At 72.0% G+C, this 57,671-nt stretch carries 43 protein-coding genes, 1 tRNA gene, 1 other RNA gene and 4 pseudogenes (2 of these 49 cut by a window edge); 39 read left to right on the forward strand and 10 right to left on the reverse strand.

Going from position 1 to position 57,671, the window contains the following annotated elements; all coding sequences use genetic code 11:
- On the reverse strand, positions 1–3,398 hold the 5' portion of the coding sequence (locus ACIQHQ_RS00210) for an FtsK/SpoIIIE domain-containing protein (RefSeq protein WP_402610584.1). 625 nt of this gene lie to the left of the window's left edge; 3,398 of the gene's 4,023 nt are visible here — the first part of the coding sequence; the start codon lies at positions 3,396–3,398; its stop codon lies off the left edge, out of view.
- Positions 3,399–3,760: 362 nt separating this feature from the next.
- On the opposite strand from ACIQHQ_RS00210, the gene ACIQHQ_RS00215 reads away from it, so the two are divergent.
- The 4 genes from ACIQHQ_RS00215 (at position 3,761) to ACIQHQ_RS00230 (ending at position 8,898) form a co-directional block, all read left to right on the forward strand.
- Positions 3,761–5,455: a serine/threonine-protein kinase gene (locus ACIQHQ_RS00215; RefSeq protein WP_402608563.1), complete on the forward strand. Its 1,695-nt coding sequence runs from the start codon at positions 3,761–3,763 to the stop codon at positions 5,453–5,455.
- A gap of 122 nt (positions 5,456–5,577) precedes the next feature.
- Positions 5,578–6,825: a serine/threonine-protein kinase gene (locus tag ACIQHQ_RS00220; protein ID WP_402608564.1), complete on the forward strand. Its 1,248-nt coding sequence runs from the start codon at positions 5,578–5,580 to the stop codon at positions 6,823–6,825.
- 58 nt (positions 6,826–6,883) lie between these two features.
- A complete protein-coding gene (gene prfB / locus ACIQHQ_RS00225; protein ID WP_402608565.1) occupies positions 6,884–7,987 on the forward strand; it encodes a peptide chain release factor 2 in 1,104 nt (367 codons plus the stop codon).
- A gap of 290 nt (positions 7,988–8,277) precedes the next feature.
- Entirely contained in the window at positions 8,278–8,898 is a 621-nt protein-coding gene (locus tag ACIQHQ_RS00230; protein WP_402608566.1) for a hypothetical protein, read from the forward strand.
- A 100-nt stretch (positions 8,899–8,998) separates the two neighbouring features.
- Here ACIQHQ_RS00230 and ACIQHQ_RS00235 read toward each other — a convergent pair whose 3' ends face one another.
- Positions 8,999–9,190: a hypothetical protein gene (locus tag ACIQHQ_RS00235; protein WP_352118143.1), complete on the reverse strand. Its 192-nt coding sequence runs from the start codon at positions 9,188–9,190 to the stop codon at positions 8,999–9,001.
- Between the two features lie 287 nt (positions 9,191–9,477).
- Between ACIQHQ_RS00235 and ftsE the strand changes: the two genes are divergently transcribed.
- The 5 genes from ftsE to ssrA all read left to right on the forward strand — a co-directional run bounded on the left by ftsE (position 9,478) and on the right by ssrA (position 13,378).
- Positions 9,478–10,167, forward strand: coding sequence for a cell division ATP-binding protein FtsE (gene ftsE / locus ACIQHQ_RS00240; RefSeq protein WP_003990615.1), 690 nt, complete (start codon positions 9,478–9,480; stop codon positions 10,165–10,167).
- Positions 10,168–10,207: 40 nt separating this feature from the next.
- Complete coding sequence (gene ftsX / locus ACIQHQ_RS00245) at positions 10,208–11,125, forward strand: permease-like cell division protein FtsX (RefSeq protein WP_402608567.1); 918 nt, start codon at positions 10,208–10,210, stop codon at positions 11,123–11,125.
- A 68-nt stretch (positions 11,126–11,193) separates the two neighbouring features.
- Positions 11,194–12,363: a S41 family peptidase gene (locus tag ACIQHQ_RS00250; protein ID WP_402608568.1), complete on the forward strand. Its 1,170-nt coding sequence runs from the start codon at positions 11,194–11,196 to the stop codon at positions 12,361–12,363.
- A gap of 46 nt (positions 12,364–12,409) precedes the next feature.
- Positions 12,410–12,892, forward strand: a complete 483-nt coding sequence (smpB, locus tag ACIQHQ_RS00255) for an SsrA-binding protein SmpB (protein ID WP_402608569.1) — start codon at positions 12,410–12,412, stop codon at positions 12,890–12,892.
- 97 nt (positions 12,893–12,989) lie between these two features.
- Positions 12,990–13,378, forward strand: a transfer-messenger RNA (tmRNA) gene (gene ssrA / locus ACIQHQ_RS00260).
- A 161-nt stretch (positions 13,379–13,539) separates the two neighbouring features.
- Here ssrA and ACIQHQ_RS00265 read toward each other — a convergent pair.
- The 3 genes and pseudogenes from ACIQHQ_RS00265 to ACIQHQ_RS00275 all read right to left on the reverse strand — a co-directional run bounded on the left by ACIQHQ_RS00265 (position 13,540) and on the right by ACIQHQ_RS00275 (position 17,576).
- Positions 13,540–14,550 (reverse strand): LacI family DNA-binding transcriptional regulator, encoded by a 1,011-nt coding sequence (locus ACIQHQ_RS00265; protein WP_402608570.1) that lies wholly within the window; start codon positions 14,548–14,550, stop codon positions 13,540–13,542.
- Positions 14,550–16,799 (reverse strand): alpha-xylosidase, encoded by a 2,250-nt coding sequence (gene yicI, locus ACIQHQ_RS00270; RefSeq protein ID WP_402608571.1) that lies wholly within the window; start codon positions 16,797–16,799, stop codon positions 14,550–14,552. The genes ACIQHQ_RS00265 and yicI overlap by 1 nt, the downstream gene beginning before the upstream one ends.
- Before the next feature lie 78 nt (positions 16,800–16,877).
- Positions 16,878–17,576: pseudogene (locus ACIQHQ_RS00275) on the reverse strand (hypothetical protein).
- A 274-nt stretch (positions 17,577–17,850) separates the two neighbouring features.
- Between ACIQHQ_RS00275 and ACIQHQ_RS00280 the strand changes: the two are divergent.
- The 8 genes and pseudogenes from ACIQHQ_RS00280 to ACIQHQ_RS00315 all read left to right on the forward strand — a co-directional run bounded on the left by ACIQHQ_RS00280 (position 17,851) and on the right by ACIQHQ_RS00315 (position 24,879).
- Complete coding sequence (locus ACIQHQ_RS00280; RefSeq protein ID WP_402608572.1) at positions 17,851–18,096, forward strand: hypothetical protein; 246 nt, start codon at positions 17,851–17,853, stop codon at positions 18,094–18,096.
- 12 nt (positions 18,097–18,108) lie between these two features.
- A complete protein-coding gene (locus ACIQHQ_RS00285; RefSeq protein WP_402608573.1) occupies positions 18,109–18,948 on the forward strand; it encodes a hypothetical protein in 840 nt (279 codons plus the stop codon).
- 111 nt (positions 18,949–19,059) lie between these two features.
- Positions 19,060–19,215 (forward strand): annotated as a pseudogene (locus ACIQHQ_RS00290) (LysR family transcriptional regulator); the annotation flags it as partial.
- Between the two features lie 16 nt (positions 19,216–19,231).
- The gene (locus ACIQHQ_RS00295) at positions 19,232–19,378 is read left to right on the forward strand and encodes a hypothetical protein (RefSeq protein WP_402608574.1); all 147 of its coding nucleotides are present in this window, start codon (positions 19,232–19,234) and stop codon (positions 19,376–19,378) included.
- 159 nt (positions 19,379–19,537) lie between these two features.
- Positions 19,538–20,560, forward strand: coding sequence for a hypothetical protein (locus ACIQHQ_RS00300; RefSeq protein ID WP_402608575.1), 1,023 nt, complete (start codon positions 19,538–19,540; stop codon positions 20,558–20,560).
- 447 nt (positions 20,561–21,007) lie between these two features.
- Positions 21,008–23,206: a polysaccharide deacetylase family protein gene (locus tag ACIQHQ_RS00305; RefSeq protein WP_402608577.1), complete on the forward strand. Its 2,199-nt coding sequence runs from the start codon at positions 21,008–21,010 to the stop codon at positions 23,204–23,206.
- Positions 23,203–24,513: an acyltransferase gene (locus ACIQHQ_RS00310; RefSeq protein ID WP_402608579.1), complete on the forward strand. Its 1,311-nt coding sequence runs from the start codon at positions 23,203–23,205 to the stop codon at positions 24,511–24,513. Before ACIQHQ_RS00305 ends, ACIQHQ_RS00310 begins: the two co-directional genes overlap by 4 nt.
- A gap of 75 nt (positions 24,514–24,588) precedes the next feature.
- Positions 24,589–24,879: a hypothetical protein gene (locus tag ACIQHQ_RS00315; protein ID WP_402608581.1), complete on the forward strand. Its 291-nt coding sequence runs from the start codon at positions 24,589–24,591 to the stop codon at positions 24,877–24,879.
- Here ACIQHQ_RS00315 and ACIQHQ_RS00320 read toward each other — a convergent pair.
- Positions 24,862–25,404 carry a hypothetical protein gene (locus ACIQHQ_RS00320; RefSeq protein WP_402608583.1) on the reverse strand — a complete coding sequence of 181 codons (543 nt, stop codon included), beginning with the start codon at positions 25,402–25,404 and terminating at the stop codon, positions 24,862–24,864. The genes ACIQHQ_RS00315 and ACIQHQ_RS00320 overlap by 18 nt on opposite strands.
- A gap of 619 nt (positions 25,405–26,023) precedes the next feature.
- On the opposite strand from ACIQHQ_RS00320, the gene ACIQHQ_RS00325 reads away from it, so the two are divergent.
- The 8 genes from ACIQHQ_RS00325 (at position 26,024) to ACIQHQ_RS00360 (ending at position 36,449) form a co-directional block, all read left to right on the forward strand.
- Positions 26,024–27,409 (forward strand): nitrate/nitrite transporter, encoded by a 1,386-nt coding sequence (locus tag ACIQHQ_RS00325; protein WP_402608585.1) that lies wholly within the window; start codon positions 26,024–26,026, stop codon positions 27,407–27,409.
- 116 nt (positions 27,410–27,525) lie between these two features.
- Positions 27,526–28,677, forward strand: coding sequence for a uroporphyrinogen-III synthase (locus ACIQHQ_RS00330; protein WP_402608587.1), 1,152 nt, complete (start codon positions 27,526–27,528; stop codon positions 28,675–28,677).
- Between the two features lie 651 nt (positions 28,678–29,328).
- Positions 29,329–29,922, forward strand: a complete 594-nt coding sequence (locus ACIQHQ_RS00335) for a CGNR zinc finger domain-containing protein (protein ID WP_402608589.1) — start codon at positions 29,329–29,331, stop codon at positions 29,920–29,922.
- 352 nt (positions 29,923–30,274) lie between these two features.
- Complete coding sequence (locus ACIQHQ_RS00340; RefSeq protein ID WP_010039908.1) at positions 30,275–30,796, forward strand: sigma-70 family RNA polymerase sigma factor; 522 nt, start codon at positions 30,275–30,277, stop codon at positions 30,794–30,796.
- On the forward strand, positions 30,796–31,623 hold the full coding sequence (locus ACIQHQ_RS00345) for an anti-sigma factor family protein (RefSeq protein WP_402608591.1): 828 nt from the start codon (positions 30,796–30,798) through the stop codon (positions 31,621–31,623). The genes ACIQHQ_RS00340 and ACIQHQ_RS00345 overlap by 1 nt, the downstream gene beginning before the upstream one ends.
- A 126-nt stretch (positions 31,624–31,749) precedes the next feature.
- Positions 31,750–34,047 (forward strand): HelD family protein, encoded by a 2,298-nt coding sequence (locus ACIQHQ_RS00350; protein WP_402608593.1) that lies wholly within the window; start codon positions 31,750–31,752, stop codon positions 34,045–34,047.
- Between the two features lie 342 nt (positions 34,048–34,389).
- Complete coding sequence (locus ACIQHQ_RS00355) at positions 34,390–35,823, forward strand: NAD-dependent malic enzyme (protein ID WP_402608595.1); 1,434 nt, start codon at positions 34,390–34,392, stop codon at positions 35,821–35,823.
- 344 nt (positions 35,824–36,167) lie between these two features.
- Positions 36,168–36,449 (forward strand): HU family DNA-binding protein, encoded by a 282-nt coding sequence (locus ACIQHQ_RS00360; protein WP_003990598.1) that lies wholly within the window; start codon positions 36,168–36,170, stop codon positions 36,447–36,449.
- A gap of 242 nt (positions 36,450–36,691) precedes the next feature.
- Here ACIQHQ_RS00360 and murA read toward each other — a convergent pair whose 3' ends face one another.
- On the reverse strand, positions 36,692–38,032 hold the full coding sequence (murA, locus tag ACIQHQ_RS00365; RefSeq protein WP_402608597.1) for a UDP-N-acetylglucosamine 1-carboxyvinyltransferase: 1,341 nt from the start codon (positions 38,030–38,032) through the stop codon (positions 36,692–36,694).
- A 309-nt stretch (positions 38,033–38,341) separates the two neighbouring features.
- Here murA and ACIQHQ_RS00370 point away from each other — a divergent pair, with 309 nt between their 5' ends.
- The 9 genes and pseudogenes from ACIQHQ_RS00370 to ACIQHQ_RS00410 all read left to right on the forward strand — a co-directional run bounded on the left by ACIQHQ_RS00370 (position 38,342) and on the right by ACIQHQ_RS00410 (position 50,044).
- Entirely contained in the window at positions 38,342–38,914 is a 573-nt protein-coding gene (locus ACIQHQ_RS00370; protein ID WP_390982089.1) for a YqgE/AlgH family protein, read from the forward strand.
- 30 nt (positions 38,915–38,944) lie between these two features.
- Positions 38,945–39,226 carry a DUF3039 domain-containing protein gene (locus ACIQHQ_RS00375; protein WP_003990595.1) on the forward strand — a complete coding sequence of 94 codons (282 nt, stop codon included), beginning with the start codon at positions 38,945–38,947 and terminating at the stop codon, positions 39,224–39,226.
- Between the two features lie 300 nt (positions 39,227–39,526).
- Positions 39,527–40,041: pseudogene (locus ACIQHQ_RS00380) on the forward strand (carbohydrate ABC transporter permease); the annotation flags it as partial.
- Positions 40,038–40,883, forward strand: a complete 846-nt coding sequence (locus tag ACIQHQ_RS00385) for a carbohydrate ABC transporter permease (protein WP_402608600.1) — start codon at positions 40,038–40,040, stop codon at positions 40,881–40,883. The pseudogene ACIQHQ_RS00380 and the gene ACIQHQ_RS00385, both read left to right, overlap by 4 nt.
- A 1-nt stretch (position 40,884) precedes the next feature.
- Positions 40,885–42,510, forward strand: coding sequence for a beta-N-acetylhexosaminidase (locus tag ACIQHQ_RS00390; protein ID WP_402608602.1), 1,626 nt, complete (start codon positions 40,885–40,887; stop codon positions 42,508–42,510).
- A 259-nt stretch (positions 42,511–42,769) separates the two neighbouring features.
- Positions 42,770–43,663 carry an FAD binding domain-containing protein gene (locus tag ACIQHQ_RS00395; RefSeq protein ID WP_402608604.1) on the forward strand — a complete coding sequence of 298 codons (894 nt, stop codon included), beginning with the start codon at positions 42,770–42,772 and terminating at the stop codon, positions 43,661–43,663.
- Positions 43,660–46,194, forward strand: a complete 2,535-nt coding sequence (locus ACIQHQ_RS00400; RefSeq protein ID WP_402608605.1) for a 2Fe-2S iron-sulfur cluster-binding protein — start codon at positions 43,660–43,662, stop codon at positions 46,192–46,194. The genes ACIQHQ_RS00395 and ACIQHQ_RS00400 overlap by 4 nt, the downstream gene beginning before the upstream one ends.
- Positions 46,191–48,500 carry a xanthine dehydrogenase family protein molybdopterin-binding subunit gene (locus ACIQHQ_RS00405; protein WP_402608607.1) on the forward strand — a complete coding sequence of 770 codons (2,310 nt, stop codon included), beginning with the start codon at positions 46,191–46,193 and terminating at the stop codon, positions 48,498–48,500. Before ACIQHQ_RS00400 ends, ACIQHQ_RS00405 begins: the two co-directional genes overlap by 4 nt.
- A 377-nt stretch (positions 48,501–48,877) precedes the next feature.
- Positions 48,878–50,044 carry an SUKH-4 family immunity protein gene (locus ACIQHQ_RS00410; RefSeq protein ID WP_402608609.1) on the forward strand — a complete coding sequence of 389 codons (1,167 nt, stop codon included), beginning with the start codon at positions 48,878–48,880 and terminating at the stop codon, positions 50,042–50,044.
- A gap of 11 nt (positions 50,045–50,055) precedes the next feature.
- Here ACIQHQ_RS00410 and ACIQHQ_RS00415 read toward each other — a convergent pair whose 3' ends face one another.
- The 3 genes and pseudogenes from ACIQHQ_RS00415 to ACIQHQ_RS00425 form a co-directional block, all read right to left on the reverse strand.
- Positions 50,056–51,276, reverse strand: a complete 1,221-nt coding sequence (locus tag ACIQHQ_RS00415) for an LAETG motif-containing sortase-dependent surface protein (protein ID WP_402608611.1) — start codon at positions 51,274–51,276, stop codon at positions 50,056–50,058.
- A gap of 156 nt (positions 51,277–51,432) precedes the next feature.
- Positions 51,433–51,615 (reverse strand): annotated as a pseudogene (locus ACIQHQ_RS00420) (transposase); the annotation flags it as partial.
- Between the two features lie 256 nt (positions 51,616–51,871).
- Positions 51,872–51,946: transfer RNA gene (locus tag ACIQHQ_RS00425), tRNA-Cys, on the reverse strand.
- A 248-nt stretch (positions 51,947–52,194) separates the two neighbouring features.
- Between ACIQHQ_RS00425 and ACIQHQ_RS00430 the strand changes: the two genes are divergently transcribed.
- From ACIQHQ_RS00430 to ACIQHQ_RS00450, 5 genes are all read left to right on the forward strand, one after another.
- Entirely contained in the window at positions 52,195–54,258 is a 2,064-nt protein-coding gene (locus tag ACIQHQ_RS00430) for an MFS transporter (protein ID WP_402608613.1), read from the forward strand.
- Between the two features lie 150 nt (positions 54,259–54,408).
- Positions 54,409–54,633, forward strand: coding sequence for a hypothetical protein (locus tag ACIQHQ_RS00435; protein WP_402608615.1), 225 nt, complete (start codon positions 54,409–54,411; stop codon positions 54,631–54,633).
- Positions 54,630–55,001 (forward strand): Fic family protein, encoded by a 372-nt coding sequence (locus ACIQHQ_RS00440; protein WP_402608617.1) that lies wholly within the window; start codon positions 54,630–54,632, stop codon positions 54,999–55,001. The genes ACIQHQ_RS00435 and ACIQHQ_RS00440 overlap by 4 nt, the downstream gene beginning before the upstream one ends.
- 137 nt (positions 55,002–55,138) lie before the next feature.
- Positions 55,139–56,938 (forward strand): DEAD/DEAH box helicase, encoded by a 1,800-nt coding sequence (locus ACIQHQ_RS00445; RefSeq protein ID WP_402608619.1) that lies wholly within the window; start codon positions 55,139–55,141, stop codon positions 56,936–56,938.
- 368 nt (positions 56,939–57,306) lie between these two features.
- Positions 57,307–57,671 carry the 5' portion of an IclR family transcriptional regulator gene (locus ACIQHQ_RS00450; RefSeq protein WP_283972987.1) on the forward strand. It continues 277 nt past the right edge of the window, so the window shows 365 of its 642 coding nt (coding positions 1–365); its start codon is at positions 57,307–57,309; its stop codon lies beyond the right edge, outside the window.

The following is a 57,671-nucleotide window of genomic DNA, read 5'->3' on the forward strand; positions in this document are numbered from 1 at the left end:
GCACCGCCCCGTGCCGTGGCCGTGCGCTGGGCGACCATACGGCCCGACAGCTCGCGCCCGGTGTGCCACTCGTCGAAGTCGGACCGCCCGAGCAACTCGGCACGCCGCTTCAGCTCGGCGCTCAGCGACTGAGCGAACTCCCGCATCCGGACCGGGTCGTGCGCCATGAGCAGGGTGGTGACATGCGGTACGTCCGTACACACCCGCAGTCCCTCGCCGTGCCCGCCGCCCGCACCCGGGCCGCCCCGGCCGTCGACCAGCACGATGCCGAGGCGGTCCGGCCGCTCGGCGGCGGCCAGGGACGCGACGATCGCCCGCAGCAGCTCCGTACGGCCGCTGCCCGGCGGGCCCTCGACCAGCAGATGCGGCCCCTGGGCTGCGAGGTCCGCGCAGACCGGGCCGCGCGGCCCGGCGCCCAGCACCGCGCGCACGCGTCCGCCCAGCGCGTCGGCGTCGTCGGCCGCGTCCGCCCAGCGCGCCATCAGCGAGGCCGGGGTGGCCCGGGCCAGGCCCAGTTCGTCGAGCAGCCGGGCCGCCTGCGGCAGTGGTGCGGACACGCGCGGCTGGCGGTCGCTCGCCGGGCCGTCCGTCCGCAGCGGCGCCAGCGCCCGCGCGAAGCGTTCGGCCCAGGCCGTGGAGACGGCATCGACGGTGGCGATGGTGCCGTGCCCGACGGGTGCCGCCTGCGCCCCTTCGCCACCGGCCCGGGCCACGCGCATCAGCCGCAGGGCCGTGGCCACGTCCCCGCTGAGCAGCGCGACCGCGCCGCACTGCCGGAAGGTCGGTGCCACCGAGCAGGCCGCCTCGTACGTCTCCGTCACCGGTGAGGCAGGGGAGGCGGCGGCGGTCTCGGCCAGGCAGATGACGTGGATCCCGGCCCCGGGGCCCTCCAGCGCCAGCCGCGCGACGGCTTTGCGCAGGTCGGATCCGCCGGGGTCGCCGTCCACGACGAGCACGGTGTACGGGCCCGGGAAGGAACCGGTCACGTCGGCGGCGGAAGCGTCGTCACGCGCCCAGGAGGGGCGCCGGGGGGCCGGGACGGAGTGGTGCGGGGCCGGGCCGGAGCCCGCGGGCTGTGCGCTGCCGCGGGCCGAGGCGCCCACCGGCGGACCGCCGGTACCGGTGGCGGCGCCCGGACCCGCCTCCGCGAGGTGGTCCTCCAGGCGGCGGGTGAGCTCGTCGGTGCGGGCCGCGGCCTGCTCGCGGTCGTGGGCCAGGAGCAGCCGGCAGTCCTGCCCGTGCCCCGGGCGGACGTGCGGCAGCCAGCCCAGCCAGGACCACTCGGCGGTGCGCTCCTCGAGGGACCGGGCACGGTCCGCGGCGATCAGGACGATCTCCAGGGTGTCGGGCGAGTGCAGCGCGGCGAGCTGGGCCAGCACGGCACGGGCCAGCCCGGACAGCCGCGCCCGCGGCCCGGCCAGCCCCAGGGCCCCGACCTCGCGCAACCCGGAGGTCACGGGCACGGCGGGCAGCAGGCCCGAGCCGTCCGGCGCCGCCCGGTCGGCCGTACCGAGGCGTATGGCGAGCGCCTCCGGGTGGCCGGGGTCGCGCTCCCACAGCCGGGGACCCGGCCCCAGCGCCGTCAGCAGCAGGGTGGCCGGGTCCGGCCAGGTCTCCGGCGCGGCCGGCACGACGACCGGGTGGTGCTCCACCGCCGTCACCGCGGCCGGCTCGTCCTCGTACGCCCCGCGCGGGTCCGCCGCCTGCTCGCCACGTCCTCCGGCCAGCCGCCGGGCCCACGCGCCGAGCCCCCCGCGCCTGCGGGTGCCCGGGGGCACGTCGGTGCCGCGCAGGGGAGTGCTTTCGCGTCCCCGGCCGATCTGCTCGTCCGCGAGGGCCGGGTCCACGGCACGGGGGGGAACAGCGGGAGCGACCGACCCGTCCGGGCCCCAGGGGTGAGGGCCGGTGCCGTCCGCGACGCCGGCGTCGTACGCCGTCGCGGGCCGGACGGGGACCGCGTCGCCGAACGCCCCGGCGCCGGAACGACCCGCGTGCGTGTCCCCGGCGCCGCTTCCGGCCCGGACCCCGTCGCGCTGCCGCGTGGCCTCGGCCGGGGATGCGAAGGCACTCCCCTGAGCGGCAGCCTGCTGCCCGGCGGGTGCTCCGGCAGTCCCGACGACAGCCTGCGCGGCACCGGCGGTCCCTGACCGCGACCCGTCGCGCGTGCCGCCGATCGGCGCCTCGCTCCGGTTGTTTCCTCCATGGGCCGCGCGCCCGGCGCCCCGGGGCGGCATCTCGTTCCGGTTGCTTCCCGGCTGAGGTGCGTCTGCGGTGCTTCGCGGGGGGGTCTCGCTCCGGTTGTCTCCCGCGTGTGCCGCGTGTCCGGCGCCCTGGGGCGGCATCTCGTTCCGGTTGCCTCCCGGGCGGGCTGGGTCTGCGGTGCTTCGCGGGGGGTTCTCGCTCCGGTTGTCTCCCGCGTGTGCCGCGTGTCCGGCGCCCCGGGGCGGCACCTGGCTCGGGCTGCCTACCGATTCGGCCTCGCCGCCGCTGCCCGTCGGCCGGGCCCAGCCGCCCTGGTCCCGTCCCCGCGGCGCTTCGGAGCCCGCGCCCGCGCCTGCCCTCTCGATCCTCGGCGACCCGCCCTGCTCCGGCACCACGGCCGGATCGGTGGAGCCGTGCTCCGAAGCACCCGGCGCGCCCCCGGCCGCCAAGCCGTAGGCACGATGCGTGGGACCGAGGGGCCCGGCGGGTCCCGGGTCCGCCACGCGCGCGGGGGACACGGGGGATTCCGTCCCGCCCCCGGCGGGCACGCGCACGTGCCCCTCCCCGTCGGGAGTCGTCTCCACCCGGGCGCCCGGCCCCCCGGCGGGAGCCAGCCGCAGGGCCGATTCGCCGATCCGCAGCAGCGCACCCGGCGCGAAGGGGACCGCCCTGCCGCCCACACGCGTGCCGTTCACCGTCGTGCCGTTCGTGGAGTCCAGGTCGGCGACCTGGACGCGGCCGTCCGCGCTCACCGTCACCGCGCAGTGCAGCCGGGAGACGTCCGGGTCGTCCAGCGGCACGTCGGCGTCGGCGGAGCGGCCGATGCGGATCTCGCCGCCGTGCAGCAGATGGACGCCGCCGGCGTCCGGGCCGGCGACGACCTGGAGCTGGGCCGGGGCGTCGTCCAGTTCGGGGTGTGGCTCCGGCTCCCCGGGCGCGCCCACGGACAGCACGGCACCGTCGGTCAGCGGGGGCTCGCCGAGGGTGCAGCGCTGGGCGTCCAACCGCTGCTCCCCGGCGTACAGCACCGGCGTGCCCGAGCCGTCACCGCCGAGGACCACCTGGGCCAGCGCCGACGCCACCGCCGCGAGCGCCGTACCGGCGGGTGCCGTGACCAGCACGTCGCTGCGCGGGGCGCGGTCCCGCGCCGGCGCCGACGGGCCCAGCGGATCTACGACGGTCAGCCGGATCTGCATCGCCGTCAGCGGTCCCTTCTGCCCGGGCGCGGAGTCCCCCACCCCGCCCCAGCACGTCGGCCAGTACTGCACGCATCCTCGCACCTGCCACTGACAGTGCGCCCCTCTCTCAGAAAAAGGTGATCTTGATTGGTCGGCTCTGCCCGTAAAAGTGCCTGAGAGATGACCCACGGGCGACTGCTTGAGATCGGTCACGTTCGTTCCCGGCAACCGCAAGACCGAGGTCAGCGTCTTTCCTTCGAACGAATGTGAGAGCGGAAACGTAAGACCCACAGAAAGACGACACTCCGGTCCTCGGCTGCCCGGCACTACAGTGGTCCGGACAGGCCAGCAGGCAAGGCAAGCACCAGGGAGCGCATGACGTGCGGCCGGTAGGCAGCAAGTACCTGCTCGAGGAGCCGCTCGGACGCGGCGCCACGGGCACCGTCTGGCGAGCCCGCCAGCGCGAGACCGCGGGCGCCGAGGCGGCCGTTCCGGGGCAGCCCGGCGAGACCGTCGCGATCAAGGTCCTCAAGGAAGAGCTGGCCGGCGACCCGGACATCGTCATGCGGTTCCTCCGGGAGCGCTCCGTCCTGCTCCGGCTGACCCACCCGAACATCGTCCGGGTCCGTGACCTGGTGGTCGAGGGCGAGCTGCTGGCGCTGGTCATGGACCTCGTCGAGGGCCCCGACCTGCACCGCTACCTGCGGGAGAACGGGCCGTTCACCCCGGTCGCCGCCGCCCTGCTCACCGCCCAGATCGCCGACGCGCTCGCCGCCAGCCACGCCGACGGCGTGGTCCACCGCGACCTCAAGCCGGCCAACGTGCTGCTCCAGCAGTACGACGGCCAGATGCACCCGCTGCTGACCGACTTCGGCATCGCCCGGCTGGCCGACTCCCCGGGACTGACCCGCACCCAGGAGTTCGTCGGCACACCCGCGTACGTCGCGCCCGAGTCCGCCGAGGGGCGCCCGCAGACCTCCGCCGTCGACATCTACGGCGCCGGCATCCTGCTGTACGAGCTGGTCACCGGTCGCCCGCCGTTCGCCGGCGGTTCCGCCCTGGAGGTGCTGCACCAGCACCTGAGCGCCGAGCCGCGCCGTCCTTCCACGGTCCCCGACCCGCTGTGGACGGTCATCGAGCGCTGCCTGCGCAAGAACCCGGACGAGCGGCCCAGCGCCGAGAACCTCGCCCGCGGCCTGCGCGTCGTCGCCGAGGGCATCGGGGTGCACGCGAACTCCGCGCAGATCGCCGCCGCCGAGGGCGTCGGCATGCTCCTCGTGCCCGACCCGGCCCCCGCGCCGGTACCGGACACGCCCGGCGCCGCCGACCCGACCCAGGTCCTCCCGCAGAACGCGGGCGCGTACGACCCGAACGCCGCGACCAGCGTGCTGCCGCACACCGGCGGTCCGGCCGGCGCGGCCGACCCCACCGCCGTCATGCCCCACCGGGGCGCGGCCGACCCGACCGCCGTCATGCCGCCCGTCCCGCCGGGCTCGCAGCAGGGGCAGCAGGGTGGCCCCGAGGACCCGCACCCCTGGCAGAACCAGCTGCGGGCGGCCCGCGACCGCAACGAGCAGACGCAGGTCCAGTACCTCGACCCCGGCCAGGACCCGCTGCGCCGCCGCCCCCAGCGCCAAGTGGCCCGGCCACAGCCGCAGCAGCAGCCCCCGCGCCGCCAGGCGCCCCCGCCCGGACCCGGCTACGGCCATCCGCAGCAGCAGCCCCAGCAGTACGCCCCCCAGCCACCCCAGCCCCAGCGGCCCCAGCCGCCGCAGCGCTACGCCCCGCCGGCGCCCCCGGCCCAGCCCCAGCAGCCGCAGCGGCCCCAGCGCGAGCCCCGGCAGCCGCGCCAGCGCAGCGCCAACCGGATGAGGATCCCCGGGCTGGGCTGCCTGAAGGGCTGCCTGTTCACGATCGTCATCCTGTTCGTCGCGGGCTGGCTGGTCTGGGAACTGAGCCCGCTCCAGGAGTGGATCGGCACGGGCAAGGGCTACTGGGACCAGCTCACCGACTGGTTCGGCACCGTGACCGGCTGGTTCGAGAAGCTCGGCGGGAGCGGTTCCGGCACGAACTGACCGGAACCGCCCTGCGGGGTTGGTGATTTGTCGACACCTGGCGGGTGATTTCCGCCTCCACGGTGAAGGTTGGCTCTCCGGACGCGTAGTTTTAGCGACAACACGCGTCGGTAGGAGCAGCCTTGGCACGGAAGATCGGCAGCCGGTACACCGCCCACCAGATCCTGGGGCGGGGCAGCGCCGGCACGGTGTGGCTGGGTGAGGGCCCCGAAGGCCCCGTCGCCATCAAGCTGCTGCGCGAGGACCTCGCGTCGGACCAGGAGCTCGTCGGGCGCTTCGTGCAGGAGCGCACAGCGCTGCTCGGCCTGGAGCACCCGCACGTGGTGTCGGTGCGCGACCTGGTCGTCGACGGCAACGACCTGGCGCTCGTCATGGACCTCGTCCGCGGCACGGACCTGCGAACCCGGCTGGACCGGGACCGGCGTCTGGCCCCCGAGGCGGCCGTCGCCATCGCGGCGGACATCGCCGACGGACTGGCGGCCGCCCACGCCGCGGGTGTCGTGCACCGGGACGTCAAGCCGGAGAACGTACTTCTGGACATGCAGGGCCCGCTCGGACCCGGCGGCTCGCACCGCGCGCTGCTGACCGACTTCGGTGTGGCCAAGCTCATCGACACTCCGCGCCGGACCAAGGCCACGAAGATCATCGGCACCCCGGACTACCTCGCCCCGGAGATCGTCGAGGGCCTGCCCCCGCGTGCGTCCGTCGACATCTACGCGCTCGCCACGGTCCTCTACGAGCTGCTGGCGGGCTTCACCCCGTTCGGCGGCGGCCACCCGGGCGCGGTCCTGCGCCGGCACGTCACGGAGACGGTCGTCCCGCTGCCCGGCATCCCGGACGAGCTGTGGCAGCTGCTGGTGCAGTGCCTCGCCAAGGCCCCGGCCTCGCGGCTGCGGGCCTCGGAGCTCGGCGCCCGGCTGCGGGAGCTGCTGCCGATGCTGGCGGGCATGCCCCCGCTGGAGGTGGACGAGCCGGACACCGACTCCGCGGAGGAGGCCGACCGCGAGGAACAGCCGGCCGGACCGGCACCGGCTCGCGAGCGGGTCCGGCGGCGGGGTGCGGTCCCCCTGGTGCCGGGTGCGAAGCCGGCCGACTCCAACCGGGACACCCACACCTCGATGCGCGTCCCCGCCCCCGACGAGCTGGCCGGCGGCGCCCACGGGACGGCCCGGGCGCCCCGCGCCCCCGGCGCCCCCCGCCCGGGCTCGGCCCGCAACCGCGCGGCGACTCGGCGCCGCCGGATAGCCCTGGGAGCGGGCGCGGTCGCCCTGGCGGCGGCGATAGGCGTCGGCGCGTGGCTGTCCACCTCGGACGACGACGCGAGCAGTCCTCCCCAGGACACCGGGAGCTCGGCGCCCCAGTCCCCCTGAGCCGCCGTCTCCGGCCGCCCGGCGATGGCCGCCGGGCGGAGCCGTTACGCTGGAGGGCGTGGCAGTCGTCGACGTATCCGAAGAGCTCAAGTCCCTCTCCTCGACCATGGAGTCGATCGAGGCCGTTCTGGACCTCGAGAAGCTGAGGGCAGACATCGCCGTGCTCGAGGAGCAGGCGGCCGCGCCGTCCCTCTGGGACAACCCCGATGAGGCGCAGAAGATCACCAGCAAGCTGTCCCACCTCCAGGCCGAGGTGCGCAAGGCCGAGACCCTGCGCGGTCGCATCGACGACCTGGGCGTTCTCTTCGAGATGGCCGAGGAGGAGGACGACCCGGACACCCGCGCCGAGGCCGAGTCCGAGCTCGCCGCCGTGAAGAAGGCGCTGGACGAGATGGAGGTCCGCACGCTCCTCTCCGGTGAGTACGACTCCCGGGAGGCGCTGGTGAACATCCGCGCCGAGGCCGGTGGCGTCGACGCCGCCGACTTCGCCGAGAAGCTCCAGCGCATGTACCTGCGGTGGGCCGAGCAGCACGGTTACAAGACAGAGATCTACGAGACGTCGTACGCGGAAGAGGCCGGAATCAAGTCGACCACCTTCGCCGTCCAGGTGCCCTACGCGTACGGCACGCTCTCCGTCGAGCAGGGCACGCACCGGCTCGTGCGCATCTCGCCCTTCGACAACCAGGGCCGGCGCCAGACCTCCTTCGCGGGCGTCGAGATCCTGCCCGTGGTGGAGCAGACCGACCACATCGAGATCGACGAGTCCGAACTGCGCGTGGACGTGTACCGCTCGTCAGGCCCCGGCGGGCAGGGCGTCAACACCACCGACTCCGCGGTGCGGCTGACCCACCTCCCCACCGGCATCGTCGTCTCCTGCCAGAACGAGCGGTCGCAGATCCAGAACAAGGCGACCGCCATGAACGTTCTCCAGGCGAAGCTGCTGGAGCGGCAGCGCCAGGAGGAGCGGGCCAAGATGGACGCCCTCAAGGACGGCGGGAGCTCCTGGGGCAACCAGATGCGTTCTTACGTCCTGCACCCGTACCAGATGGTCAAGGACCTGCGCACCGACTTCGAGGTCGGCAACCCCGAGGCCGTGTTCAACGGCGAGATCGACGGTTTCCTCGAGGCCGGAATTCGCTGGCGCAAGCAGCAGCAGAAGTAAGTTTGTCGACAAGGCAACTGCCGCTCCGTGGGCGGCAGTTGCCTTTTCTATGCCCGCATGTCTGGGTTTTGCGTCACACTCACACGCTCAGACTCCCGGCATAGCCCCCGTAGTTGGACATGGCGGCTGCAAACGGCCTTGACGTGCTCTTGAAAAGTGGGAAGGGTGAAGCGCGGCATGCGTGTCTCTGGGGCGCATGTGAACCGGGGGGCCTTTCACCGCAGCTTCCCCCGTCGAGCACAGCCCCGAGCGCTGCCTAATGACGATGAGCTACTGGGGGTAGCAACCACATGACGAAGAAGACGCGGATCCGTGTCGCGCGGATAGCGGCCGGTGCCGTGATCGCCGCCGGCGCCTCGCTGACCGCCGCCGGTGCCGCATCCGCCGCGGAGTCCGAGGACTGCCTGCTGGGCATCCTGTGCGCCGAGGAGTCGCCGGCCCCGACGCCGACCGAGCTCCCGACCGAGCTCCCGACCGACCCGCCGACCAGCCTCCCGACGGACCCGCCGTCGACCGAGGAGCCCACCGAGGAGCCGACCGAGCCCACGGAGGAGCCCACCGAGCCGACCGAGGACCCGACCGTCGCCCCGACCGACCCGGGCAACGGGAACGGCAACGGCGGCGGCAACGGTGGCGGCAACGGCAACGGTGGCGGCAACGGTGGCGGTGGCAACAACGCCGACCCCGACGGCGGCACCTCGCCGCAGGAGGAGGGCTCCTCCGCCCTCACCGAGATCGGCTCCGACTCCACCCCGGCGCCGCAGGCGCAGGGCAGTGGCGAGGAGCTCGCCGAGACGGGTGCCGCGCAGACCACCTTCCTGGTGATCGGCGCCGCCACGATGATCGCCGGCGGTGTCGGCTTCCGTCTGCTGCCGCGCCTCGTGGGCGGCAACGGCGGGGCTGCCGCCTGACGGTAGGCGCGTTCTCACGGACCGTGCGCAGCGCAACACCGAGGGCCCGGAGTGAAACGCTCCGGGCCCTCGGCCATGTCCGGGGGCGGCTGCCGCGCCCTTACGCGGTCTGGTGCGCCAAGAGGGCCACCGCCGCGATCAGCACCGTCAGCAGTGCGATCAGCGCCATCGGGTTCAGACCCGCGAAGAAGTTCTCCTGCTGCAGCCGCTCGCGGTTCGCGCGGCACACGGCGCAACGGCCCTCGTTCACAGGGGACGCGCAGTTCGCGCACACCAGCCGGTCGTACGTCATGCGCTTGCCCTCCTTGCGCCGGTTCCACGGGTCCAACGTGTGGGGGGACGGGAATGTTCCCCCCTCTACTCTGCCAGGTTCCGGCGGAGGGCGCGCGGCTCGCTCCCAAAGGGGTGGTCTCGCGGATTCCCTCCGCTGCGGGGCGCGGGGCCGAGTGTGCAGGTCCCCGCGTTGCCGGGGCGTACAAAACGGCACAACCGATGCGCAACCGCGACCGGTGACTGCGGTGGCCTACCCGGTTCGCGTATGGTCACGCTCATCTACCCCCGGCGACCCGTGGTGCATCCGTGATCCGATTCGACAACGTCTCCAAGGTCTACCCCAAGCAGACCCGCCCCGCCCTCAGGGATGTCTCCCTGGAGGTCGAGAAGGGCGAGTTCGTGTTCCTCGTGGGGTCCTCCGGCTCCGGAAAGTCCACCTTCCTGCGGCTGATCCTCCGCGAGGAGCGGTGCAGTCACGGGCAGGTGCACGTTCTGGGCAAGGACCTCGCCCGCCTCTCCAACTGGAAGGTTCCGCAGATGCGGCGCCAGCTGGGGACGGTGTTCCAGGACTTCCGCCTGCTGCCCAACAAGACGGTCGGCGAGAACGTCGCCTTCGCGCAGGAGGTCATCGGCAAGTCTCGCGGCGAGATCCGCAAGTCCGTGCCCCAGGTGCTCGACCTCGTCGGGCTCGGCGGCAAGGAGGACCGGATGCCCGGCGAGCTGTCCGGTGGTGAGCAGCAGCGCGTCGCCATCGCGCGGGCCTTCGTCAACCGGCCCAAGCTGCTCATCGCCGACGAGCCCACCGGCAACCTCGACCCGCAGACCTCCGTCGGCATCATGAAGCTGCTCGACCGCATCAACCGGACGGGCACGACCGTGGTGATGGCCACCCACGACCAGAACATCGTGGACCAGATGCGCAAGCGCGTCATCGAACTGGAGAAGGGCCGCCTCGTGCGCGACCAGGCCCGCGGTGTCTACGGCTACCAGCACTGATACCGCACCCGAGATCCACGGAAAGGCATAACCAGTCGCCATGCGCGCCCAGTTCGTCCTGTCGGAGATCGGTGTCGGTCTCCGCCGCAACCTGACGATGACGTTCGCCGTCGTCGTCTCCGTCGCCCTCTCGCTCGCCCTGTTCGGCGGGTCGCTCCTGATGAGCGACCAGGTCAACACCATGAAGGGCTACTGGTACGACAAGGTCAACGTCTCGATCTTCCTCTGCAACAAGAGCGATGCCGAGTCCGACCCCAACTGCGCCAAGGGCGCGGTGACCGACGACCAGAAGAAGCAGATCAAGGCCGACCTCGGCAAGATGGGCGTCGTCCAGACGGTCACGTACGAGTCGCAGGACCAGGCGTACAAGCACTACAAGGAGCAGTTCGGCGACTCACCGCTCGCCAGCTCCCTCACGCCGGACCAGATGCAGGAGTCGTACCGCATCAAGCTGAAGGACCCGGAGAAATACCAGGTCATCGCCACCGCCTTCAACGGCCGGGACGGCGTGCAGTCGGTGCAGGACCAGAAGGAGACCCTGGACAACCTCTTCAAGCTGCTGGAGGGCATGAACTGGGCCGCGCGCGCGGTGATGGCGCTGATGCTGGTCGTCGCGCTGATGCTGATCGTCAACACGGTGCGCGTCTCGGCGTTCAGCAGGCGGCGTGAAACGGGCATCATGCGCCTGGTCGGCGCCTCGGGCTTCTACATCCAGGCGCCGTTCATCATGGAGGCTGCGGTCGCCGGACTCATCGGCGGCACTGTCGCGTGCGCCTTCCTGCTGGCCGCCCGGTACTTCATCATCGACCACGGACTGGCCCTGGCCGATCAGCTCACACTCATCAACTTCATCGGCTGGGACGCCGTCCTCACGAAGCTGCCGCTCATCCTCGCCACGAGCCTCCTGATGCCCGCGTTGGCCGCGTTCTTCGCGCTGCGCAAGTACTTGAAGGTGTGACGCATGCCAAGAGGGGCCGTGCGGTCAACCGACCGTACGGCCCTTCCCCTTGTCCTAGACTCACCGGCATGTCAGGTCGTGACCCGTTCTGTCAGCCCCGTCGCATCCGCCGCGGGGCAGCCCTGACCTTGGTGTTCGCGAGTGTGCTCGTCGCCGGTGCGGCCACGGGGGCGTTGCCGCAGGACGACCGGAACTCCGCGCCGGGCAAGGTCCGTTCGGCCGGCCCCGCCGCGTCCCGGACGGACGTCGCGCGCGCGGCCGAGGAGGCCGTGGCCGACGGCACGTCCCCGATGGAGGCCGCGAAGCGGGCCGTCAGCCGCAGCGGAGACCGCTGGGGCGCCGTCTACTCCCGGGGCGAGTACCAGGAGTTCGAGGAGGCCCTCGACGGCCAGTACACCGGCGTCGGCCTCTGGGCCCGCAGCGAACGGGACGGCCGCATCGAGGTGACGAAGGTGCGCGCCGGTTCGCCCGCGGCCACCGCCGGGATCCGCCCCGGGGACCTGCTGCGCAGCGTCGACGGCGAGCAGACCGACGGCCGACCCGTCACCGAGGTCGTCTCCTTACTGCGCGGGGACGCCACCGACGCCCCCGCCGGCACCGCCGTCCGCCTCGGCCTGGAGCGCGGCTCACGCGCCTGGACCCAGACCCTGCGCCGGGCCCGTCTGTCCACCGACTCGGTCACCGTCCGGGAGCTCGCCGGCCGGGTCACCGTCATCAAGGTCGCCACCTTCACCAAGGGTTCCGGCCACCAGGTCCGCGCCGCCGTCCGCCGGGCCCCGCGCGGCGCCGGGATCGTGCTCGACCTGCGCGGCAACTCCGGCGGCCTGGTCACCGAGGCCGTGACCGCCGCCTCCGCCTTCCTCGACGGCGGCCTGGTCGCCACCTACGACGTCGACGGCGAGCAGCGCGCCCTGCACGCCGAACCCGGCGGCGACACCACCAAGCCCCTGGTCACGCTCGTCGACGGTGGCACGATGAGCGCGGCCGAGCTGCTCACCGGCGCCGTGCAGGACCGGGGACGGGCGCTCGTCGTCGGCTCCCGCACCTTCGGCAAGGGCTCGGTCCAGATGCCGAGCCGCCTCCCCGACGGCTCCGTGGCGGAGCTGACCGTCGGGCACTACCGCACCCCCTCCGGCCGCGGGGCCGACGGCCGGGGCATCACGCCCGACCTGGAGACCGACGAGGACGCCCTCCAGCGGGCCCAGGCCGTGCTGCGCGGCCTCGCGAGCCCCTCGTAATCGACTTTCCGCAGAGCCCCTCCGTAGTGCGAAAATGGTCGGCACTATGGCTAAGGAAAAAGGGCGCAAGCTGATCGCGCAGAACAAGAAGGCGCGGCACGACTACCTCATCATCGACACCTACGAGGCCGGCCTGGTCCTCACCGGGACCGAGGTGAAGTCCCTGCGTCAGGGGCGGGCGTCGCTGGTCGACGGCTTCGTACAGCTGGACGGGAACGAGGCGTGGCTGCACAACGTGCACGTGCCGGAGTACAGCCAGGGCACCTGGACCAACCACAGCGCCCGGCGCAAGCGGAAGCTGCTGCTGCACCGCGCCGAGATCGACAAGCTGGAGTCGAAGACGGGGGAGACGGGTCACACCATCGTGCCCCTGGCGCTCTACTTCAAGGACGGCCGGGCCAAGGTCGAGATCGCGCTGGCGAAGGGCAAGAAGGAGTACGACAAGCGCCAGGCGCTCCGTGAGAAGCAGGACCGGCGGGAGACCGACCGCGCGATCGCGGCGGTGAAGCGGAGGCAGCGCGGGACGTAGGAATACGCTGGCACCGACCCGCGTTGGTCACGTACGATGGTGACTGCACCCCACAGCGGGTGCGCGCCCCTCTCCGGAGGGATTGTCAACACAACATGGGGATGATCGGTTTCGACAGCGGATGTCGAAGCAGGGGAAGCGTGTCGAGGAAGCGGCAATGATCTCGTAAACCATATGTCGCAAAAAATAATCGCCACTACTAAGCGCGATTCCCAGTCCTTCGCCCTCGCTGCCTGATAAGCAGTGAGTGAAGGACCCTAAATGGGTGTCAGCCCGGGAGTGTTCCCGGCCCGGATCCTGGCATAATCTAGGGAACTAAACCATCGAGCCCGGTCACGGGGCTCGATGGGAAACCAAACAGTGACTGGGCCCGTCGGCGACTTGTTCGCGTGATCGCCGGGGCCGAGAAAATCACAGCGAACTGCACACGGAGAAGCCCTGATTCTGCACCGTTGGACGCGGGTTCGATTCCCGCCATCTCCACTCATCCCATGTGGGCAAAGGCCCCGCCGCTTTCGAGCGGCGGGGCCTTTGTCATGGGACCCCGGCTCCGGTTCGAGACCGTCCTGCGACCTGATCGCGGTGAGCGGGGCCCGGTGCGTGCAGCTGTCAGAACCGGAGGTGCCCGCCCTCGAACGACAGGCTCTCTAGGCCGGCACCCGGCGTGACGTACTGGCCCGTTCCGTCAGGTGCGGGGGCAGCAGCGTCGTCCGCGGTACCGGGGTGGCGTGGAGCTTGTGCATCAGGAGTTCCACCGCGCGGGTGCCCAACTCGTCGGCCGGGAGGGACACGGACGTGACCGGGAGTCCGGGCGTCGTCGCGAGGTCGTCGGGGCAGACGGCGATGAGCGACAGGTCGCCGGGGATCCGTAGGCCGAGCCGCCGGAACGCGCGGATCAGTGGTTCCAGGAGGGGCTCGTTGTGCAGCACGACGGCCGTGAGGGACGGGTGTTCGCGCAGCAGCCGCTCGGCGAGCCCGGGGGCCGTGGCGGGGTCGGGGCCGGCCGGGTGGACGGACGCGGTCAGGCCGCGGCGGGTGGCGGCGGCGGTGAAGCCCCGCATGAGGTGGTGGGCGTAGGCCGTTCCCCGGAGGTAGACCTCCGGGGGTGAGCCGACCAGGGCGACCCGGCGGTGGCCCAGCTCCGCCAGATGGTTCACACACGCCTCGCCCGCCGCCTGGAAATCGAGGTCCACGCAGGTCAGGCCGTACGGGTCCGCGGGAAGGCCGATCAGGACCGACGGGCGGTCCAGGGCGCGCAGCCGGGGCAGACGGGGATCGTCGAGCTCGACGTCCGTCAGCAGCAGCCCGGCCACCGAGTCCGTGCCCAGGGCACGGCCCAGTCCCTCCTCGGCCTCCTCCCGGGTGAGCAGCAGGACGTCGTGGTCGTGGGCGCGGGCCGTCGTCACCACCGACACGGCCAGCCGCATCACCACCGGGACATGCACGCCGCGGCGCAGCGGCGCGGCGAGGGCCAGGACGTTCGGCTCGCCGCCGGTCAGGACCCGGCCGCCCGCGTGGGGGCGGTAGCCCAGGTCGCGGACGGCCGCCTGGACGCGCCGCCGGGTCTCCTCGGAGATCGGACGCTTGCCGCTCAGCGCGTAGGAGACGGTGCTGGGGGAGACCCCGGCCCGGCGCGCCACGTCCGTGATCTTGACCATCAGTCCAGCTCCAGCGTGAGCAGACCCGTGCCGGGCGGGGCCTGGACCTCGCGTTCGCCCGCGGCCAGGCCCCAGACGGCTGCCGGCGTGCCGCACGTCGCCCGCAGCCGGTTCCCCTCGCGGACGACCGTGAAGGTCACGTCCCCGACCGGCACCGTCACCTCGTCGCCGGGCCGCAGGCCGTACGCCCGCAGTGTCACCCCGTCGGCGTGGTCGTAGTCGGGCCGGTCGTCCCGCGCGCCGACCGGGATCACCGCGCCGGGCCGCACCAGCAGGGGCGCGCTCAGGAAGCCGTGGCGCTCGCGCACCCAGCGCGGGCCGGTCACCGTCTCGCCGGTGAGGAAGTGGGTCCAGGTGCCCTCGGGGACGTAGTACGTGACGTCGCCGTCGTCGCCGAACACCGGGGCGACCAGCAGGTCCGGGCCGAGCATGTACTGCCGTTCCAGGTGCGCGCACCCCGGGTCGTCCGGGAACTCCAGCACCATGGCCCGCATCAGGGGCAGGCCCTCGGTGTGGGCCGCGCGGGCCGTCTCGTACAGATAGGGCATGAGGCGGAGCTTCAGCCGGGTGAAGTGGCGTGCCACCTCGACCGACTCCTCGTCGAAGTGCCAGGGCACCCGGTAGGAGCTGCTGCCGTGCAGACGGCTGTGGGAGGAGAGCAGTCCGAAGGCCAGCCAGCGCTTGAACAGGGCCGGGGTGGGGGTGCCCTCGAAGCCGCCGATGTCATGACTCCAGAAGCCGAAGCCCGACAGCCCGAGGGACAGACCGCCGCGCAGCGACTCCGCCATCGACTCGTACGTCGCCTCGCAGTCGCCGCCCCAGTGGACGGGGAACTGCTGACTTCCCGTCGTCGCCGACCGGGCGAAGAGGACGGCCTCCTGCTCGCCGCGGTGTTTGCGCAGCACTTCGAAGACCGTGCGGTTGTACAGGTACGTGTAGTAGTTGTGCATCCGCTCCGGGTCCGAGCCGTCGGACCAGACCACGTCGAGGGGCACCCGTTCGCCGAAGTCGGTCTTGAAACAGTCGACGCCCTGCGCGAGCAGTGCCTCCAGCTTGCCGGCGTACCAGTCGCGGGCGGCCGGTGACGTGAAGTCGACCAGGGCCATGCCGGGCTGCCACATGTCCCACTGCCAGACATCGCCGTCCGGGCGTTTCAGCAGATGCCCGAGCGCCTTGCCCTCGGCGAACAGCGGGGAGCGCTGGGCGATGTACGGATTGATCCACACGGAGACGCGCAGGTCACGGGCCTTCAACCGGGCCAGCATGCCCTCGGGGTCGGGAAACACCCGTGAATCCCACCGGAAATCGCACCAGTTGAACTCCCGCATCCAGAAGCAGTCGAAGTGGAAGACGGACAGCGGCAGTTCACGCTCCTTCATGCCCTCGATGAAGGACGTCACCGTCTCTTCGTCGTAAGAGGTGGTGAAGGACGTCGACAACCACAGGCCGAACGACCAGGCGGGCGGCAGGGCCGGACGTCCGGTCAGGGCGGTGTACTTGCGGAGGATCTCCTTCGGGGTGGGACCGTGGATGACGTAATACGTCAACTCCTGTGTCTCCGCGCTGAACTGCACCCGGGAGACCACCTCCGAGGCGACCTCGAAGGACACCTTGCCCGGGTGGTCGACGAAGACGCCGTAGCCCGCGTCCGTGAGGTAGAAGGGCACGTTCTTGTACGCCTGTTCGCTGCACGTGCCGCCGTCGGCCTGCCAGACGTCGACGACCTGCCCGTTCTTCACCAGCGGGCCGAAGCGCTCGCCGAGGCCGTAGACGGAGGTGCCGACCTTCAGGACCAGTTGCTCGCGCAGGTGGTGTGCGCCCGAGGCGTCCCGCATGATGCCCGCGTTCTTGTGGCCGCTGCTGGTGAGCGTGCGGCCGTGCGCGAGGAACTCGACGTGCCAGGGGCCGCCCCGGGCCAGCCGGACCGACAGGTCGCCCGAGGTCAGGATCGCGTGCTCGTCGTCGTACGTGATCTCCGCGGTGGTGTCCGACGCCGTGAGCTCGAACTCCGGGCCGCGGGGCTGTCCGCCGGTGAAGTGCGTCAGCGTCAGGCCGATGACGTCCGGCATGGGGGTGTGCGCCCTGACCGTGAGGACCGGGCCGGTCATCAGGTCGCCGCGGGAGCGGACGGGCCGGGTCGGGGCGTGGATCTCCAGTGCGCCGTCCGACTCGGTGATGTCGAGGGCCTGGGCCGGATGGGCCGCGGTGACGCCCTCGCGCAGGAGCCAGTAGCCGTCGGTGAACTTCATGTGGGGGTTCCCCTACTCTCCCGGCGCACGACGTCGAAGCGCTTCGACGATCGAACGTATGCGGGGTGCGTGAGAGCGTCAATGGGGCGCGGAATACTTGGTGAAGCGATTCGAAGCGCGGCGCAAGGACGGGGTCAGGGTCAGGGCCGCTGCCGTCACCGGGACCGCGAAACCCGTCGTCGGCGAGAGGTGCTCCACGGTCCAGCGGCCGATCACGCGTGCCGCAGGCGATGCCGCCCAGCAGACCGGTCACCGCGGGGGTCACGCCCTGGCTCAGCCGCCCCTCGAGGGTGCGCTGCTGGACCAGCGTCATGGCGGTGACCATCGTCGGTGCCGTCGCCATCCCGGCCACCAGCAGCGTGGCCGCCAGGAGGAGGAGCGAACCGCTGAGGGCCGCGGCCGGCAGCGGCAGAGTCGGCAGCGCGGCCATCGCCGCCACGCACCGGGGCAGCCGGGCCTCGGCCGGTCCGTCGGGCTTCACGGTGCCGTACGGCAGGCCTGCCACGCAGGGGCCCGCGGCCTGGAGGGCGAGGACGGCGATCACCGTGGCGGGCAGGGTGAACCGGGCCTGGCCGTGCCGTCGACGAGCCGCGCGATCCAGGGCGTGACCAGTCGGTGGCCGCGAGCCCCGTCGCCGCGACGGCACCGGCGAGGGCGTACGAGTCCCGGGTCCCGGCGATCATCACGACCGCGCTGATGCCGAAGATGCCCATGGGCAGTCGGGCGATGAGGTTCCCGGCGGTGAACGCGCGGGCGCCCGCCCGGCAGGCGGAACAGGCGGCGGTACGGGACAGGTGCGGCATGCGGCCACCGTCGTCCCGGGACGATCAAGCGGTCCCACACCTGTTCCGTGCGCGGCCACGCACCCAGGTGGTGGATCCATGACCTGGAGGCCGAAACCCGTGGCCGGAAACATTCGCTCTCTGATCTTCATACAGAGATATGGAGATTCTTGATGTTCCTCATGACGCATGGAAAAGATGCTCATTCGGGAAAATCCTTCACTCGTTTGCCGCGCATCCGGGGAAGTGGGTCGACGGTTAGTGGGTACATGACCGAGGCGACCAGGAAAGACGGCTGGGCGGTAACGCTCGGCCCGTATACCTACATCCCAGCTCCAGCGCATTCGTCGGCGACAGTCAACGGCACACTCACCAGAGGTGGTTGTCCGGTCACGTTGCAGGTGACCGAGCCGGTGCTCCGTGATTTCATCGACGCCATGAGCGCGCTGGAAAGGGACCTCGCCCGGCGATGGATCGGGGCGACGGATTGGCCGGCTTTCGCGCTTTCGAAATAGCCGGGTCACGCCATGTACGACAAAGTCGAGGGCACTGGCCGGCACCGGGCTCCGGCCCGGGACTTCATCACTCCCCTGACACCGCCGGACCCGACCTGGGACCCCGCCGAGGAACTGGCGTTCATCCTCGAGGAGGCCCTCGGTGAGCAGGCGGCGAGGATCCCCGCTCCACGTGACCAGGACCTGGCCGAGGTCGCGGAGCCGGCACCGGTCTCCGTCCCGGGCACCCACATGCGGCGGCTCCAGGACATCACCGAGGAACTGCCGCCCGTGCGGGAGGTCCCTCGGCGTCACCGCAAGGTCCGGACCCGCAAGGCCCCGCGCGCACTGCGCACCACCAGCTTCCTCGTCGCCGTCCTGGCGGCCGTCATCGCCTCCGCCGTGAGCCTTCTGAGCGGCCTCGTCGCCTACGACTCCCTGCGCGTGGTCGCGGTGTCCCCCGCGGCGCGGGGCCTGCGCACCTGGTGGCCCCTGCTGGTGTACGGACCCTGGCTGGTGGGCTCGCTGTCCGTCCTGCGGGCCGCGCTGCACCAGCGCCGTGCCGTGCACTCGTGGTGCGTGGTGCTGGTCTTCTCGTGCATCGCCGTGCTGCTGTGCGTCGTCCAGGCACCGCGGACGATCCTCGGCATCGCCGCGGCCGCCCTGCCCGGCCTCGCCGCCCTCGCCTGCTTTCAGCAGGTCGTCCGTCAGATCACCCTGACCCGCCCGCCGATGCGCTCGGTCCCACGTCACAGAGTGGGGCAGGCTGCGGCGCCGGTCGGCGCGGAGGGTTTCAGCGGCGAGGAGGGTTTCCACGACTCGGACCTCCAGTCGGGCGAGACGGAGAGGTCCCCGAAGAACACCCGCCCGTGAGGCCCGGGTCACCGGCCCCTGAGGCCCTCCTGAGCCCGGGCCCTCCTGAGCCCGGGCTCCCGGCGTCCGCCGCTTTAGGTTCACCGCGAGCCTGCCCATCTCGATCCCCGCCTGCTGCGTGCCTTCGTCACCGTTGCCGAGGAACTGCACTTCACGCGGGCCGCCGTGCGGCTGCATGTGGCTCAGCGAGCGCTCAGCCGGGATGTGCGGCGGCTGGAGCGGGAGCTGGGGGCCGAGCTGTTCGTGCGGACCACCCGGCAGGTGACGCTGTCCCCCGTCTCTGGTGTGGCGCAAGGGCCTCACCCACCCCGCGTTCGACGCCCTGCGGCAGGCGGCGGCCCGGCTCGCCGCAGAGGAGGGGTGGCTGCGGCGGCCCGTCGGACGATGGATTCCGGCCGGTGACGATGTCCTCATGACGTCTCACGACTGACACGATTCGATACCCGCGCGCACACACAACCTCCTCGTGCGCTACATTCAATGCCTGAGCACGCTGTGGTAATAGGGGGCGCTGGGACGGGTGGGGGCCCGATCCGACGGCGGGTGTTCAGGTCGTAGCGCACCCGAACCATCCCGTGGGGGGAAGTGCGTGCGTGTGACAAGTTGGCGAGAAGACGCCCAACGCGAGTGGCCCGAGGCCGCGGCGGCGACCGGGGAGTTCCCCGCGGACGGCAGCGTCGGAGACCGGAGAGCCACCCAGGTGCGCGACGGTGACGACCGGGCGAGTGGCTACCGGCTGCCCGCCGGTACGGAGGTACTGCGCGGCATCCCCCGGCAGAGCGAGGGCGAGGCCGACTCCTTCCGCTCGTTCGACTCGGGCACCGAGTTCCGGACCGCAGTCCACGACCCCTGGCAGGAGGACGCCCACCCGGTCGGGCGCGCCCACGACCCTGCCTGGACCCCCGATCCCGCCGGGCACACCCACGACCCGCACGAGGTCACCATCCAGCTCGACGCCGTACAACTCGGGGACGGGTTCGTGCGGCGGGTCGAGGAAGGCATCGGTGTGGGCCCGGCCCCCGCCGACCGGCCGGTCTTCGTCGACGAGTCGGGCCGCCGCAGCCGGCGCTTCCGCCGGATCGGCATAGTCATCGCCCTGGCCTGCGGGGTCTACGCCGTCGTCATCGTCGCCACGCTGCTGTCGGGCAACTCCAACGCGCCCTGGCTGCCCGTACCGGGCCAGAAGCAGGATCCGTCGGCCGGGCAGGTCGACAGCCCGCCGCTGCCCAAGCAGTCGGACCCGGCCACCGGCACCGGCACCGGCACCACCGCCCCGGGCAACGCGCCGACGGCTGACGAGGCCGCTTCAGCCTCGCCCGATCCCGGCGCCGTCGAACGCGGCGCCACCGCCGAACCCGGTCGCCGCGGCACGACGGCACGCCCCTCGCCGACCGCGACCCGGACCACACCGGACCCGGGCACCGGCGTGACCGTCCCGGTCCCGACCAAGCCGGCCGACCCGCCGGCCACGCCGGCCCCCGACCCGACGCCGACGGTCGAGCCCACGCCCGAGCCGACCGAAACCCTGGGCGCCGGCGACAGCGACGGCACCGGCACGGTCGCCGAAGGCCCGGCCGAGACGCCGCCCGCCGAACCGACGCCCACCCTCTAGTGCTGACGGCCGGAAAGGCCGGCCGGACAGCTCGCGGCGTCCGGTGCGGTGCGCACGGCGGAGCATCGCCCGCGTACGGGATGTACCCGGGTGATGCGACAACGCGGCGAGGTGCCCTGCCGAGCATCGCGAGCCGGTGAACCTTCCCGGCCGCCGGCAGTGGTCCCGGCCGCGCGAGCGGTGCCTGTCACGTCTCCCCCCGGGGGGAGATCCGAGGGAAGGGCGCTCCGGCGCCTCACGCTCGCGTGCTTAGGGCTCCCGGTCCCGCTGGGAAGTGCGAGACCCGCCGACGGCGCCGCGGAGCACGCCGGCACCGTCCCCGCAGCACCGACATCCCCGCAGCACCGCATCCCCGCAGTACCGAACGTCCCCGCAGCACCGACATCCCCGCAGTGCCGAACGTCCCCGCAGCACCCCATCCCGCACCACCCCGGAGTACCACCACCCATGGCATCCCGTACCCGCCGTTCCGGGCCGGCGCCCCGAGCCCGTGGCGGCTCCAGGCGCCGCCTGCCGCTGCGCCTGCTCCTGCCCCTGCTCGTCCTCGTCGCGCTGATGGCGATGCTCATGCTGCGCGGTTACGTGCACAGCGAGATCCTCGCCGACCACCGGGTCCGGCCGCCCGCCGCCACCGACCAGGTGCCGGAGAAGATCATGAGCGGCGGGCCCGTCATCGACACCCGCAGCGGCCGCACGGAGAGCCTGCGTGTGCCCGACCACCGCCTGGTGCTCACCTTCGACGACGGCCCCGACCCGGTCTGGACGCCGAAAGTCCTGGACGTCCTGAAGGAGCACGACGCACACGCCGTCTTCTTCGTCACCGGCACCATGGCCTCGCGCTACCCCGACCTGGTCCAGCGCATGGTCGATGAAGGCCACGAGGTCGGCCTGCACACCTTCAACCACCCGGACCTGTCCTACCAGTCCAAGAAGCGCATCGACTGGGAACTGTCCCAGAACCAGCTCGCCCTCTCGGGCGCGGCGGGCATCCGTACCTCCCTCTTCCGGCCGCCGTACTCCTCCTTCGCCGACGCCATGGACAACAGGTCCTGGCCGGTGACCGAGTACATCGGCGACCGCGGCTACATCACCGTCGTCAACAACACCGACAGCGAGGACTGGCGCAAGCCCGGAGTCGCCGAGATCGTCCGGCGTGCCACGCCCAAGGGCGGCCAAGGCGCGATCGTCCTGATGCACGACTCCGGCGGCGACCGCCACCAGACCGTCGAGGCACTCGACCGCATGCTGCCCGACCTGCGCGAGAAGGGCTACGCGTTCAGCAACCTCACCGAGGCCCTCGACGCCCCGAGCGCCCACTCCCGCGTCACCGGCCTCGACCGGTGGAAGGGCGCGGCGTGGATCTTCCTGGTCCAGGCCTCGGAGCACCTCACCGACGGGCTGGTCGTCGCACTCGCGGTCGTCGGCACCCTCGTCATCGGCCGTTTCGTGCTGATGCTGCTGCTCTCCGGGGTGCACGCACGCCGGGTGCGCCGCCGCGGTTTCCGCTGGGGAGCGCCGGTCACCGAACCGGTGTCGGTTCTGGTCCCGGCGTACAACGAGGCCAAGTGCATCGAGAACACGGTCCGTTCCCTCGCCGGCAGTGACCACCCCATCGAGGTCCTCGTCATCGACGACGGCTCCTCCGACGGCACGTCACGGATCGTCGAGGCCATGGGCCTGCCGAACGTCCGGGTCGTCCGCCAGCTCAACGCGGGCAAGCCGGCCGCGCTCAACCGCGGTGTGGCCAACGCCCGGTACGACCTGATCGTGATGATGGACGGCGACACGGTCTTCGAACCGTCCACCGTGCGCGAACTGGTGCAGCCCTTCGGCGACCCGCGCGTGGGCGCGGTGGCGGGCAACGCCAAGGTCGGCAACAAGGACACCCTCATCGGCGCCTGGCAGCACATCGAATACGTGATGGGCTTCAACCTCGACCGCCGGATGTACGACGTGCTGCGCTGCATGCCGACGATCCCCGGCGCGGTCGGAGCCTTCCGCCGCAGCGCGCTGGAACGGGTCGGCGGCATGAGCGACGACACCCTCGCCGAGGACACCGACATCACCATGGCCCTGCACCGCGACGGCTGGCGCGTGGTCTACGCGGAGAACGCCCGTGCCTGGACCGAGGCGCCGGAGACGGTCCAGCAGCTGTGGTCCCAGCGCTACCGCTGGTCGTACGGCACCATGCAGGCCATCTGGAAACACCGCCGAGCCCTGGTGGACAAGGGCCCCTCGGGCCGCTTCGGCCGCGTCGGACTGCCGCTGGTGTCCCTCTTCATGGTCCTGGCGCCCCTGCTGGCCCCGCTGATCGACGTGTTCCTCATCTACGGCCTCGTGTTCGGCCCCACCCAGAAGACGATCATGGCGTGGCTCGGCGTCCTGGCCATCCAGGCGGTCTGCGCGGCCTACGCCTTCCGGCTCGACCGCGAGCGCATGACCCACCTCATCTCGCTGCCTCTGCAGCAGATCCTGTACCGCCAGCTGATGTACGTCGTACTGCTCCAGTCCTGGATCACCGCCCTCACCGGCGGCCGGCTGCGCTGGCAGAAGCTGCGGCGCACCGGTGTGGTCGACGCGCCCGGCGGCGGCCCCCTGCCGCGCCAGCGGTCCCAGAGCAGCTCCGAGCGGAGGCCGGTGGCATGACCCACGGAAACCCGATCCCCACGTCATCTGTGCCGTCCGGCATGCCGGGAGCGTCCTACGCCATGCCACAGCAGCGCACGAGCGACCCCGCACCGGCGGGCGGACCCGCCACCGCGACCGCACCCGCCGCACCGGCGCGCCAGGGCGGAGGCCGTGACCGCTACCTCGACCTGCTGCGCTCGATCGCCCTGGTCCGTGTCGTCGTCTACCACCTGTTCGGCTGGGCGTGGCTGACGGTGTTGTTCCCGTCGATGGGCGTGATGTTCGCGCTGGCGGGCTCCCTGATGGCGCGCTCGCTGAACCGCCCGGCGTTCGGTGTGATCCGGGGCCGGATCCGCCGGCTCCTGCCCCCGCTCTGGGTGTTCGGCGTGGTGGTGCTGGCGATGATGTTCGCGGCCGGCTGGAACCCGCTGAAGGACCCCGACCGCGGCGGTGCCTGGGGCCTGGTCGAGCTGGCCAACTACTTCTTCCCCGTCGGCGCCCCGCCCTTCCCCTGGCACCTCGGCGCCAAGTCCGGCCTGCTGGAGGACACCTGGGCGGTGCAGGCGGCCGGTCCGCTGTGGTACCTGCGGGCCTACCTCTGGTTCGTCATCGCCTCCCCGCTGCTGTTGTGGGCGTTCCGCCGGGCACCGTGGCCGACGCTGCTGGCACCGCTGGGCCTCACGGCGGTCGTCGGCACGGGCCTGGTGAAGATCCCCGGCGAGACGGGCAACGCGGTGACCGACTTCGCGGTCTACGGCGGCTGCTGGATCCTGGGCTTCGCCCACCAGGAGGGCCTGCTCAAGCAGATCCCCCGCTACCTGTCGATCTCCTGTGCGGCCCTGCTCATGGCCTTCGGCCTGTGGTGGGCCTCGGGTCACCTGGGCCCCGACGGCTGGGACCTCAACGACATCCCCCTGGCCCAGGCGGCCTGGTCCTTCGGCTTCGTGGTAGTCCTCCTCCAGTACTCCCCGTCCTGGCGCGAACTCCCGGGCCGCCTGGCCAGGTGGGACAAGCTCGTGACCCTCTCCAACAACCGCGCTGTCACGATCTACCTCTGGCACAACCTCCTCATCATGGCCACGGTCCCGATCCTCGACCTGTTGTACGAGCTGCCGTTCCTCCAGAGCGACCGAGCGGTGTCCGCCCTGGACACCACGTACACCCTCTGGATGTTCGCCCTCGTCTGGCCCCTCATCGGTGCGGCGATCCTCGTGTTCGGCTGGGTCGAGGACATCGCGGCGAAGCGGAAACCCCGGTTGTGGCCGAATGGGGCGCCTCGGGTGAAGGTTCGTGGCAGCCGGAGGCGCTCGGCACCCCGAAGCTAAGCTGACCCGGCATCGGCGGGGGCGGACGACGAGTGGCCCTTTCCGAGGGTTCCTTTTCGGTCCAGGTGAGAGACGGTGGCCGCCTTCCGGGCCGAGGCGGAGCGCGCGGACGGCCCATACTTCGGCGGGGAGCAGATGCTCATCGAGGTCGAACTGCCTCTGGGACCAGCCCTGCGCGTGCACCGCCAAGAGCCCACGGACCCGGACGCGGACGGCGGAACGATCGTCGAGGGTGTGGCCCACTATGTCCTGCCGCGCCGGCACCCCACCGCGCTGGAAGGCCGGCTGCTGTGGACGTCCCTGGGACTCGGCGCGGAACTCGTCAAGGTCGCCGACGAGCTGGCGGACTCACTCCGCCTGGTGTGACGTGGCGGAACCCCGGCGCTTGGCGAACGCATCGCCGAGACCGAACCGCTCCCAGGGGACCATTGCGAGCGGCATCCAGCTGAACCCGACGGCGAAGACGGCGACGACGGTGGTGACCTGAGCCGGGAGGAACCACCCCAGCTGGGCGACGAGCAACGCCACGACCAGCAGCCAGACGTCGAACACCAGCACGGCCAGCACTTTGCGCGCCGCCGCTCCCGGACCGACCCGGGGCGTATCGTCGTTCCCCCGCACCATGCCGAACAGGATCACCGGCAACATCAGCCCGGTCAGCCCGCCGACCGCGATGCCTCCCACCACCAGGGCGTTGTTCCCGTCGTCGGGCACCATGCCGGACAGTGGGGCCGCGCCCACCGCCCTGCCCAGCAGGGCCACGGCCGCGAACGCGCCGAGCGTCGCCGTCGCCAGCACGAGGAGCATTCCCGCTCCGAAGGCGGCGTTTCCGGCAAAGGTGCGCTGCGGGCGCTGCGCCTCAGGCCGCTCGGCCCCCGACTCAGCGGACATGGACTTTCCCCTTCCCATGTGGGGTCCGCAAGAGGATAACGGGACTCCGTTCCCCAGGGTTTGCCGGTGTGGACGAGAACGGACGGCTGCGGTACCTGCCGCCGGCGCAGCCCCAGGGGCAGGGCAATCCGTTCGCGGGCGGGCCGTACGCGCAGGTGGTCCCCGGGCCGTATGCCCAGCCGGCACCGGGACCGTACGCCGGGCGGCAGCCCGCCCCCGGTCCCTGCGGCGCGTGGACGCCCGCCGGGTCGCGGCCGTCGGCTCCGCCCGCGCCGGGCCCGTACCCCGGCCCGGCCGCTTCCGGTCCCTACGGCGGTCCGCCCGTGCCCGGCCCGTGCCCGGGGGCCCTCACCAGCCCCGCACCAGGGCCATCCCGCGCCCGGGTCCTACGGGGCGCAGCCTCCGGGCCCGTACCACCAGCCCCACCCCCAGCACCCCCACGAGCAGTCCCCGCAGCACCGACACGGAAACCTCCCGCAACCTCTCATCCCGCCCGAGCCCGGGGTGAGAGCAAAGTTCCCTCGCGGTCACCCGGTGCCACAGGCAGGAAACGCGTCCTCCCTACCTTCGGGTCAGTCACACGAAGTACGACCGAGCCCCGGAGCACAGTGGAGGCGTCATGACAGGCCCTGGCACGGCACCCGCACCCCCGAGCAAGGGCGGACGCTGGATCCAGCACTGGGATCCGGAGAACGAGACGTTCTGGAAGGAGACCGGAGAGAAGGTCGCCCGCCGGAACCTCTTCTTCTCCGTCCTGTCCGAGCACATCGGCTTCTCGATCTGGACCCTGTGGTCCGTGCTGGTGCTCTTCATGGGCCCGGAGTACGGCCTGACCCCCGCCGACAAGTTCATGCTGACCTCGATGGTCACGCTGGTCGGTGCCGTCGTCCGCGTCCCCTACACCTTCGCCGTGGCGATCTTCGGCGGACGGAACTGGACGATCATCTCCGCGGCCCTCCTGCTGGTCCCCACCGTCGCCGCGTTCACCGTGATGGAGCCGGGGACCTCCTTCTCCACGTTCCTGCTCGTAGGACTGCTCGCCGGTGTCGGCGGCGGCAACTTCGCCTCCTCCATGACCAACATCAACGCCTTCTTCCCGCTGCGGAAGAAGGGCTGGGCGCTCGGCCTGAACGCGGGCGGCGGAAACATCGGCGTGCCGGTGGCGCAGCTGGTCGCCCTGGCGATCATCGGAGCGGGCGGCGGCCCGCGGGTGCTGCTCGGGATCTACATCCCGCTGATCGTCGTGGCCGCGGTCATGGCCGCCCTCTTCATGGACAACCTGGAGAACGTGAAGAACGACACCGGCGCCGCCAAGGACGCCGCGCGGGACGGCCACACCTGGATCATGTCGTTCCTCTACGTCGGCACCTTCGGCTCCTTCATCGGCTACAGCTTCGCCTTCGGCCAGGTCCTGCAGAACCAGTTCGGACGGACCCCGCTGGAGGCCGCGTACGTCACGTTCCTCGGGCCGCTGCTCGGCTCCCTGATCCGGCCCGTCGGTGGCCGGCTCGCCGACCGGTACGGCGGCGCGCGGATCAGCCTGTGGAACTACGTCGCCATGGGCGTCGCGACGGCGGTCCTGATCGGCGCCTCCATGGAGAAGTCGCTGGCGCTGTTCACCGGGGCATTCGTGGTGCTGTTCGTGCTGAGCGGGCTCGGCAACGGCTCGACGTTCAAGATGATCCCGGGCATCTTCCAGAACAAGGCCCTGGCCAAGGGACTGGAGGGCGAGGCGGCGGCGGCCTACGGGCGGCGGCTCTCCGGGGCCTCCATGGGCCTGATCGGCGCGGTGGGCGCGCTCGGCGGCGTCGGCATCAACCTCGCCTTCCGCCAGTCCTTCCTCTCCTACGGCTCCGGCACCGGGGCGTTCGTCGCCTTCCTCGCCTTCTACGCGGTCTGCTTCGCGGTCACCTGGGCCGTATACCTTCGCCGTACGGCTCCCCGGGTACCCGTCACCACCGCGACCTCGGAGGCGAAGCCGCAGCTCAGCTACGCCGAGGTGTGACGTAACACCAGCGCAATCACGCCGATCCGAGCCTGTCACGAGCCGTTGACAGGCTCGATCGGCATGTAGGTACGCCGTACCCACGAAGTACGACGACTGGATGCGGGACGAGAGCCATGTACGAGGAAGAACAGCGACCGGACCACGGACCCCTGGCGGGCTTCACCGTGGGCGTGACGGCCGCGCGCCGGGCCGATGAGCTCGGGGCGCTGCTGCAGCGGCGGGGTGCCGCCGTCCTGCACGCCCCTGCCCTGCGCATCGTGCCGCTCGCCGACGACAGCGAACTGCTGGCCGCGACGAAGGAGATCGTCGAGCAGCTGCCGGACATCGTCGTGGCCACGACCGCGATCGGCTTCCGGGGCTGGGTCGAGGCCGCCGACGGCTGGGGGCTGGGCGAGGAGCTGCTGGCGCGGCTGAGCGGCGTACGGATCCTGGCGCGTGGGCCGAAGGTCAAGGGCGCGGTGCGGGCCGCCGGCCTGACGGAGGAGTGGTCGCCGTCGTCGGAGTCCATGGCGGAGGTGCTGGACCGGCTGCTGGAGGAGGGCGTCGACGGCCTGCGCATCGCGATCCAGCTGCACGGTGAGCCGCTGCCCGGGTTCGTGGAGGCGCTGCGGGAGGGCGGGGCCGAGGTGGTCGGGGTGCCCGTGTACCGCTGGATGCCGCCGGAGGACATCACGCCGGTCGACCGCCTGCTGGACGCGACGGTCGCCCGGGCCGTGGACGCGGTGACCTTCACCAGTGCCCCGGCCGCGGCCTCCCTTCTCTCCCGGGCGAAGGAGCGCGGACTGCTCGACGAGGTGCTGGCGGCGCTCGGCCACGACGTCCTGTCGGCCTGCGTCGGCCCGGTCACCGCGCTGCCGCTGCAGTCCAGCGGCATCGACACGGTCCAGCCCGAACGCTTCCGCCTCGGCCCCCTGGTCCAGCTCCTGTGCCAGGAACTCCCCGCGCGGGCACGCTCCTTCCCGGTCGCCGGGCACCGTGTGGAGATCCGCGGCCACGCCGTCCTGGTCGACGGTGACCTCAAGCCGGTCCCGCCCGCCGGTATGTCCCTCCTGCGCGCCCTCTCCCGTCGCCCCGGCTGGGTCGTCGCTCGCGCCGACCTGCTGCGCGCCCTGCCGGGCTCCGGCCGCGACGAACACGCGGTGGAGACGGCCATGGCCCGCCTCCGCGCGGCCCTCGGCACCCCGAAGCTGATCCAGACGGTGGTCAAACGGGGCTACCGCCTGGCCCTGGACCCCAGCGCGGAAACGAAGTACGCGGACGCGTGAGCCCGTCCGGAGGTTGATCCAGAACACGCCGGATGTGGTCCTGCGGGGCGCACGGGCCGGCTGGGGAGAGCCGGGCCGGGGGTGATGCCCGGGTGGGGAGGCCTGCCTGGGGTGATACCCGCGCCGGGGAGTCGCCGGGTGTGGTGTTCGGGGGACGTGGTGTCCGGCCGGTGCCCGCCGGGGGGTGATGCCGGTGGTGGGCGGGGGTTGGTGCGGGGAGGCCGTCGGGGTGTGGTTGCCCGTGGGTGGGTCGGCCCGGGAGTCGGCCGGGTGTGGTGTTCGGGGGACGTGGTGTCCGGCCGGTGCCCGCCGGGGGGTGATGCCGGTGGGCGCGGGGCGGCCCGGGGGGAGGTCGTCCCGGGGCCGGTTCGGCTTCGGGAAGGGGTGCGCGGCGGGTGTCCCCGCGACCGGGGCGCGTGCTCGCGGCGCGGGCGGGCCGGTCTGGTCGCGTCCGACCGCCGGGCGTCACGGCCCCCCGGGGCGTGGCCTGAACGCGGGCCCCGCCGGGCGGCCGTCGGGGCGACGTGTGCGTGAGGGCTTTTCGGCGTCGTCGCGGGCAGGCACTGTAAGGGGGAACGGTTTCCCGGCCCTCTCACTGGCGTCTCACTGAAGCCTCGCGACCGGGGTGAACCCCTAGGCGGTGACAGGCACATGGCACTGGGTACGGCCACGACCCCGTACGAGCTGCGCTTCGACGCCGGGCGGATCTGCCTGGACCTGCTTTCCACCACGCACCCGCAGGAGCGGCTCGGCTCCGTCGACGTGCTGCGCGCCTGGATCACCGGCTCCGGACTCGTCCCCGCGGACACCGCCCTGGCCCACGCCGACACCGGCTGGGTGCTCGCCTTCCGTGAACTGCGCGATCAGATCGACCGGTTGGTGCGCTGCCGGCCGAGACCCGGAGTCGCGACGTACGACCTGGCCCTCGCCCGCGTCAACGACCTGGCCCGCACCGCGCCCCCGGCTCCGCGCGCGGTCCGCGGCGAGGACGGCCAGCTGCTGCGGCGGTTGGACGCCCCGCCCGGCTGCGCCGCCCTGCTCGCGGTCGTCGCCCGGGACGCCGTGGACCTGCTGACCGACCCCGTCGCCCGCGCGGCCCTGCGTCAGTGCGAAGGGGACAACTGCCCCATCGTGTACCTCGACACCTCCCGGGGACGCAGGCGGCGTTGGTGCTCCAGTGAGGTCTGCGGGAACCGCGAACGAGTCGCCCGGCATCGTCGGCGCGCGGCACTCGCCCGCGCGTAAAGCGGAATTGAGTGGTCCGTGCACTCAATTCCCTTGTCCTAAATGCGACTTCTGTGGCCGCGGCGGCAAAGTGATTTCGGTTACATGCCGTTTACCTACGCCACCGTAGGGAAGGCCTGGCTTGATCTGGCCGATGTGGCGGAAATGTAAAGAACGCGGGGTGGGAATGTGCACCCATGTCCCCCTCGTCACGTCACTCCGAGGAAATCTGTCGGGTCTCTTTGAACGCCCAACCGCTCACGTCCGTACGGCTTGTGGAGCGACCGACTGGGGGAACCCCCGGACACCGGAGGTGGGCGTGCGCAAAGATTCCGTCGTGGCCAATGAACGTGCACCGAGGGCCCGACATCGCATGTCCCAGCCCTCGGAACCCGACGAGGAGCTGATGCGTGCGCTCTATCGCGAACACGCCGGACCCCTTCTGGCATATGTCCTGCGCCTGGTCGCCGGAGACCGGCAGCGCGCCGAGGACGTCGTCCAGGAGACGCTCATCCGTGCCTGGAAGAACGCCGGTCAGCTCAATCGGGCGACCGGATCGGTACGCCCCTGGCTGGTGACGGTCGCCCGGCGCATCGTCATCGACGGCCACCGCAGCCGGCAGGCCCGGCCGCAGGAGGTCGACCCGTCGCCGCTGGAGGTCATCCCCGCGGAGGACGAGATCGACAAGGCGCTGTGGCTGATGACTCTCTCGGACGCTCTCGACGACCTGACCCCCGCCCACCGGGAGGTGCTCGTCGAGACGTACTTCAAGGGGCGTACCGTCAATGAGGCGGCCGAGACCCTGGGCATACCCAGCGGCACCGTCCGCTCCAGGGTGTTCTACGCCCTGCGTTCCATGAAGCTCGCACTGGAGGAGCGGGGGGTGACGGCGTGATGAGTGTTTACGGGGGTAATCAGGGATTCGGTACGGGAGGCATGGGTATGTCTGGCCCCATGCAGGAATCTCCGGTGCCGAACGAGCACGAGACCGTCGGCGCCTACGCCCTCGGCATCCTCGACGACGCCGAGGCGACCGCCTTCGAAGCCCACCTCGCCACCTGCGAATGGTGCGCCCAGCAGCTCGACGAACTGGCCGGCATGGAGCCGATGCTCGCCGCCCTCGCCGATCTGCCCGGCTCCGGCAGCACACCGGCGATCGGCGAGTCGCTGTCCGCGAAGCCCCGCCCGCGCCTGGTGGAGAAGCTGGTCGACGAGGTCGCCGACCGCCGCGCCCAGAAGCGCCGGCGCAGCTTCTACATGGTGGCCGCGGCCGGCGCGCTGATCATCGGCGGCCCCTTCGTCGCGGTCGCGACGAACGGCGGCGACAGCGGCGGCTCGGAGAACCGCCCGCTCGCCGCGAGCCCCGCCAAGGAGGCCTTCGACGGCATCTCCGACAAGATCTCGGCCACCGACCCGACCACCAAGGTCACCGCGACGGTCGCCGTCCAGAAGAAGGATTGGGGGACGGGCGTGGTCACCGAGATCAAGAACGTCAAGGGCCCGCTGAAGTGCGCTCTCGTCGCGGTCGGCAAGAACGGCGAGCGCGAGACCCTGTCCTCCTGGTCCGTCCCGGAGTGGGGCTACGGCCTCCCCGACGCCAGCACCGAGAAGGCCAAGCAGCCGCTGTACGTCCAGGGCGGCGCCGCGTTCGACCCGAACCAGATCGACCACTTCGAGGTCGTGACCTTCGACGGCAAGCGGCTGGTCGAGGTCGACGCGTAGGACTGTTCGGCCGTACGGCGGGCGCCATCGGGGCAACTGTTCCCGCGCCCGCCCGCCCGCCCGTAGCCTCCAGGGGTCCCCTTCGCGTACGGTTGACGGCTGCCCAGCACGTCAGAAGGGGGCCCGGTGGCCGTTCAGGCTCAGAGACAAGACGCGGTCGGTTCGGTGCACGATTCGGTTCGTGACCGGGAGATCCACGTCGAACAGGAACACCTGGACCGGGTCTACCGGCGCCTCGAGGAGAAGATCCACGAGGCGGAGTTCCTGATGCAGGACGCGGCCCGGCGCGGCCAGGTCGGCACCCCGGGCGCACTGGCCGAGCGGGACGCCCAGGTCTTCCGCGCGGGCATCCACCTCAGCCGGCTGAACAACGAGTTCGAGGACTTCCTCTTCGGCCGGATCGACCTGCTGACCGGCAAGGACGGCAAGAAGGGCCCCGACGGGGCGTACACCGCGATCGAGCCGGCGGAGGGCGCCGTACGCCCCGACCACACCGCGGACATCGCCGAGACCCTGCACATCGGCCGCATCGGCGTCCTCGACCAGGACTACGCGCCGCTCGTCATCGACTGGCGGGCCCCGGCCGCCGCCCCGTTCTACCGCTCCACCCCCGTCGACCCCGGCCGTGTCGTCCGCCGCCGCGTCATCCGCTCCAAGGGGCGCAGGGTGCTGGGCGTCGAGGACGACCTGATGCGCCCCGAGCTGACGGCGTACCTCGACGGCGAGGAGCTGCCCGTCATCGGCGACGGCGCCCTGATGGCCGCGCTCGGCCAGGCGCGCAGCCACACCATGCGCGACATCGTCGCCTCCATCCAGGCCGAGCAGGACCTGGTCATCCGCGCGCCCGCCGCCTCCGTGACGTACGTCGAGGGCGGCCCGGGCACCGGCAAGACCGCGGTCGCCCTGCACCGCGCCGCCTACCTCCTCTACCAGGACCGGCGGCGGTACGCGGGCGGCATCCTGATCGTCTCGCCGACCCCGCTGCTCGTCGCCTACACCGAGGGCGTGCTGCCCTCCCTCGGCGAGGAGGGCCAGGTCGCCATCCGCGCCATCGGCTCCCTGGTCGAGGGCAGTGAGGCCACGCTCTACGACTCCCCGTCCGTGGCCCGCGCCAAGGGCTCCTCCCGCATGCTCAAGGTGCTGCGGAAGGCCGCGCGCGGGGCACTGGAGGGGAACGATCCGCCCGCCCGGCTGCGCGTGGTCGCCTTCGGCCGCCGTCTGGAGCTGGAGGCCGGGGAACTGGACGGCATCCGCCGCGCCGCCCTCGGCGGGACCGCCCCGGTGAACCTGCTGCGCCCCCGCGCTCGCAAGCTCCTCCTGGACGCCCTGTGGGAGCGGTCCGGCGCGGCCGGCCGGCACAGCGACCCTGAGCTCGCGGCCGAGCTGCGCTCCTCCTTCGACGAGGACATCACCTGCGAGGACGCCTTCATCGCGTTCCTCGACGCCTGGTGGCCGGAGCTGACCCCGGCGGCCGTCCTCGACGCCATGGCCGACGAACGCCGCCTCGGCCGCTGGGCCCGGCGGATCCTGAACCCCGGCGAGGTCCGCAAGGTCGCCCGCTCCCTCAGGCGCGAGGGCCGCTCGGTGCACGACATCGCCCTGCTCGACGAGTTGCAGGCCGTCCTCGGAGCCCCGGCCCGCCCCCGCAAGAAGCGCGAACTCGACCCGCTCGACCAGCTCACCGGCCTGGAGGAGCTGATGCCGGTGCGCGAGGAGTCGCAGCGCGAGCGCGCCGAACGCCTCGCCCAGGAGCGTGTCGAGTACGCCCACGTCATCGTCGACGAAGCCCAGGACCTCACCCCGATGCAGTGGCGCATGGTCGGCCGCCGCGGCCGGCACGCCACCTGGACGGTCGTCGGCGACCCGGCCCAGTCCTCCTGGTCCGACCCCGACGAGGCCGCCCAGGCCCGTGACGAGGCCCTCGGCAGCCGCCCCCGCCGCCGCTTCGAACTCACCGTGAACTACCGCAACCCGGCCGAGATCGCCGACCTCGCCTCGAAGGTCCTCGCCCTCGCCATGCCCGGCTCCGTGTCACCGAAGGCGGTCCGCTCCACCGGTGTGGAGCCCCGCTTCACCCTCGTGGAGGACACGCTGGGCGCGACCGTCCGCGACGAGGCGGCCCGGCTGCTGGAGCGCGTCGACGGCACGGTCGGCGTGGTCGTCGCCATGCAGCGCCGCGACGAGGCGCGCCGCTGGCTCGCCGGTCTGGGCGACCGGGTCGTGGCGCTGGGCAGCCTGGAGGCGAAGGGCCTGGAGTACGACGCGACGGTCGTGGTCTCCCCGGCGGAGATCGCCGACGAGTCCCCGGCCGGCCTGCGCGTCCTGTACGTCGCGCTGACCCGGGCCACCCAGCAGCTGACGGTCGTCTCGGCGGACCGGGACGACCCCGACGCGGCGGGAATTCCGGATCTGCTCAGGGACTGAGGCCCGATACCCACTTGTCGGCGAAATGAACTACCGGTACGGGAATGGCCTTACGGGATCTGTTTGTTAGCCTGGATGTGGCACCGGCTCGATCCAAGCCCCCGGGCCCAACCTTCGTCGCTACGAGCGACCACTTGCCGCGAGGCGAGCATGGCGGGTCGGTGCCACTTACTTCGAAAGGGACCCACGTCCACGTGACGTGGGTCTCTTTTTTTCCGGCCCCTTCCACCCCGTTCCGCGAACAAAACGTTCGCAATCGAGGGCGGCTACCTGCTACTCGGCGGTAGGTGCGACGATCGGACGGCACAACTCAGCGTCAGGTGAAAGCAGAGGAAGTCGGCCATGGCAACGGCGCCCAGCGTCTCCTACTCGATGACGGTCCGGCTGGAGGTGCCCGCGAGCGGAACCGCCGTCTCGCAGCTCACCACCGCCGTGGAGTCCTCCGGAGGCTCGGTGACCGGCCTCGACGTCACCGCATCCGGTCACGAGAAGCTCCGCATCGACGTCACCATCGCGGCCACGTCGACCGCGCACGCGGAAGAGATCGTCGAGGAACTCCGCGGCATCGAGGGCGTCACGCTGGGCAAGGTCTCGGACCGGACCTTCCTCATGCACCTCGGCGGCAAGATCGAGATGGCGTCCAAGCACCCCATCCGCAACCGTGACGACCTCTCCATGGTCTACACGCCGGGCGTGGCCCGCGTGTGCATGGCGATCGCCGAGAACCCCGAGGACGCCCGCCGCCTCACCATCAAGCGCAACTCCGTTGCGGTCGTGACGGACGGTTCCGCCGTGCTGGGCCTGGGCAACATCGGCCCCAAGGCCGCGCTGCCCGTCATGGAGGGCAAGGCCGCCCTCTTCAAGCGGTTCGCCGGCATCGACGCCTGGCCGATCTGCCTCGACACCCAGGACACCGACGCGATCGTCGAGATCGTCAAGGCGATCGCCCCCGGCTTCGCGGGCATCAACCTCGAGGACATCTCCGCCCCGCGCTGCTTCGAGATCGAGGCCCGGCTGCGCGAGGCCCTCGACATCCCCGTCTTCCACGACGACCAGCACGGCACCGCGATCGTCGTCCTCGCCGCCCTGACGAACGCACTTCGTGTCACCGGCAGGGCGATCGAGACCATCCGGGTCGTCATGTCCGGCGCCGGCGCGGCCGGTACGGCCATCCTGAAGCTGCTGCTCGCCGCGGGCGTGAAGAACGCCGTCGTCGCCGACATCCACGGCGTGGTGCACGCGGGTCGCGAGGACCTGGTGGACGCCGCCCCGGACTCGGCGCTGCGCTGGATCGCCGACAACACCAACCCCGAGGGCCTCACGGGCACCCTGAAGGAGGCCGTGCGCGGCGCCGACGTCTTCATCGGCGTCTCGGCCCCGAACGTCCTCGACGGGGACGACGTGGCCGCCATGGCCGACGGTGCGATCGTGTTCGCTCTCGCGAACCCGGACCCCGAGGTCGACCCGGCGATCGCCCGTCAGACCGCGGCCGTCGTCGCCACCGGCCGTTCGGACTTCCCGAACCAGATCAACAACGTGCTGGTCTTCCCGGGTGTCTTCCGAGGTCTGCTGGACGCGCAGTCCCGGACGGTCAACACCGAGATGATGCTGGCCGCCGCCAAGGCGCTCGCGGACGTGGTGACCGAGGACGAGCTGAACCCGAACTACATCATTCCGAGTGTCTTCAACGACAAGGTCGCGGGCGCGGTCGCCGGTGCCGTGCGGGAGGCCGCCAGGGCGGTCGGTGCGGGGGCGGGCAGCCCGTCCGGCGTCTGAGGCCCAGGCCCGCCCGGACCCCTGCCGCAGGGCCCGGGGGCGCCGGCTCCCCGGACTGTGAGTAACCCCACGGCCGCCGGGAACCCGGCGCGTCGCAAGAACCCTGTCAGCAGCGCAGCTATCGTGGCGCCAGGCTCAGGCCCTCTTTTTCGTGTGACTCCCCAAGGGTGTTCTCACGACTCCTGCGGGTGCCGGATTGGCTTTCCCGCCGCAGGTAGAGGCAGGATGCGTCCCTGGGCGCGAGGGTCTGACGACGGACCCGGGTCCGGGGACTCACGGAGGACCCTGGCAGCATCGGCTTCGATCTGACGCCTCAACGGCAAGATGAACACGGGAGTAACAACATGAACCGCAGTGAGCTGGTGGCCGCGCTGGCCGACCGCGCCGAGGTGACCCGCAAGGACGCCGACGCCGTGCTGGCCGCGTTCGCCGACGTCGTCGGCGACATCGTCTCCAAGGGCGACGAGAAGGTCACCATCCCCGGCTTCCTGACCTTCGAGCGCACCCACCGTGCCGCTCGCACCGCCCGCAACCCGCAGACCGGCGAGCCCATCCAGATCCCCGCCGGGTACAGCGTGAAGGTCTCCGCGGGCTCGAAGCTCAAGGAAGCCGCAAAGGGCAAGTAACCCTGCTGGTCGTACGCCGATGGTGTACGCATCACAGTGAGTGACATCAAAGGGGCGGCCACCCGAAACCGGGTGGCCGCCCCTTTGGCGTCACTGCGTGCGCCGCTCCCGCGGGGATCAGCCGAGCGCCTTGCCCGGCAGCCCCACCTTCGCGGCCGGCTCCACGAGCTTCTCCCTACGGCGCCGTCCCGGGGTGTGACCCCCAGGACGGCAGCCGGGTGGGCGTTGTCGCAGAGAGGGGATCAGCCGAGCGCCTTGCCCGGCAGCTCCACCTTCGCGCCCAGCTCCACGAGCTTCTCCATGAAGTTCTCGTAGCCGCGGTTGATGAGGCCGATGCCGTGGACGCGGGACGTGCCCTGGGCCGCGAGCGCCGCGATCAGGTACGAGAAGCCTCCGCGGAGGTCGGGGATGACCAGATCCGCGCCCTGGAGCCTGGTCGGGCCGGAGACGACGGCCGAGTGCAGGAAGTTGCGCTGGCCGAAGCGGCAGTTCGAGCCGCCCAGGCACTCGCGGTAGAGCTGGATGTGCGCGCCCATCTGGTTCAGGGCGGACGTGAAGCCGAGGCGGGACTCGTAGACCGTCTCGTGGATGATGGACAGGCCCGTGGCCTGGGTCAGGGCGACCACCAGCGGCTGCTGCCAGTCGGTCTGGAAGCCCGGGTGGACGTCCGTCTCCAGCGCTATGGACTTCAGCTGGCCGCCGGGGTGCCAGAAACGGATGCCCTCGTCGTCGATCTCGAAGGCACCACCCACCTTGCGGTAGGTGTTCAGGAACGTCATCATCGAGCGCTGCTGGGCGCCGCGGATGTAGATGTTGCCCTCGGTCGCCAGCGCAGCGGACGCCCAGGACGCCGCCTCCAGGCGGTCCGGGAGGGCACGGTGGTTGTAGCCGCCGAGCTGGTCCACACCGGTGATGCGGATCGTCCGGTCGGTGTCCATCGCGATGATCGCGCCCATCTTCTGCAGCACGCAGATGAGGTCCTCGATCTCCGGCTCGACGGCCGCGTTGGACAGCTCCGTGACGCCCTCGGCGAGGACGGCCGTCAGCAGCACCTGCTCGGTTGCGCCGACGGACGGGTACGGCAGCTGGATCTTCGTGCCGCGCAGCCGCCGGGGCGCCTCCAGGTACTGGCCGTCCGCCCGCTTCTCGATCTTCGCGCCGAACTGCCGCAGCACCTCGAAGTGGAAGTCGATGGGCCGGCCGCCGATGTCGCAGCCGCCGAGGCCGGGGATGAAGGCGTGGCCGAGGCGGTGCAGCAGCGGTCCGCAGAACAGGATCGGAATACGGCTCGAACCCGCGTGGGCATCGATGTCAGCGACGTTCGCGCTCTCCACGCGTGTCGGATCCATCACCAGTTCGCCGGGTTCGTCACCCGGGCGGACCGTCACACCGTGCAGTTGCAGCAGACCCCGTACGACTCGGACGTCGCGGATGTCCGGAACATTGCGGAGCCGGCTGGGAGCGCTGCCGAGCAGCGCTGCGACCATGGCCTTCGGTACGAGGTTCTTCGCACCGCGGACACGGATCTCGCCCTCCAGCGGGGTTCCGCCGTGGACAAGCAGGACATCGTCGTTGACGGTCATGAATCTCGCGTTCCATGGAGTCGGGCAGGGGCCAGGAGGGAAAGGGTAGTCGCCCTCCACCCCCCTTCTGTAAGCCTGAGTGAGCCCCAGCCTCGTCATAGCTCTGTCACAACACGAACCGTTCCGAACCGGGCACATGGGGTCACGGCCGGGTTTGGTGCGCCGGGGACGCTTCGGTGTGCCCGGCCGTGTCCCCCCGCCGCCCCCGACCGAGGCCTTACCAGGCCACCTCTTCGATTCATGGCTGTGTTCCCTGCCTCTGCCGCATTGCCTCCCCACGCGAGGGCAAGATGCGGGATCATGTCTGCCATGACCGAGGTGTCCTCGCTCACAGGGCGGTTGCTCGTGGCCACCCCCGCCCTGGCGGACCCGAACTTCGACCGTGCGGTGGTGCTGCTCCTCGACCACGACGAGGAGGGCTCCCTCGGTGTCGTCCTCAACCGTCCCACCCCGGTGGACGTGGGGGACATCCTGGAGGGCTGGGGGGATCTCGCCGTGGAACCGGGTGTCGTGTTCCAGGGCGGCCCGGTGTCGCTGGACTCCGCCCTCGGCGTCGCGGTCGTCCCCGGCGGCGTGTCCGGCGAGGCCGCCCCGCTGGGCTGGCGCCGGGTGCACGGCGCGATCGGTCTGGTCGATCTGGAGGCCCCGCCGGAGCTGCTGGCCTCCGCCCTCGGCTCCCTGCGCATCTTCGCCGGGTACGCCGGCTGGGGCCCCGGCCAATTGGAGGACGAGCTGGTGGACGGCGCGTGGTACGTCGTGGAGTCGGAGCCCGGTGACGTCTCGTCCCCGTCTCCCGAGCGGCTCTGGCGCGAGGTGCTGCGCCGCCAGCGCAACGAGCTGGCGATGGTGGCGACGTACCCGGACGACCCGTCGCTCAACTGATGCGTGTGAGCTTTCAGTACCCTTGGCCCTATGAGCACTCTCGAGCCCGAGCGCGGGACTGGTACGGGGACCCTCGTTGAGCCGACGCCGCAGACCTCGCACGGTGACGGTGACCACGAGCGCTTCGCCCATTACGTCCAGAAGGACAAGATCATGGCGAGCGCCCTCGACGGCACTCCCGTCGTGGCGCTGTGCGGCAAGGTCTGGGTGCCGGGCCGCGACCCGAAGAAGTACCCCGTGTGTCCCATGTGCAAGGAGATCTACGAGTCCATGAGCTCCGGCGACGACGACAAGGGCAAGGGCGACAAGTAGCCCCTCCCCGCGGGGCGTGAAGCCCTCAGGGCGCGTTTGCGTGCCCTGAGGGCTTTTGTGCTGTCCGGGCGTTGCGCGGGGTGCGTCCGCCGGTCACAGAGTGGTGGAGACCTCTTGTGGTCGTGTTCATGCAGTCCCTAGCCTCCGTGGTGTTGTGCACAGCGAAACCTTCATTGCGCATGTTGCAACACCCCCTCGGAGGAGCACTCCATGAAGCTGTCCGTCCGTATCGCCGGGCTCACCGCGCTCGCCACCCTCCTGGCCACCGCCTGCGCACCCCAGACCTCCTCGAACTCCTCCTCCCGGTGTGGCTGTTCCTCTTCGACCCGGACTTCGGCCCGGTGAACCGGATGCTGGGCCTCGGCGACCACTCGTGGACGTACGGCCGTCTCAGCGCCTTCTTCCTCGTCCTGCTCGAAGTGGTGTGGTGCTCCTTCCCGTTCGTGATGGTGACCGTGTACGCCGGCATCCGCGCCGTACCCGGCGAAGTGCTGGAGGCCGCCGCCCTCGACGGCGCCTCGCAGTGGCGGATCTGGCGGTCGGTGCTCGCCCCGATACTCCGGCCGATCCTGGTCGTCGTCACGATCCAGTCGGTCATCTGGGACTTCAAGGTCTTCACGCAGATCTACGTCATGACGAGCGGCGGCGGCATCGCCGGCCAGAACCTCGTCCTGAACGTCTACGCCTACCAGCAGGCCTTCGCCTCGTCGCAGTACGGCCTCGGCTCCGCGATCGGCGTCGTGATGCTGCTGATCCTGCTCGCTGTCACCCTGGTGTACCTGCGGCTGCTGCGCCGTCAGGGGGAGGAACTGTGAACCCGCTACGCAGCCGTGTGCGCCGCCCGGGCCGGCCGGCCGCCGAGGCCTCCGCCCTGCTGATCGCGGTCGTCGTGGCCTTCCCCCTCTACTGGATGGTGCTCAGCGCCTTCAAACCGGCCGGGGAGATCGAGTCGAGCGAACCCAGGCCGTGGACGCTCGCGCCCTCCCTGGATTCCTTCCGGCGCGTCTTCGGGCAGCAGGAATTCGGCCGTTACTTCCTCAACAGCCTTGTCGTCGCGGGCAGTGTCGTGATTGCCTCCGCGCTGATCGCGTTTCTCGCCGCGACCGCCGTCACACGATTCCGCTTCCGCCTGCGGACCACCCTTCTGATCATGTTTCTGGTCGCCCAGATGGTGCCCGTGGAAGCCCTCACGATCCCTCTGTTCTTCCTCATGCGGGACGCCGGTCAGCTGAACACGCTGAGCTCGCTGATCCTGCCCCACATCGCCTTCTCGCTGCCCTTCGCGATCTGGATGCTGCGGGGGTTCGTGAAAGCCGTTCCCGAGGCGCTGGAGGAGGCCGCCTGTATCGATGGGGCGAGCCGGGCCCGATTCCTCTGGCAGATCCTTTTCCCGCTCGTCCTGCCGGGTCTCGTGGCCACCAGCGTGTTCTCGTTCATCTCCGCCTGGAACGACTTCCTGTTCGCCAAGTCGTTCATCATCAGTGACACCGCGCAGTCGACGCTGCCGATGGCCCTGCTCGTCTTCTACAAGCCCGACGACCCGGACTGGGGCGGAGTCATGGCCGCCTCCACGGTGATGACCGTTCCCGTCCTGGTCTTCTTCGTACTCGTACAGCGGCGCCTGGTCTCCGGACTGGGCGGAGCGGTGAAGGACTGACGTGACCGAACTGGTTCCGCACCCCCGCAGCGTCGTCGCCGCGCCCGGTGAGGTGCGGTTGACGGCCCGCTCCCGGCTCGACGCGGGCGCCGGGACGGAGGGCGTCGGCCACTGGCTGCGCACCGTCCTGGGGCAGTCCACCGGCCTGCCCCTGCACGAGGGGAGGCAGCCCGGTGACAACTGCGGCGACGGCGTCACCCTCCGGCTCGCCGCCGGGCTCGGCCCCGAGGAGTACCGCCTCGTCAGCGACCGGCACGGCGTCCTCATCGAGGGCGGCAAAGCGGCCGGTGTCTTCTGGGGCGCACAGACCCTGCGGCAACTCCTCGGCCCCGACGCCTTCCGCAGGGCACCGCTCGACCGCGACCGGTCCTGGGCCGTGCCGTACCGCACGATCGAGGACGCCCCCCGGTTCCGCTGGCGCGGCACGATGCTCGACGTCGCCCGGCACTTCATGCCGAAGGAAGGCGTGCTCCGTCACCTCGATCTGCTGGCGGCGCACAAACTCAACGTCTTCCACTTCCACCTGACGGACGACCAGGGCTGGCGTATCGAGATCAGGCGGCATCCGCGGCTGACCGAGATCGGCTCCTGGCGCGCCCGCACCAAAACCGGCCACCGGGCCTCGCCGTTGTGGGAGGACAAACCGCACGGCGGCTACTACACCCAGGACGACATCCGGGAGATCGTCGCCTACGCCGCCGAGCGGCATGTCACCGTCGTCCCCGAAATCGACGTGCCGGGGCACTCGCAGGCCGCCATCGCCGCGTACCCGGAACTCGGCAACACCGACGTCATCGACACCAGCACCCTCACCGTCTGGGACACCTGGGGAATCAACCCGAACGTACTCGCCCCCACGGACACCACCCTGCGCTTCTACGAGGGCGTCTTCGAGGAAGTACTCGCGCTGTTCCCCTCGGAGTTCGTCCACGTCGGCGGCGACGAATGCCCCAAGGACCAGTGGCGGAGGTCGCGGACCGCGCAGGCGCGCATCAGGGAACTCGGGCTCGCGGGCGAGGACGGACTCCAGTCCTGGTTCATCGGGCACTTCGGCACCTGGCTCGCCGAGCGCGGCCGCCGGCTGATCGGCTGGGACGAGATCCTGGAGGGCGGTCTCGCCGAGGGCGCCGCGGTGTCCTCCTGGCGCGGCTACGCCGGGGGCATCGCCGCCGCCCGGGCCGGCCACGACGTCGTCATGTGCCCCGAGCAGCAGGTGTACCTGGACCACCGTCAGGACGCGGGCCCCGAGGAGCCGGTACCGATCGGGTGGGTGCGCACCCTGGAGGACGTCTACCGGTTCGAGCCGGTGCCGCCGGAGCTGACGCCCGAGGAGGCCCGGCACGTGCTGGGCACCCAGGCCAACCTGTGGACGGAGGTGGTGGAGGACCAGGGGCGCGTGGACTACCAGGCGTTCCCCCGTCTCGCGGCCTTCGCGGAGGTCGCCTGGAGCGCCCTGCCGGTCCCGCCGGAGCGGGACTTCGCCGGCTTCGAGCGCCGTATGAGCGTCCATTACCGGCGGCTCGACGCCCTGGGTGTCGGCTACCGGCCGCCCACGGGCCCGCTGCCCTGGCAGCGGCGTCCCGGGGTCCTGGGCCGCCCGATCGACGGCCCGCCGCCCATCCGGTAGCGGCGGCCGGTGCGACCGAACAGCTCGAACAGGCCACGGAAAAAGCGCACAAGGGTAACCGAAAGTGCCAATCGGAACGCAGTGGTGAACCTGTGCGAAAACGGACCATCTCGCCGGTGAGGTGGGCGAATGCCTCCTAGCGGACCCGTGTCCTCGGCTCCCGCCAAGATGTGCCAGAGTTGCCACGTCCGCCCTGTCAGCACGTACCGTACGGCAGCACAGGTGGGACCAGGTGGGGCAGCGGGAAGGGGCAGCCGGTTTGACCACGCACGCACCGCAGGCGGCGCAGGCCGTCACGCTGCCCACAACACTGGACGAGGCCGTGGCGGCACTCACCGCCGTGCCCGCCGCCGTGCCCGTCGCGGGCGGCACCGACCTGATGGCCGCCGTCAACTCCGGACAGCTCAGGCCCGCCGCCCTGGTGGGCCTCGGGCGGATCAACGAGATCCGCGGCTGGCAGTACCTCGACGGTCACGCGCTGCTCGGCGCGGGCCTCACGCACGCGCGTATGGGCCGCCCCGACTTCGCGGCCCTCATCCCGGCGCTGGCCGCCGCCGCGCGTGCCGCGGGCCCGCCGCACATCCGCAACGCGGGCACCCTGGGCGGCAACATCGCCTCGGCCGCCCCCACCGGGGACGCGCTGCCGGTGCTGGCCGCCCTGGAGGCGACACTGATCATCGCGGGCCCGGGCGGAGCCCGCCGGGAGATCCCCGTGTCGCACCTGCTCGCCGGGATGGACATGCTCCGTGCCGGTGAACTCATCGGCTACGTGCGCGTGCCGCTGCTGCACGCCCCGCAGGTCTTCCTGAAGGCGACCGGCCGGACCGGGCCGGGGCGCGCGGTGGCGTCCGTGGCCCTGGTCCTGGACCCCGCGCGCCGGGGCGTGCGCTGCGCGGTGGGCGCCATAGCGCCGATGCCGCTGCGGCCGCTGGACGCCGAGCAGTGGGTCGGCAACCTCATCGACTGGGACAACAACCGCGCGCTCGTGCCGGAGGCGCTGAGCGCGTTCGGGGAGTACGTCGCCGCGGCCTGCATCCCCGACGCGGCGCCGGCCGAGGACGGCTCGGTCGCGCAGCTTCCGCCCGCCGTACTGCACCTGCGGCGCACCGTCGCCGCGCTGGCCCGACGAGCACTGGGGAGGGCGCTGTCGTGACCGACGACCAGCACGGAGAGGGCACGCCCCGGGGCGGCAGCCGCTGGGACCCGCTGCCCCAGGGCGAGTACGACGACGGCGCCACGGCCTTCGTCGAGCTCCCCGAGGGGGGCGTCGACGCCTTGCTGGCCGCCGACAGCCCTCTCGCCGCGCCGGGCCACGGCTACGTGCCGCCGCAGATAACGGTCACTCCCGCGACGACGGCCGGAACCGACCCGGCGGCCACGGGCGCGTGGCCGGTGCCGGGCGCGCCCGCCGACGGGGCGCAGTGGCACGACCCGAACGCCGGGCACCAGCAGCACGGTCACGACCACGGCGGGCACCAGCAGCAGGGCCACGACCTGCCCGAACAGCCGTACGGCTCCGACGCGCCGTACGACCCCGGGACGCCCTACGGCTCCGACGCGGGAGCGCGGCAGCACGCCGGGGACGACCGGTTCACGTACAACCCGGCAGCGACCGGGCAGTGGAACTTCGAGGAGACCGCGGCCGCCGCGCCCGGCCACGACGTCACGGGGCAGTGGTCCATTCCCGTCGCCGGGGGCGACCTCCCGGACGAATCGGGCGAGTTCACCACGTCCTCATTGGTCGAGCAGTGGGGCGGCACCCCGCCGGCCACGCTGCCGGGCGGTGCGCCCGCGCCGTGGGCGACGCAGGCCGCGGGCCGGCCGTGGGGGCAGCAGGACCCGCAGGACGCGGCGGCGCAGGAGCAGCAGGGCCACCCCCACGAGCACGGGCACGAGCACGGGCACGAGCAGGGGCACGGACAGGGACAGGGACAGGGACAGGGACAGCGGGCCGACGCCGGAGCGGCCGCCGGATACGCCTCCGACCAGCAGGCCGCCGGGGCGGTGCCGCGGGAGGCGGGCCCGGACGAGGTCGGGTACCCGCAGGACGTCCCCGCACCGGGAGTCCACGAGGGCACCGGCCCCGGGCACGAAACCGGGCAGTTCGGCCATGCGCCGGAGCCGTCCGGCAACGCCGGGCACGGTCCGAAGGCGCCCCACGCCGGTCACGCGCCCGAGCCGTCGGAGTACGCGCCGGAGACCCTCGGAGCGACCGGCCACACGGCGGAGCCGTCCCGCTATGCCGACCGCGGGCCGGAGCCCGCCAGCTTCGCCGGTCCGGGCCAGCGGCCCGCCGAGTTCGCCGACCGCGGGCCGGGGGCTGCCGGTTTCGCCGACCAGGGCCAGGAGTCCGCCGAGTTCGCCGACCGCGGGCCGGGGGCCGCCGGGTTCGCCCACCAGGGCCAGGAGTTCGCCGATCGCGGCCAGGAGTCCGCCGAGTTCGCCGACCGCGGGCCGGGGGCTGCCGGTTTCGCCGACCAGGGCCAGGAATTCGCCGAGTTCGCCGACCGTGGGCCGGAGCCCGCCGACGCCGTCGGCCAGGGCCGGGAGACCACCGGCTTCCCCGACCACGGGCCCGAGTCCGCTGGTGCCGCCGACCAGGGGTCGGAGGCGGACGGCTTCGCCGGGCACGGGCCGGACCCGTCCGGTGCCGCCGGTCACCCGATGCCCGCCGCTCAGGAGCCCGAGCCGTACGCCGACGCCCCCGGCGAGTTCCTCCCGGAATCCGTGCACGAGGCGCACCCGGAAGCCGGCGCGCTCCCTCAGGGTGCTCCAGACGCCCAGGAGACCTCACAGGGCGCTCCGGGGTCCGGTGAGCCCGTCGGCCCCGCCGAGGATGCTCCAAGGGTCCCAGAGGCCGCTGACGGCCCCTCCGAGGCCGCTGCCGGGACCCTGCACGCCCCGGCGGAGGCGGCCGCCCGCACCGGACCGGATGCCGCCGACGGCGAGACCGGGGACGACCGGGCTTCCGAGGAGGCCCCGGCGACCGACCCGGCCGGCACCTCGGACGCCCCGGCCGGTGCCGCCCCCCAGGAGGAACACCCCCTCGCCTCGTACGCCCTGCGCGTCAACGGCACCGACCGCCCCGTCACCGACGCGTGGATCGGCGAGTCCCTGCTGTACGTGCTGCGAGAGCGGCTCGGACTCGCGGGTGCCAAGGACGGCTGCTCGCAGGGCGAGTGCGGCGCGTGCAACGTCCAGGTCGACGGGCGGCTCGTGGCGTCCTGCCTCGTCCCGGCCGTGACCGCCGCCGGCAGCGAGGTCCGCACCGTCGAGGGTCTGGCCGAGGACGGGCAGCCCTCGGACGTGCAGCGGGCGCTCGCGCGCTGCGGCGCCGTGCAGTGCGGTTTCTGCGTCCCCGGCATGGCGATGACCGTGCACGACCTGCTGGAGGGCAACCCGGCCCCCACCGAGCTCGAGACCCGCCAGGCGCTGTGCGGCAACCTGTGCCGCTGCTCCGGCTACCGGGGCGTGGTGGACGCCGTCAAGGAAGTCGTCGCCGAACGCGAGGCCCACTCCGCGCCCGCCGACGGCGACACCGACGAGGCCCGCATCCCGCACCAGGCGGGCCCGGGCGCCGGTGGCGTGAACGCGTCGGCCTTCGGAGCGCCCCCGGAACCGCACATCCCGCACTCCCCGGACCCGCACGACCAGCCCTACGGCCAGGACGGAGGCCCAGCGTGAGCAACGAAGCAGCCACCGCACAGGCCGCGGAGGCCGCCCCCGCCCCCGAGCCCCTCCCGCACGGCATCGGCGCCTCGCTCCCGCCCGCCGACGCCCGCGCCAAGACGGAGGGCACCTTCCCGTACGCCGCCGACCTGTGGGCCGAGGGCCTGCTGTGGGCGGCCGTGCTGCGCTCACCGCACCCGCACGCGCGCATCGTCTCCATCGACACCTCCCACGCGCGCGAGATGCCCGGCGTACGCGCCGTCGTCACCCACGAGGACGTCCCCGGCAGCCCGTTGCACGGCCGTGGCAAGGCCGACCGCCCGTTCTTCGCCTCCGAGGTCGTGCGCCACCACGGCGAGCCCATCGCCGCCGTCGCCGCCGACCACCCGGACACCGCGCGGATGGCCGCCGCCGCCGTCATCGTCGAGTACGAGGTGCTCGACCCGGTGACCGATCCGGAGCAGGCCTTCGAGGCCGAGCCGCTGCACCCCGACGGCAACCTGATCCGGCACATCCCGCTGCGCCACGGCGACCCGGAGGCGGCCGGCGAGATCGTCGTCGAGGGCCTGTACCGCATCGGCCGCCAGGACCCCGCGCCCATCGGGGCCGAGGCGGGCCTGGCCGTGCCGCGCCCGGACGGCGGGGTGGAGCTGTACCTCGCCTCCACCGACCCGCACGCCGACCGCGACGCGGCCGCCGCCGCCTTCGGCCTGGAGCCCGAGCGTGTCAAGGTCGTCGTCACCGGCGTCCCCGGCGCCACCGCCGACCGCGAGGACCAGGGCTTCCAGCTCCCGCTCGGCCTGCTGGCGCTGCGCACCGGCTGCCCGGTGAAACTCACCGCCACGCGCGAGGAGTCCTTCCTCGGCCACGTCCACCGGCACCCCACGCTGCTGCGCTACCGCCATCACGCCGACACCGAGGGCAGACTCGTCAAGGTCGAGGCGCAGATCCTGCTCGACGCGGGTGCCTACGCCGACACCTCCTCCGAGGCCCTGGCGGCCGCCGTCGCGTTCGCCTGCGGCCCCTATGTCGTCCCGAACGCCTTCATCGAGGGCTGGGCCGTACGCACCAACAACCCCCCGTCCGGCCACGTGCGCGGCGAAGGAGCCATGCAGGTCTGCGCCGCCTACGAGGCGCAGATGGACAAGATCGCCAAGAAGCTCGGCATCGACCCGGCCGAGGTGCGGCTGCGCAACGCCCTGGCGACGGGCGACGTGCTGCCGACCGGCCAGACGGTCACCTGCCCCGCCCCTGTGGCCGAACTGCTCCAGTCCGTACGGGACTTCCCGCTGCCGCCGCTGCCCAAGGACACGCCCGAGGACGAGTGGCTGCTGCCCGGCGGCCCCGAGGGCGCGGGCGAACCGGGCGCCGTGCGCCGGGGCGTGGGCTACGGCGTGGGCATGGTGCACATGCTCGGCGCAGAGGGCGCGGACGAGGTCTCCACGGCCACCGTGAAAGTCCACGACGGCGTCGCGACGGTCCTGTGCGCGGCCGTCGAGACCGGCCAGGGCTTCACGACGCTGGCCCGCCAGATCGTCCAGGAGACGCTCGGCATCGACGAGGTGCACGTGGCGCCGGTCGACACCGACCAGCCCTCGGCGGGCCCGGGCTGCCGGGGCCGGCACACCTGGGTCTCGGGCGGGGCGGTGGAGCGCGCGGCCAAGATGGTCCGCACCCAGCTCCTCCAGCCGCTCGCCCACAAGTTCGGCATGTCGACGGAGCTGCTCCAGATCACCGACGGCAAGATCACGTCGTACGACGGGGTGCTCTCCACGACCGTCACCGAGGCGCTGGACGGCAAGGAACTGTGGGCCACCGCCCAGTGCCGCCCGCACCCGACCGAGCCGCTGAACGAGACCGGCCAGGGCGACGCCTTCGTGGGCATGGCCTTCTGCGCGATCCGCGCGGTGGTGGACGTCGACATCGAGATCGGTTCCGTACGGGTCGTGGAGCTGGCCGTCGCCCAGGACGTGGGCCGCGTCCTGAACCCGGCCCAGCTCACCGCCCGGATCGAGGGGGGTGTGACCCAGGGCGTGGGCATCGCGCTCACGGAGAACCTCCGCACGCCACGCGGTCTGATCCGCCACCCCGACCTCACCGGGTACGCCCTCCCGACCGCCCTCGACGCGCCCGACATCCGCATCGTCCGGCTGGTCGAGGAACGGGACGTGGTCGCCCCCTTCGGGGCCAAGGCGGTCAGCGCGGTGCCGGTGGTGACGTCCCCGGCGGCCGTGGCGTCCGCCGTCCGCGCCGCGACGGGCCGCCCGGTGAACCGCCTCCCGATCCGCCCCCAGGCCGCGGTGGTCACGGAACGGACCTGAGGCCGGTGCCGCCCCGGGGCGGCCCGGAACCGGCGCATCGGACTCCGCCCATCGGACTCCGCCCATCGGACTCCGCCCATCGGACTCCGCCCCACCGGAGCCCACCGGACTCCGCCCCACCGGATCCCGCTCCGCCCGCGTGAAATCTGATGCCGCGCCAGGAATGAAAGCGATTTCGGCGGAAAGGGAACGCGCGAGGGTGCTCTGAGCGTCTTGTGGGGTGACGCGGCGTGGTCGCCGGGCGCGCGTCGCTGGTCCGGGGCGTTGTCAGTGGTGGGGCGTACTGTTCTGGGCAGTGGGGAACGGCTGCCGGGCTGGGCCGGGCGGTCTGCCGTGTTCCGTCAGGGGACGGTGAGCAAGCACATGCGGGGGAGCCCATGAGTATGACCGACACCGGTTCCGCGGTGATCACCCTGACCGAGTCCGAGCTGGATCCGTGGGTGACGCACGCGTCCACGCGGCACTGGCTGACCGGCCCCGGACTGCCCTGCGACAGTGGTGTGCTGAGCTTCGCGGAGCTGAGCCGCGAGGGTCTGCGCACGATCGCCGGCTCGACGGCCGACCCGGACGAGTGCCTTTCGGCCGAGCTGCGCGAGCAGTTGGTGATCGGGGGACTGCTGGGCCCCGGCGGCCTGGAGACGGAGTCGGTCCTGCTCGACGGCGCGACGGGCGAGATCTCGACGGCGTACGTCCTGCACGACCGCCCCGGCCTGATGGACCGCCGCCCCCTGGCCCCCTCCTTGCGGACGCTGGTCCGCTTCGCGGAGGCCACCGACGAACTGGCGGGCCTGCGCGGCCAGTTCGCCTCCTACGCGGGCCGCTACGGCCCCAAGGCGGTGGCGGAGGCGTCCCAGCACCTCCTGGCGGTGTTCCGCGACGGCGCGGACGGCGAACCGGCCCCGTTCTGGAAGATGGCGGCACTGATCCGCCCCCTGTCCCTGGTGGCGGGCCGGGGCGGCGCGTCCGGCCTCTCCCTGGACCTCCCGCACCGCCTCTTGGACCAGGAGTTCGGCCCCGGCAAGGTGGCGCGCTTCGAGGACGTCGACTTCCCCGCGGCCCTCACGCACGAGCCGACCCGCCGCTTCCTGCGCGAGGTGGGCCTCCCGGAGGACGTCCACGTCTTCTCCCTGGACACGGACGTCCCCTTGGCGACGCTCGCCGAGTACCACGCCGACACCGACGCCCCGGCGGAGCTTCCCGCCGGGGCCCACCGTCTGCTCCGCCTCGGCCACCTGGTCGAGGACAACAGTCTGGTCGTCGACGGCGCGACGGGCGCCGTCCTCAACTGGAGCGAACCCGAGGCGACGCTCTACCCGCTCAACACGGACGTGTCGACCCTCGCCTTCACCCTCTGGCTCCTGCACCGCGAGCGCGCGATAGACGCCCAGTCGTCCCACGAGCTGACGACCGATACCTACGACCAGCTGGCCATGACGATGCTCCAGGTCCTGTCGACGGTCGACCCGACGGGTGTGACCGCCGACAGGCCGGCCCGCCACTACTGGACGCATGCCTTCCATGACGAGGCGGGCCGGGTGCTCTGACGGATCCGCCGTCAGGCGGACTCGGAGGCGGTGCGGCGGCGCACGACGAACACCAGGCCCCCGCCGATCACCGTGGCGGCGGCCGCCGCACCGGCGAGCAGCGGGGTGCCGTCGGAGCCGGTGGTGGCGAGGTTGCCGCCGGTCGTACTGCCGGTCGTGGTGCCGGTGGAGCCGCCGGTCGTGGTGCCGGCCGGGGCCGACGCCGAAGGGGAAGCCGTGGCGCCCGTGCCGCCGGCGGCCTGACCCTCCGGGTCGTTGCCGCTCCCGCCGTCGCCGGAGCCGCCGTCCGCGCCGTCCGAGGGGCTCGGCCCGGGCTCGTAGTCGCTCGGCAGGTCGATGCTGATCAGGGCGGTGTTGTTGGCGCGGTTCTTGTCGTACACCGGGGCGATGTCGTAGACCGACGACGCCTTGATCTCACCCTCGGGATCCTGAGCGGACTTCTTGATCTTCAGCATGAAGGTGTAGGCCAGGGACTGACCGGCGTCGAGGGTCCCGTTCTGCGGCCAGCACACGTACTTGGGCTTGCCCGTGGTCCCCTGCGGCCCGCTGGGCCCGTCGATCCCGAACGGCGCGCAGTCCTTCGGCACCCCGACGGCGACGGTGCCCGGCGGGATCTGCACCAGCAGGCCCGGAAGATCGTCGCTCTCCTGGTTCTGCACCCAGCCGGGGCCGTCGTTGCGCAGGGTCGCCGTGACCGACTGCTCCCCGCCGGGCAGGGCCTCGGTCTCCTCACCGACCGCGACGAGGTCGGCGGTGTTGTCCGCGGTCAGGGTGAGTCGCCGGTGGCTGTCGTCGTACCCCTCGCCCGGCGCCTCACCGCTCACGCCCGTGCCGTACTCGACGGCCTCCATCAGCGCGTTGTCCAGCGCCTTGAACCGGACGGGCGTGGTGATGGAGGCACCGGGTTCGATGACCGTGTCGAGCTCGCAGAGCGCCTGCCGTACCTGGTCCTTGACGGTCGAGTAGGTGCAGCCCGCCATCTTCTCGGGGAAGTCCAGCCCTCGGGTCAGACGCACCCGGAAGGCGACCCCGTCCACGGCGGCTGTGCCCTTGTTGGTGAGGGTGACGGACTTGTCGTACACCTCACCCGGCTTGGGAGTCGCGGACGGCAGGGCGGACACGACCAGTTCGGGCCCGCCCTCCTCCGCGTGCGCCAGGGGCGCGGCGACAGGGGGACCGGCGACGGCGATCACGGCAGCGGCCAGGACGGCAGCCGAGGGGCGGAGGTGCACGGGGTTCTCCTTGTCGGAAATTCCTCGTCGGCCCTGGAAGGCACGACGACCGGAGCGCGGGCTACGGGTCATGTCCTGGACACCTGAGAGGCATTCGGGGTTGTGCGCGACTTCCCTCGCCTCGTAGTCGTTTCCGGTTGCCGGGCACGGGCCGGCCCGGATGCTGAACAACGCTGGGGTGCGGAAGACGCGTTGGAGGCGGCGGTTGTATCGCTGTGGGCGCCGTAGGTTGCCGCTGACCTTGCCGGAGTCGCGAGGCACCGGGGCGACGCCGTCGAAGCCGGCGAGACGGTCGGGGCTGCCGAAGACACTCATGTGGCCGCCGGTGGCAGTCAGGAACAGTCAGCATTCGGCCGTGAGTGCGGCGGCGCGGGCGCTCGATCTCACGGAACGGGGGCCACTTGAGGAAGACGTCACGGAGACGGTCGCGCTTGTGCGACTCAGGGACCATCAAGATCTGTCCTGGCGGCCGATGAGGCGACAGGCATGCCTGCCCCGCCGAGCTCAACGGAACCGAGACGGGAACTGAGACGGAAGAGCGAGAGGGCGGCGCCCCTCCGGAGGCACCACCCTTTCGTTCTGCCTGGCCGGCAGGTGGAGGCCGTGGCGGGATTCGAACCCACGTAACTCGCTTTGCAGGCGAGCCCCTGAACCACTCGGGCACACGGCCGTGATCGAGTTCGGCGTTCCACTGCGGTGGCGGGCTTCGGACCCACGCGATCGCCGTTTTCGAACTCGGTGCAGTGACCGTAGGTCGGCCGGGCATGGGGCTCAAGGGTGTCGGACGGGCTGCAATGTGACTGCCACACGCGGTTCATGAAAGGGGTGGCCGAGAAGAGGGGTGTACGACCAAGGTCTCAGGCGGAGACCGTCTCGGGACAGGGGTCACAGACAGGCGTGCACCTTACGCTGGCGGGCATGACCGTCCCGAAGCCACATGATGCCGATGTCCAGGAAGCCGCTGGTCCGCCTTTCGTGGCCGAGCGGGAAGAGGGCGTACTGGGGGCGGCCTACCGGGCGTTGAGTGTCGGGATCGTCTCCGTCGTGCTGCTCATCGCCTTCGAGGCGACCGCCGTCGGCACGGCGATGCCTGTCGCGGCCCGGGAACTGGACGGGGTGTCCCTGTACGCCTTCGCGTTCTCCGGGTACTTCACGACGAGCCTGTTCGGGATGGTGCTCTCCGGGCAGTGGTCGGACCGGAGCGGCCCCCTCGGGCCGTTGACGACCGGCATCGCCTCCTTCGGGGCCGGGCTGCTGCTGTCGGGGACCGCCGGGACGATGTGGGTGTTCATTCTGGGGCGGGCCGTGCAGGGGTTCGGCGGCGGGCTGGTGATCGTCGCGCTGTACGTCGTCGTCGGGCGGGCGTATCCGGAACGGCTGCGGCCCGCCATCATGGCCGCCTTCGCCGCGAGCTGGGTGCTGCCGTCGATCGTCGGTCCTCTCGCGGCCGGCACGGTGACCGAGCAGTTGGGGTGGCGGTGGGTGTTCGTGGGGATCCCCGTGCTCGTCGTCTTCCCACTCGCACTCGCGCTGCCGCAGATCCGGCGTCGGGCGTCGGGACCGGCGGGAGGGACCGCCAACAGGCCCGCCCAGTCGGAGAGTTCCCCCAAGACGGACCTGCCCGCCAAGACGGACCCCTCGGCCAGGATGGATCTGTCGGCCAGGACGGATCTGCAGGATCAGACGGACCGACCGACCCAACGGGACCGATCGGCCCAGACGGACCGGCCGGACCAGGCGGGTCTGCCGGCCCAGGCGGATCCGCCCGTGCCGTCGGACCTGCCCGTCCCGGCTGAACGGACGGCCCTGGCCGACCGGCCTGTCCCGTTGGACCCGGTTCTGGCGGCGGATCAGGCCAGGACGGTGGACCCGGCCGTGACGGTGGACCAGGCCAGGACGGCGGATCCGGCCGTGACGGTGGACCAGGCCAGGACGGCGGATCCGGCCGTGACGGTGGACCAGGCCAGGACGGCGGATCCGGCCGTGACGGTGGACCAGACCAGGACGGCGGATCAGGCCAGGACGGTGGACCCGGCCGTGACGGTGGACCAGACCAGGACGGTGGACGAGGCCAGGACGGCGGACCCGGCCGTGACGGCGGACCCGGCCGCGCCCGAAGATCTCCCGTCCGCCCCGGCAGACTTCGCAGCCGCCCCGGCGGATCTCCCGTCCGTCCCGGTGGGCGCAGCGCCCGCCCCCGTCGACCGCCGGCGCATTCGGCTTGCCCTGGCCGTCTCCCTGGGGGCCGGGCTGCTCCAGTACGCCGCCCAGGACTTGCGTCCGCTCTCGCTCCTGCCCGGTGCCGTGGGTGTGGCCCTGCTCGTGCCGGCCGTGCTCGGGCTGCTGCCGCGCGGCACGTACCGGGCCGCCCGCGGGCTGCCGTCCGTCGTGCTGTTGCGCGGCGTCGCGGCCGGGTCGTTCATCGCCGCCGAGTCGTTCGTGCCGCTGATGCTGGTCACGCAGCGCGGGCTCAGTCCGACCCTGGCCGGTTTCTCGCTCGCCGCGGGCGGTGGGACGTGGGCGCTGGGCTCGTGGGTGCAGTCACGGCCGCGGGTGGAGCCCTACCGGGAGCGGCTGGCCACGGTCGGGATGCTGCTGGTGGCCGCGGCCATCGCCACGGCCCCGAGTGTGCTGGTCGACTCCGTGCCCGTCTGGACCGTGGCCGTCGCCTGGGCCTTCGGCTGTTTCGGGATGGGGCTCGTGATCTCCTCCACGAGCGTGCTGCTGCTCAAACTGTCCGCCCCGGAGGAGGCCGGCACCAACTCCGCCGCCCTCCAGATCTCCGACGGCCTTTCCAACGTCGTCCTGCTGTCCGCCGGAGGCGCCGCCTTCGCCGCGCTGGGCGGCGGCACGGTGACCCACACGGCCACCCACACCTCCGGCTCCCACCCGGCCGCCTTCACCGCGGTGTTCCTGCCGATGGCGGTGGTGGCGCTGGCCGGGGCCTGGGTGTCGACACGACTGCGGGAACGACGACCATAGATCCGGGGCGGACGACGGACGACGGACGGCAGACGGCAGACGACGATGGACGGCAGACGGCAGACGGCAGACGGCAGACGGCAGACGGCAGACGGCAGAGGTGGACGGCGGACGCGGGCCCCAGGGGATCGGTAAAGCGGTCGTCACCCCGTGATCGCCCGCCGTACCTCTGGGCATGTCCCACCTCGTGCTGCCCACGGCCCCGTCCTGCGCTCGGCCCTCGACGACCTCGCGCACGCGCAGGGCCGCACGCCCGTAGAGGTGGTGCGGGACGCCGTACGCGGACACCGGCGCGAGGAGGGCGCACGCGTGCGTGCCGTCGCCGAGGGGCTCGCGCGGCACCACGCCGAGCTGCTGCGGAGGCTCGGCGAATGACCCGTTACCTGACCGTCGACGAGGTCACCGCCATCGCCGAGGTGGCCTTCGGGGGCGGCCGCCCCAGGCGCGTACTCCCGGACTGCTCGCCTCCGCCGCGCACCGCCCGCGCCCGGATGTTCGGTACGGCCGCCTACGACGACCTGTACGAGCAGGCGGCCGCCCTGCTGCACGCGCTCGCCGCCAACCCTCCCCTCGTCGACGGGAACAAGCGCACCGCCTGGCCGGCCACCGCCACCTTCCTCGCCCTCAACGGCGTCGACCCGGCCGGGCTGGACCAGGACGCGGCCTATGCGCTGGTCGTCGACGTGGCCTCCGGGGCCGAGGCGGAGGTCGGGTGGATCGCGGGGCGCTTGCGGGGGTTGTGACGTCGGTCCCACCCGCCGGTGACCCGGCCCGGTCCGGGCACGGGTGGGCTCGGGGCGCCGGTAGGGTGGCCCGGTTGTCATACGTAGCCGAGCCGTCAGGCTCCCTCGAACGAGCCGCCCGACCCCCAACGGAGACCGTGACTACCACCGCCGGCACCAGCACTGCCTCGCACCACCTGTCCCCGGCGTTCCCCGGCCGCGCCCCTTGGGGTACCGCCAGCAAGCTCCGCGCCTGGCAGCAGGGCGCGATGGAGAAGTACATCCAGGAGCAGCCGCGGGACTTCCTGGCGGTCGCCACCCCCGGCGCCGGCAAGACGACCTTCGCGCTGACGCTGGCCTCCTGGCTGCTCCACCACCACGTCGTGCAGCAGGTGACCGTGGTGGCCCCGACCGAGCACCTGAAGAAGCAGTGGGCCGAGGCCGCCGCCCGTATAGGGATCAAGCTCGACCCGGAGTACAGCGCCGGGCCGCTCGGCCGGGAGTACCACGGGATCGCCGTGACGTACGCCGGTGTCGGAGTACGGCCCATGCTGCACCGCAACCGCGTCGAGCAGCGCAAGACCCTCGTCATCCTCGACGAGATCCACCACGCCGGTGACAGCAAGTCCTGGGGCGAGGCCTGCCTGGAGGCGTTCGAGCCCGCCACCCGCCGGCTCGCGCTGACCGGTACACCCTTCCGGTCCGACACCAACCCCATCCCCTTCGTCACGTACGAGGAGGGCAACGACGGCATCCGGCGGTCGGCGGCCGACTACACCTACGGCTACGGCAACGCGCTCGCCGACAACGTCGTCCGGCCGGTCATCTTCCTCTCCTACAGCGGCAACATGCGCTGGCGCACCAAGGCCGGTGACGAGATCGCCGCCCGGCTCGGCGAGCCCATGACCAAGGACGCCATCAGCCAGGCCTGGCGGACCGCCCTGGACCCGCGCGGTGAGTGGATGCCCTCCGTGCTGCGGGCGGCCGACCAGCGGCTGACCGAGGTCAGGAAGGCCATCCCGGACGCCGGTGCCCTCGTCATCGCCTCCGATCAGGACTCGGCGCGCGCCTACGCCAAGCTCATCCGGGACATCACCGGCAGCAAGGCCACTCTCGTGCTCTCCGACGACTCCGGCGCCTCCGAGCGAATCGACGAGTTCAGCGCGAACAACGACCGGTGGATGGTCGCGGTGCGGATGGTGTCCGAGGGCGTCGACGTACCGCGCCTGGCGGTGGGCGTGTACGCCACCACCATCTCCACGCCGCTCTTCTTCGCGCAGGCCGTCGGGCGTTTCGTGCGGTCCCGGCGGCGCGGCGAGACCGCCTCGGTGTTCCTGCCGACCGTGCCCGACCTGCTCTCCTTCGCCAACGAGATGGAGCGCGAGCGCGACCACGTCCTCGACAAGCCCAAGAAGGAGGGCGAGGAGGACCCCTACGCCGAGTCCGAGAAGGAGATGGACGAGGCGAACCGGGAGCAGGACGAGGACACCGGCGAGCAGGACATGCTGCCTTTCGAGGCGCTGGAGTCCGACGCCGTCTTCGACCGGGTCATGTACAACGGCGCCGAGTTCGGCATGCAGGCGCACCCGGGCAGTGAAGAGGAGCAGGACTACCTCGGCATCCCGGGGCTGCTGGAACCCGACCAGGTGCAGTTGCTGCTGCAGAAGCGGCAGGCCCGGCAGATCGCGCACAGCCGCAAGAAACCGGACGAGGAAGCCGACCTGCTCGAAGTGCCGGCCGAGCGGCGGCCGGTGGTCTCCCACAAGGAGATGATGGAGCTGCGGCGGCAGCTCAACACGATGGTCGGCGCGTACGTCCACCAGAGCGGCAAGCCGCACGGCGTGATCCACACGGAGCTGCGGCGCGTGTGCGGAGGGCCCCCGGCGGCCGAGGCGACGGCGGGGCAGTTGAAGCAGCGGATCGCCAAGGTGCAGGAGTGGGCCACGCGAATGAAGTGACGCCGGGCGTTGCCGTCGGCGGGCCGGGCCATGCCCGGCCCGTTCCGCATGTGTGGGTGTAGTGCGTGCGTGCTCCGTGGGGCGTGAGAGCCCGGTGTTGCACCTATCCGGGCAAACAGGGCCAGTCGGTCCCGCGTCGTGCCCGGATTCTGGACGGAGGCTTCCGCTGAGCGAACCTGCTTCGCTACTGTCCGGCTACGCATACGCCCCGTGGCAGCGCCGCCGCGGAGCGCAGCCGTGAAGCGACGCGGTCCGGACAGGCCGGGCCGCCGGCCGATCGGCGGCCTCTGAAGCGCGTGACCGACGGGACTCGGTGACGTATCCGCCGACCGAGGGGCCGCCGACCTCACCACTAAGGAGTGGGCGTCGTGACCGCGGAGACCTCCCAGACGCTCGACCGGGGACTGCGTGTCCTCAAGCTGCTCGCCGACACGGATCACGGGCTCACCGTGACCGAGCTCTCCCTTCGGCTCGGAGTGAACCGGACCGTCGTGTACCGGTTGCTCGCGACGCTGGAACAGCACGCCCTCATACGCCGTGACCTCGGAGGACGTGCCCGGGTCGGGCTCGGGGTGCTGCGGCTGGGGCGGCAGGTCCATCCGCTGGTGCGGGAGGCCGCGATGCCGGCGCTGCGATCACTCGCCGAGGACATCGGCGCGACGGCGCATCTGACCCTGGTCGACGGCGCGGACGCGCTCGCGGTGGCCGTCGTGGAGCCGACCTGGACGGACTA

Source organism: Streptomyces sp. NPDC092370, from assembly GCF_044755265.1.
Taxonomy (GTDB): domain Bacteria; phylum Actinomycetota; class Actinomycetes; order Streptomycetales; family Streptomycetaceae; genus Streptomyces.

Bases quoted from the DNA above. Each gene is read 5' to 3' on its own strand.
- ACIQHQ_RS00230 (WP_402608566.1), top strand. From the start codon at position 8,278: ATGACGAAGAAGACGCGGATCCGTGTCGCGCGGATAGCGGCCGGTGCC.
- ACIQHQ_RS00235 (WP_352118143.1), bottom strand. From the start codon at position 9,190: ATGACGTACGACCGGCTGGTGTGCGCGAACTGCGCGTCCCCTGTGAAC.
- ftsX (WP_402608567.1), top strand. From the start codon at position 10,208: ATGCGCGCCCAGTTCGTCCTGTCGGAGATCGGTGTCGGTCTCCGCCGC.
- ACIQHQ_RS00250 (WP_402608568.1), top strand. From the start codon at position 11,194: ATGTCAGGTCGTGACCCGTTCTGTCAGCCCCGTCGCATCCGCCGCGGG.
- smpB (WP_402608569.1), top strand. From the start codon at position 12,410: ATGGCTAAGGAAAAAGGGCGCAAGCTGATCGCGCAGAACAAGAAGGCG.
- ACIQHQ_RS00265 (WP_402608570.1), bottom strand. From the start codon at position 14,550: ATGGTCAAGATCACGGACGTGGCGCGCCGGGCCGGGGTCTCCCCCAGC.
- yicI (WP_402608571.1), bottom strand. From the start codon at position 16,799: ATGAAGTTCACCGACGGCTACTGGCTCCTGCGCGAGGGCGTCACCGCG.
- ACIQHQ_RS00280 (WP_402608572.1), top strand. From the start codon at position 17,851: ATGACCGAGGCGACCAGGAAAGACGGCTGGGCGGTAACGCTCGGCCCG.
- ACIQHQ_RS00285 (WP_402608573.1), top strand. From the start codon at position 18,109: ATGTACGACAAAGTCGAGGGCACTGGCCGGCACCGGGCTCCGGCCCGG.
- ACIQHQ_RS00305 (WP_402608577.1), top strand. From the start codon at position 21,008: ATGGCATCCCGTACCCGCCGTTCCGGGCCGGCGCCCCGAGCCCGTGGC.
- ACIQHQ_RS00310 (WP_402608579.1), top strand. From the start codon at position 23,203: ATGACCCACGGAAACCCGATCCCCACGTCATCTGTGCCGTCCGGCATG.
- ACIQHQ_RS00320 (WP_402608583.1), bottom strand. From the start codon at position 25,404: ATGTCCGCTGAGTCGGGGGCCGAGCGGCCTGAGGCGCAGCGCCCGCAG.
- ACIQHQ_RS00325 (WP_402608585.1), top strand. From the start codon at position 26,024: ATGACAGGCCCTGGCACGGCACCCGCACCCCCGAGCAAGGGCGGACGC.
- ACIQHQ_RS00330 (WP_402608587.1), top strand. From the start codon at position 27,526: ATGTACGAGGAAGAACAGCGACCGGACCACGGACCCCTGGCGGGCTTC.
- ACIQHQ_RS00335 (WP_402608589.1), top strand. From the start codon at position 29,329: ATGGCACTGGGTACGGCCACGACCCCGTACGAGCTGCGCTTCGACGCC.
- ACIQHQ_RS00340 (WP_010039908.1), top strand. From the start codon at position 30,275: ATGTCCCAGCCCTCGGAACCCGACGAGGAGCTGATGCGTGCGCTCTAT.
- ACIQHQ_RS00345 (WP_402608591.1), top strand. From the start codon at position 30,796: ATGAGTGTTTACGGGGGTAATCAGGGATTCGGTACGGGAGGCATGGGT.
- ACIQHQ_RS00355 (WP_402608595.1), top strand. From the start codon at position 34,390: ATGGCAACGGCGCCCAGCGTCTCCTACTCGATGACGGTCCGGCTGGAG.
- ACIQHQ_RS00360 (WP_003990598.1), top strand. From the start codon at position 36,168: ATGAACCGCAGTGAGCTGGTGGCCGCGCTGGCCGACCGCGCCGAGGTG.
- murA (WP_402608597.1), bottom strand. From the start codon at position 38,032: ATGACCGTCAACGACGATGTCCTGCTTGTCCACGGCGGAACCCCGCTG.
- ACIQHQ_RS00370 (WP_390982089.1), top strand. From the start codon at position 38,342: ATGACCGAGGTGTCCTCGCTCACAGGGCGGTTGCTCGTGGCCACCCCC.
- ACIQHQ_RS00375 (WP_003990595.1), top strand. From the start codon at position 38,945: ATGAGCACTCTCGAGCCCGAGCGCGGGACTGGTACGGGGACCCTCGTT.
- ACIQHQ_RS00410 (WP_402608609.1), top strand. From the start codon at position 48,878: ATGAGTATGACCGACACCGGTTCCGCGGTGATCACCCTGACCGAGTCC.
- ACIQHQ_RS00430 (WP_402608613.1), top strand. From the start codon at position 52,195: ATGACCGTCCCGAAGCCACATGATGCCGATGTCCAGGAAGCCGCTGGT.
- ACIQHQ_RS00440 (WP_402608617.1), top strand. From the start codon at position 54,630: ATGACCCGTTACCTGACCGTCGACGAGGTCACCGCCATCGCCGAGGTG.